Source organism: Paraferrimonas sp. SM1919, from assembly GCF_010993985.1.
Lineage (GTDB): Bacteria > Pseudomonadota > Gammaproteobacteria > Enterobacterales > Shewanellaceae > SM1919.
The window spans coordinates 1-57,671 of record NZ_WINH01000009.1; the positions used below are offsets into that span (position 1 = coordinate 1).

51 protein-coding genes and 1 tRNA gene (1 of these 52 running past the window's edge) are annotated in these 57,671 nt (G+C 42.8%); 21 read left to right on the forward strand and 31 right to left on the reverse strand.

Going from position 1 to position 57,671, the window contains the following annotated elements:
- Window positions 1-116: 116 nt before the first annotated feature.
- The 7 genes from GFB48_RS06945 to GFB48_RS06975 all read right to left on the reverse strand — a co-directional run bounded on the left by GFB48_RS06945 (window position 117) and on the right by GFB48_RS06975 (window position 6,292).
- Window positions 117-638, reverse strand: coding sequence for a hypothetical protein (locus tag GFB48_RS06945; protein ID WP_163933103.1), 522 nt, complete (start codon window positions 636-638; stop codon window positions 117-119).
- A 183-nt stretch (window positions 639-821) separates the two neighbouring features.
- Window positions 822-1,091: a hypothetical protein gene (locus GFB48_RS06950; RefSeq protein ID WP_163933106.1), complete on the reverse strand. Its 270-nt coding sequence runs from the start codon at window positions 1,089-1,091 to the stop codon at window positions 822-824.
- Window positions 1,092-2,238: 1,147 nt separating this feature from the next.
- Window positions 2,239-2,793: a sugar O-acetyltransferase gene (locus tag GFB48_RS06955; RefSeq protein WP_163933109.1), complete on the reverse strand. Its 555-nt coding sequence runs from the start codon at window positions 2,791-2,793 to the stop codon at window positions 2,239-2,241.
- 89 nt (window positions 2,794-2,882) lie between these two features.
- Window positions 2,883-3,452, reverse strand: coding sequence for a sugar O-acetyltransferase (locus GFB48_RS06960; RefSeq protein ID WP_163933112.1), 570 nt, complete (start codon window positions 3,450-3,452; stop codon window positions 2,883-2,885).
- Window positions 3,452-5,155 (reverse strand): sodium:solute symporter family protein, encoded by a 1,704-nt coding sequence (locus tag GFB48_RS06965; protein WP_163933116.1) that lies wholly within the window; start codon window positions 5,153-5,155, stop codon window positions 3,452-3,454. Before GFB48_RS06965 ends, GFB48_RS06960 begins: the two co-directional genes overlap by 1 nt.
- Entirely contained in the window at window positions 5,156-5,413 is a 258-nt protein-coding gene (locus tag GFB48_RS06970) for a DUF4212 domain-containing protein (RefSeq protein WP_163933118.1), read from the reverse strand.
- Between the two features lie 63 nt (window positions 5,414-5,476).
- Window positions 5,477-6,292: an endonuclease/exonuclease/phosphatase family protein gene (locus GFB48_RS06975; RefSeq protein WP_163933121.1), complete on the reverse strand. Its 816-nt coding sequence runs from the start codon at window positions 6,290-6,292 to the stop codon at window positions 5,477-5,479.
- Window positions 6,293-6,414: 122 nt separating this feature from the next.
- Here GFB48_RS06975 and GFB48_RS06980 point away from each other — a divergent pair, with 122 nt between their 5' ends.
- Complete coding sequence (locus GFB48_RS06980) at window positions 6,415-6,657, forward strand: hypothetical protein (protein ID WP_205597695.1); 243 nt, start codon at window positions 6,415-6,417, stop codon at window positions 6,655-6,657.
- A 70-nt stretch (window positions 6,658-6,727) separates the two neighbouring features.
- Complete coding sequence (locus GFB48_RS06985) at window positions 6,728-7,189, forward strand: hypothetical protein (protein WP_163933124.1); 462 nt, start codon at window positions 6,728-6,730, stop codon at window positions 7,187-7,189.
- Window positions 7,190-7,273: 84 nt separating this feature from the next.
- On the opposite strand, the gene GFB48_RS06990 is transcribed toward GFB48_RS06985, so the two are convergent.
- The 9 genes from GFB48_RS06990 to sdhC all read right to left on the reverse strand — a co-directional run bounded on the left by GFB48_RS06990 (window position 7,274) and on the right by sdhC (window position 16,683).
- Window positions 7,274-7,341 (reverse strand) — tRNA-Met (locus GFB48_RS06990).
- 143 nt (window positions 7,342-7,484) lie between these two features.
- Window positions 7,485-7,928 (reverse strand): BLUF domain-containing protein, encoded by a 444-nt coding sequence (locus GFB48_RS06995; RefSeq protein ID WP_163933127.1) that lies wholly within the window; start codon window positions 7,926-7,928, stop codon window positions 7,485-7,487.
- Window positions 7,929-8,031: 103 nt separating this feature from the next.
- Complete coding sequence (locus GFB48_RS07000; protein ID WP_163933130.1) at window positions 8,032-9,222, reverse strand: sodium:proton antiporter; 1,191 nt, start codon at window positions 9,220-9,222, stop codon at window positions 8,032-8,034.
- Between the two features lie 114 nt (window positions 9,223-9,336).
- Window positions 9,337-10,524 carry a 2-oxoglutarate dehydrogenase complex dihydrolipoyllysine-residue succinyltransferase gene (odhB, locus tag GFB48_RS07005; RefSeq protein WP_163933133.1) on the reverse strand — a complete coding sequence of 396 codons (1,188 nt, stop codon included), beginning with the start codon at window positions 10,522-10,524 and terminating at the stop codon, window positions 9,337-9,339.
- 22 nt (window positions 10,525-10,546) lie between these two features.
- Entirely contained in the window at window positions 10,547-13,357 is a 2,811-nt protein-coding gene (sucA, locus tag GFB48_RS07010) for a 2-oxoglutarate dehydrogenase E1 component (protein ID WP_163933136.1), read from the reverse strand.
- 122 nt (window positions 13,358-13,479) lie between these two features.
- A complete protein-coding gene (locus tag GFB48_RS07015) occupies window positions 13,480-14,187 on the reverse strand; it encodes a succinate dehydrogenase iron-sulfur subunit (protein WP_163933139.1) in 708 nt (235 codons plus the stop codon).
- Window positions 14,188-14,200: 13 nt separating this feature from the next.
- Window positions 14,201-15,970, reverse strand: coding sequence for a succinate dehydrogenase flavoprotein subunit (sdhA, locus tag GFB48_RS07020; protein WP_163933141.1), 1,770 nt, complete (start codon window positions 15,968-15,970; stop codon window positions 14,201-14,203).
- Window positions 15,971-16,315, reverse strand: coding sequence for a succinate dehydrogenase, hydrophobic membrane anchor protein (gene sdhD, locus GFB48_RS07025; protein ID WP_163933144.1), 345 nt, complete (start codon window positions 16,313-16,315; stop codon window positions 15,971-15,973). It lies immediately after the preceding gene.
- Entirely contained in the window at window positions 16,309-16,683 is a 375-nt protein-coding gene (gene sdhC, locus GFB48_RS07030) for a succinate dehydrogenase, cytochrome b556 subunit (RefSeq protein ID WP_163933147.1), read from the reverse strand. The genes sdhD and sdhC overlap by 7 nt, the downstream gene beginning before the upstream one ends.
- A gap of 486 nt (window positions 16,684-17,169) precedes the next feature.
- Here sdhC and GFB48_RS07035 point away from each other — a divergent pair, with 486 nt between their 5' ends.
- The 3 genes from GFB48_RS07035 (at window position 17,170) to dapD (ending at window position 20,525) form a co-directional block, all read left to right on the forward strand.
- Window positions 17,170-18,456 carry a citrate synthase gene (locus GFB48_RS07035; RefSeq protein WP_163933150.1) on the forward strand — a complete coding sequence of 429 codons (1,287 nt, stop codon included), beginning with the start codon at window positions 17,170-17,172 and terminating at the stop codon, window positions 18,454-18,456.
- 144 nt (window positions 18,457-18,600) lie between these two features.
- Window positions 18,601-19,479: a UTP--glucose-1-phosphate uridylyltransferase GalU gene (gene galU / locus GFB48_RS07040; RefSeq protein ID WP_163933153.1), complete on the forward strand. Its 879-nt coding sequence runs from the start codon at window positions 18,601-18,603 to the stop codon at window positions 19,477-19,479.
- A gap of 20 nt (window positions 19,480-19,499) precedes the next feature.
- Entirely contained in the window at window positions 19,500-20,525 is a 1,026-nt protein-coding gene (dapD, locus tag GFB48_RS07045; protein ID WP_163933156.1) for a 2,3,4,5-tetrahydropyridine-2,6-dicarboxylate N-succinyltransferase, read from the forward strand.
- A gap of 237 nt (window positions 20,526-20,762) precedes the next feature.
- Here the strand turns inward: dapD and GFB48_RS07050 are convergent, their stop codons facing one another.
- Window positions 20,763-22,265: a peptide MFS transporter gene (locus GFB48_RS07050; RefSeq protein WP_163933159.1), complete on the reverse strand. Its 1,503-nt coding sequence runs from the start codon at window positions 22,263-22,265 to the stop codon at window positions 20,763-20,765.
- 402 nt (window positions 22,266-22,667) lie between these two features.
- Between GFB48_RS07050 and rsxA the strand changes: the two genes are divergently transcribed.
- Genes rsxA through nth form a run of 7 tightly spaced genes read left to right on the forward strand, consistent with a single transcriptional unit; the run spans window position 22,668 to window position 29,165 of the window.
- Complete coding sequence (rsxA, locus tag GFB48_RS07055; RefSeq protein WP_163933162.1) at window positions 22,668-23,246, forward strand: electron transport complex subunit RsxA; 579 nt, start codon at window positions 22,668-22,670, stop codon at window positions 23,244-23,246.
- Window positions 23,246-23,812, forward strand: coding sequence for an electron transport complex subunit RsxB (gene rsxB, locus GFB48_RS07060; protein ID WP_163933166.1), 567 nt, complete (start codon window positions 23,246-23,248; stop codon window positions 23,810-23,812). The genes rsxA and rsxB overlap by 1 nt, the downstream gene beginning before the upstream one ends.
- Entirely contained in the window at window positions 23,812-26,130 is a 2,319-nt protein-coding gene (gene rsxC / locus GFB48_RS07065; protein WP_163933169.1) for an electron transport complex subunit RsxC, read from the forward strand. Before rsxB ends, rsxC begins: the two co-directional genes overlap by 1 nt.
- Window positions 26,131-26,132: 2 nt before the next feature.
- Window positions 26,133-27,179, forward strand: a complete 1,047-nt coding sequence (rsxD, locus tag GFB48_RS07070; RefSeq protein ID WP_163933172.1) for an electron transport complex subunit RsxD — start codon at window positions 26,133-26,135, stop codon at window positions 27,177-27,179.
- 2 nt (window positions 27,180-27,181) lie between these two features.
- Complete coding sequence (gene rsxG / locus GFB48_RS07075) at window positions 27,182-27,808, forward strand: electron transport complex subunit RsxG (RefSeq protein WP_205597696.1); 627 nt, start codon at window positions 27,182-27,184, stop codon at window positions 27,806-27,808.
- 2 nt (window positions 27,809-27,810) lie between these two features.
- Complete coding sequence (locus GFB48_RS07080) at window positions 27,811-28,509, forward strand: electron transport complex subunit E (protein WP_163933176.1); 699 nt, start codon at window positions 27,811-27,813, stop codon at window positions 28,507-28,509.
- Window positions 28,509-29,165, forward strand: a complete 657-nt coding sequence (nth, locus tag GFB48_RS07085; RefSeq protein WP_163933179.1) for an endonuclease III — start codon at window positions 28,509-28,511, stop codon at window positions 29,163-29,165. The genes GFB48_RS07080 and nth overlap by 1 nt, the downstream gene beginning before the upstream one ends.
- 90 nt (window positions 29,166-29,255) lie before the next feature.
- Here the strand turns inward: nth and GFB48_RS07090 are convergent, their stop codons facing one another.
- Both GFB48_RS07090 and dnaQ read right to left on the reverse strand, forming a co-directional pair.
- Window positions 29,256-30,494, reverse strand: coding sequence for a choice-of-anchor X domain-containing protein (locus tag GFB48_RS07090; protein WP_163933182.1), 1,239 nt, complete (start codon window positions 30,492-30,494; stop codon window positions 29,256-29,258).
- A 14-nt stretch (window positions 30,495-30,508) separates the two neighbouring features.
- Complete coding sequence (gene dnaQ / locus GFB48_RS07095; RefSeq protein ID WP_163933185.1) at window positions 30,509-31,219, reverse strand: DNA polymerase III subunit epsilon; 711 nt, start codon at window positions 31,217-31,219, stop codon at window positions 30,509-30,511.
- Between the two features lie 49 nt (window positions 31,220-31,268).
- On the opposite strand from dnaQ, the gene rnhA reads away from it, so the two are divergent.
- Window positions 31,269-31,739, forward strand: a complete 471-nt coding sequence (rnhA, locus tag GFB48_RS07100) for a ribonuclease HI (protein WP_163933188.1) — start codon at window positions 31,269-31,271, stop codon at window positions 31,737-31,739.
- On the opposite strand, the gene GFB48_RS07105 is transcribed toward rnhA, so the two are convergent.
- Window positions 31,732-32,427 carry a class I SAM-dependent methyltransferase gene (locus GFB48_RS07105; RefSeq protein WP_163933191.1) on the reverse strand — a complete coding sequence of 232 codons (696 nt, stop codon included), beginning with the start codon at window positions 32,425-32,427 and terminating at the stop codon, window positions 31,732-31,734. The genes rnhA and GFB48_RS07105 overlap by 8 nt on opposite strands.
- A 76-nt stretch (window positions 32,428-32,503) precedes the next feature.
- Between GFB48_RS07105 and gloB the strand changes: the two genes are divergently transcribed.
- Window positions 32,504-33,265: a hydroxyacylglutathione hydrolase gene (gloB, locus tag GFB48_RS07110; RefSeq protein WP_163933193.1), complete on the forward strand. Its 762-nt coding sequence runs from the start codon at window positions 32,504-32,506 to the stop codon at window positions 33,263-33,265.
- Between the two features lie 93 nt (window positions 33,266-33,358).
- On the forward strand, window positions 33,359-34,921 hold the full coding sequence (locus GFB48_RS07115) for a LysM peptidoglycan-binding domain-containing protein (RefSeq protein WP_163933196.1): 1,563 nt from the start codon (window positions 33,359-33,361) through the stop codon (window positions 34,919-34,921).
- A 119-nt stretch (window positions 34,922-35,040) separates the two neighbouring features.
- Here GFB48_RS07115 and GFB48_RS07120 read toward each other — a convergent pair whose 3' ends face one another.
- Entirely contained in the window at window positions 35,041-35,553 is a 513-nt protein-coding gene (locus GFB48_RS07120; RefSeq protein ID WP_163933199.1) for a BsuPI-related putative proteinase inhibitor, read from the reverse strand.
- 172 nt (window positions 35,554-35,725) lie between these two features.
- Between GFB48_RS07120 and GFB48_RS07125 the strand changes: the two genes are divergently transcribed.
- The 3 genes from GFB48_RS07125 to GFB48_RS07135 all read left to right on the forward strand — a co-directional run bounded on the left by GFB48_RS07125 (window position 35,726) and on the right by GFB48_RS07135 (window position 37,147).
- Window positions 35,726-36,100, forward strand: a complete 375-nt coding sequence (locus GFB48_RS07125) for a hypothetical protein (protein ID WP_163933202.1) — start codon at window positions 35,726-35,728, stop codon at window positions 36,098-36,100.
- 1 nt (window position 36,101) lies between these two features.
- Complete coding sequence (locus tag GFB48_RS07130) at window positions 36,102-36,545, forward strand: hypothetical protein (protein WP_163933205.1); 444 nt, start codon at window positions 36,102-36,104, stop codon at window positions 36,543-36,545.
- Between the two features lie 338 nt (window positions 36,546-36,883).
- Complete coding sequence (locus GFB48_RS07135) at window positions 36,884-37,147, forward strand: helix-turn-helix domain-containing protein (protein ID WP_163933208.1); 264 nt, start codon at window positions 36,884-36,886, stop codon at window positions 37,145-37,147.
- Window positions 37,148-37,215: 68 nt separating this feature from the next.
- Here GFB48_RS07135 and GFB48_RS07140 read toward each other — a convergent pair whose 3' ends face one another.
- Window positions 37,216-37,716 carry a RimK/LysX family protein gene (locus GFB48_RS07140; protein ID WP_163933210.1) on the reverse strand — a complete coding sequence of 167 codons (501 nt, stop codon included), beginning with the start codon at window positions 37,714-37,716 and terminating at the stop codon, window positions 37,216-37,218.
- Window positions 37,717-37,977: 261 nt separating this feature from the next.
- On the reverse strand, window positions 37,978-38,943 hold the full coding sequence (gene rluC, locus GFB48_RS07145) for a 23S rRNA pseudouridine(955/2504/2580) synthase RluC (protein ID WP_163933213.1): 966 nt from the start codon (window positions 38,941-38,943) through the stop codon (window positions 37,978-37,980).
- A gap of 618 nt (window positions 38,944-39,561) precedes the next feature.
- On the opposite strand from rluC, the gene rne reads away from it, so the two are divergent.
- Together rne and GFB48_RS07155 are read left to right on the forward strand one after the other, a co-directional pair.
- Window positions 39,562-42,621 (forward strand): ribonuclease E, encoded by a 3,060-nt coding sequence (gene rne, locus GFB48_RS07150; protein WP_163933216.1) that lies wholly within the window; start codon window positions 39,562-39,564, stop codon window positions 42,619-42,621.
- 118 nt (window positions 42,622-42,739) lie between these two features.
- The gene (locus GFB48_RS07155; protein WP_163933219.1) at window positions 42,740-44,296 is read left to right on the forward strand and encodes a SulP family inorganic anion transporter; all 1,557 of its coding nucleotides are present in this window, start codon (window positions 42,740-42,742) and stop codon (window positions 44,294-44,296) included.
- 390 nt (window positions 44,297-44,686) lie between these two features.
- On the opposite strand, the gene GFB48_RS07160 is transcribed toward GFB48_RS07155, so the two are convergent.
- The 8 genes from GFB48_RS07160 to GFB48_RS07195 all read right to left on the reverse strand — a co-directional run bounded on the left by GFB48_RS07160 (window position 44,687) and on the right by GFB48_RS07195 (window position 57,209).
- Entirely contained in the window at window positions 44,687-46,222 is a 1,536-nt protein-coding gene (locus tag GFB48_RS07160; RefSeq protein ID WP_163933222.1) for an AbgT family transporter, read from the reverse strand.
- A 365-nt stretch (window positions 46,223-46,587) separates the two neighbouring features.
- The gene (locus GFB48_RS07165) at window positions 46,588-49,140 is read right to left on the reverse strand and encodes a TonB-dependent receptor (RefSeq protein ID WP_163933402.1); all 2,553 of its coding nucleotides are present in this window, start codon (window positions 49,138-49,140) and stop codon (window positions 46,588-46,590) included.
- A gap of 522 nt (window positions 49,141-49,662) precedes the next feature.
- The gene (gene ruvB, locus GFB48_RS07170; protein ID WP_163933225.1) at window positions 49,663-50,673 is read right to left on the reverse strand and encodes a Holliday junction branch migration DNA helicase RuvB; all 1,011 of its coding nucleotides are present in this window, start codon (window positions 50,671-50,673) and stop codon (window positions 49,663-49,665) included.
- 9 nt (window positions 50,674-50,682) lie between these two features.
- Window positions 50,683-51,297 carry a Holliday junction branch migration protein RuvA gene (gene ruvA / locus GFB48_RS07175; protein WP_163933228.1) on the reverse strand — a complete coding sequence of 205 codons (615 nt, stop codon included), beginning with the start codon at window positions 51,295-51,297 and terminating at the stop codon, window positions 50,683-50,685.
- Between the two features lie 14 nt (window positions 51,298-51,311).
- Window positions 51,312-51,821, reverse strand: coding sequence for a crossover junction endodeoxyribonuclease RuvC (gene ruvC / locus GFB48_RS07180; protein ID WP_163933230.1), 510 nt, complete (start codon window positions 51,819-51,821; stop codon window positions 51,312-51,314).
- Window positions 51,822-52,565 (reverse strand): YebC/PmpR family DNA-binding transcriptional regulator, encoded by a 744-nt coding sequence (locus GFB48_RS07185; protein WP_163933233.1) that lies wholly within the window; start codon window positions 52,563-52,565, stop codon window positions 51,822-51,824.
- A gap of 79 nt (window positions 52,566-52,644) precedes the next feature.
- Window positions 52,645-54,426 (reverse strand): aspartate--tRNA ligase, encoded by a 1,782-nt coding sequence (aspS, locus tag GFB48_RS07190; RefSeq protein WP_163933236.1) that lies wholly within the window; start codon window positions 54,424-54,426, stop codon window positions 52,645-52,647.
- Between the two features lie 143 nt (window positions 54,427-54,569).
- Window positions 54,570-57,209 carry a transporter substrate-binding domain-containing protein gene (locus GFB48_RS07195; RefSeq protein WP_256377990.1) on the reverse strand — a complete coding sequence of 880 codons (2,640 nt, stop codon included), beginning with the start codon at window positions 57,207-57,209 and terminating at the stop codon, window positions 54,570-54,572.
- Between the two features lie 134 nt (window positions 57,210-57,343).
- Here GFB48_RS07195 and cmoA point away from each other — a divergent pair, with 134 nt between their 5' ends.
- A protein-coding gene (cmoA, locus tag GFB48_RS07200) for a carboxy-S-adenosyl-L-methionine synthase CmoA (RefSeq protein ID WP_163933241.1) crosses the window boundary here: on the forward strand, window positions 57,344-57,671 show its 5' end (the start). Its footprint extends 404 nt past the window's final position; 328 of the gene's 732 nt are visible here — the first part of the coding sequence; it begins with the start codon at window positions 57,344-57,346; its stop codon lies off the right edge, out of view.

Below are 57,671 nucleotides of genomic sequence, written 5' to 3' on the forward strand. Positions count from 1 at the left end.
GTGATAATAAGGAGTATCTTCAACTGAAATTAACGTACTACGGGGTCTAGGCATAACAACCTCCTACAACTCGCTATAAAACAAGTTTAGTAGGAGGCTGAAAAAACAACAATTAACTATGCCTGTCCATATGTATCGTGGCTACTGACATAAAGCAGCCTTTTAGTTGGTTTGTGGAATAAAATTACCCGCGCACCCTCGATATGTTTTCTTCGAATGTCTAATGACCATATTTTAGCGGCCACATCTTCAGAATTTGAAGCAACCGACTCACCAAAACACTCACTCATATTTCCTTCGCTAGCTACGAGTTTCCTTGCTCTCTTAAATATATCGTTCTCTTCAGGGCCATATACCCATTCATCTTCTCGCGGATTTTGAAATTCAAATTTCTCGAGTTGAATACAATAATACTCGAGATGATCTCCTTGGAAATTAGAGCCTGAATCAAAGCTATAAATAAGATCATACTCCTGATCCGTTACAAGATTTCCGTGATTTAGTGCGAAAACATACGGATTTATGAGGCTTCTATCACTTTTGTAGAAATGAAGCCATAGAGAAGCAATAATCGCTATTACAACAATAGCGAATGAAATTGCCGAAGCTACTTTATATGCAATCTTGAATATCTTCATAAATTCGAATAGCAAACTTAACAGCTTATTAAGCGGAAGCTCGATAGACTTCCGCGCAAAAATTTAACTTACAAATAATATGTCATTTTAAGCTACTAAAATAAAGGTTGCTTTTTATACCGTTAGATAAATGTATAACTGGTTATTGAATGTCTGCCTTTCCACCTTTAACTGCTGGTCATGTTACAAATCCTCTATAGATAGAGTCCCATACTTCCCTGTAACTTGCTCTATAAGAAAGCCAAGAAACGAAAAGTAGTCTCCGGCTCTGTGGACGATAAATCCATTTTCAGTTATAGATATTTCAAATGACATTTGATTTGATTCAAATTCTGATACAAGCCAAACGCTGTTGTTTTTTGAGTAAGTAGTTCCCTCACATAAACAATCTAAAAACACAGCTAAACTGTCGCTATCAGAATATTGAAATTTAATTGATTGAGCTAAACCCATAGGTTTTCCTTTGTTCCCTCACCCCATTGATTCGAGATTGCTATCTAAGCTTGTTATAAGCTTTTAGGGGAAGTGTTTATATTAATCCAGATATACTCAATCACTTTATAAATAATAACCACAAATAGCTGCAATATGAAAGTCAATGGTGGAATATAGAAAATCATACCAAATACAACAAAACCAGCATCATCTATATTGGGTTCTAAAAAATATCCAATCATTATCGCTGCAATTAGCGCCGACGGTATTAGCAATAGGAGCGACAGTAATCGTTGTTTCCGTTTAAACCAGAACCAAGCCGGCCAAAAAAACAGAAATATAGAAATAAAAGGTATGCAAAAGAGTAGAAATCCGATCATGAGTAAACCTTATAACAGCTTACCACGCGGAAGCTCGATAATCTTCCGCGTGAAATTTAACTTACAAATAATATGTCATTTTAAGCTGTTGAAATAAAGTACAAATTTCTCACCAAGATAAGAAAAACTGAAAACTATACTCGGCAAAAACGAGACCGTGGATGTAGGGTTTCCCTACATCCCTTGGCTACATTGAGGTTAATCAGTGACTTAGCTAAATTTTGGAAGATTATCGAGCCTTCAAAAAGTCTATTTTGGCTCTGTTTGTCACCAATTAATCAAGTGAACAGTTATACCTGTATAAATACTTAGTGGTTTTTAACCAATGATGGACTGAGTTTGAAACTCATTTGGGGGCAAAAGCTTGTCAGAGGTATCGGCTTTGATAACGAATTGTTACTCAATTCCACCCTCATTTTGTCCGAGGTTTTATGGGAAATATATCGTATGAAATGACAGGATGTCATGAAAGTGCAGTTGAGCCATGGATGGCGTTTCTGCACGTTAGATAAATATTTTCCAGAAAAGCTTGGTTAGACAAAATGCGGTGTGCTGCGGGGGAGTCCACAAAATTGTCTGGAACAATTTTGAACCGCTTTAGCGGGCCCGTAGGGTGAAAGGCAGGATGCCTGAAATATTGGGGGCGCAGCCGCTCCCTTCTGGGTGCTGTCGGCACCCCGACAAGTTGATGATCTAAACTAGAACAGTAGCGCAATAGTAAAAAATAGAGCTGATTGAAACGATAAGAAATTTAGATAGCTAAGCGCCAGCTTAAGAAAAAAAGCCTATTCGTCTACCTTCTTAATCACCTTCGCTGGCACTCCTGCTACTACCACACCTGCTGGTACATCTTTGGTTACGACGGCACCGGCGGCAACCACCGAACCTTTGCCTACGGTCACCCCTGGGGTGATTACGGCACTGCCGCCAATCCATACATCATCTTCAATGGTGATGGCTTCAGCCCAAGTTTGGTATTCGCGCCTGTCGGCAGGATTTACGGGATGATTAGCGGTATAGAACTGGGCGTTTGGGCCAATCAAAACGTGATCGCCTAGGGTAATCGGCGCGCAATCTAGCATCACCACATTGACGTTAATAAAGCCGTTTTTACCCATGTGAATATTACAACCAAATTCACACTGGAACGGGGGCTTAATGCGAGTACCCTCGCCTACACTGCCTAAAATATCAGGCAAATACGGCTGGGCAGGCTCCATACCTGGGGAGTGATTAAACTTAAGTAATATTGAAGATACTTTGTCCCTTAATTCACATAAGTAAGGGTCAATAGGGTTGTAGTTTTTACCTGAAACCATCAACTCAAAGTCTTGGCTCATCCTCAGTCCTTGAAACAATCTTGTTAAATTAAGCCCTATTATCCATTACCAGGCCTTTGCTATAAATAACCACTTAGGGCTTGAATTGATTAGGGTTCAAGCTGCTTAATAATTTTTGCTGGGCTGCCACCCACCACTACATCGGGCGGCACATCTTTGGTAACAACGGCACCAGCGGCAACCACCGAGCGCGCCCCTATGGTGACCCCTTGGTTAATAATGGCGCCACCACCAATCCACACATCGTCTTCAATGGTAATGGGCTTACAAAACGTTTGCCATGAGCGCCTAGCAAGGTGGTTAATATCGTGGGAAGCGGTATACAGCTGCACGGCAGGGCCTATCATCACGTGATCACCCATGGTGACCTTGGCGCCATCTAAAATCACTACGTTGACGTTAATGAAACAATGGTCGCCCATTTCAATATGGCAACCAAACTCACAACTTAGGGGCGGCTTTACTAGGCAGTCTTGGCCAACTTTAGCAAACAGCTGCTTAATAATGTTTTGGGCACGCCCCAGATCCGCACTGTGATTAAACTTAAGCAATTCATCACTGGCATGGGCCCGTAAACTGTCAATATAGGGATCATCACCTTGATAGCTCTGTCCGGCCAACATGCGTTCATACTCGACTCGGGGCTGTTTATCTTGCATTATATTGCCGCCTTAGGGCTGCGAATTGCCTCAACCATGGATGCCACTTCTGCCGGCACTTTGTTGGTGACTTTAGATACCAGTATCGCCACCGCAAAGTTAATCAACATGGCAATAAAACCAATGCCCTCTGGCGATACCCCAAACCACCAATGCTCGCTATTGTTTGACTCTGGTGCATAAAACTTAAAGTAACCAATATAGCTCATACAAAAGCCTAGACCAGTTAACATGCCAGCAATGGCGCCCTCTTTAGTAATCGATTTAGAGAAAATGCCCATCACAATGGCTGGAAACAGTGACGCTGCTGCCAAACCAAAGGCAATGGCCACTACTGCTGCAACAAAGCCTGGGGGATGAATAGCAAAATAACTGGCCATTAATATGCCCACTGCCGCAGCAATACGGGCATAGCCAAGCTCTTGCCTATCGCTAATATTAGGCATCAGGTTTTTCTTTAATAAGTCGTGGGATATCGAGGTCGAGATCACCAGCAATAACCCTGCCGAGGTGGACAGTGCTGCGGCCAAACCACCGGCAGCAACCAAAGCAATCACCCAGGCCGGCAAGTTAGTAATTTCAGGGGTGGCCAGTACCATAATGTCCCTGTCTATGGTCATCTCATTACGTTCATCGCCGCTGTAGAACAGCTTGTTATCGTTATTGTTGTCTTGCCATTTGATTAGACCGGTTTGTTGCCAGTTTTCAATCCATGCTGGGGCTTGCTCGGCAGCCACGCCATTGCCTTCAGGGCCATTAATGGCATTAATGGTGTTTACCCTTGAGAACGCCGCCAACGCTGGAATGGTGCTGTACATCACCACAATAAAAATTAAGGTCCACATAGCCGAAGTACGGGCGTCTTTCATTTTAGGCACAGTAAAAAAGCGCACAATCACATGGGGCAAGCCTGCGGTACCAAACATTAATGCAGCGGTAATGCACACCACATCAAAGGTGGCCTTGGAGCCTTGGGTATATTCATTAAATCCCAACTCGGTTGAAAGGCCATCTAAACGTTGCAATAAATATTGTCCGGTGCCATTCCCCATAGAATCGATAAGCTCTGCACCAAAGCCGAGCTGGGGAAAAATATGCCCCGTCATCATAATAGAGATAAAAATGGCCGGCACCATAAAGGCAAAAATCAAAATGCAATATTGGGCCACCTGGGTATAGGTAATACCTTTCATGCCCCCAAGTACGGCGTAGCAAAATACCACTGCCATGCCTATATAGACGCCAACGCTGATTTCCACTTCTAAAAAGCGGGAAAACACCACGCCCACGCCACGCATTTGCCCGGCAATATAGGTAAAACAAATAAAGATGGCGCACACCACGGCAACGGTTCGCGCTAGCCGGGAATAATACCGCTGGCCAATAAAATCAGGCACGGTATATTGGCCAAATTTACGTAGGTATGGCGCCACACATAGGGCCAGCAGCACATAGCCCCCCGTCCACCCCATGAGGTAAACCGAACCGTCGTAGCCCACAAATGAAACAATACCCGCAAGGGAAATAAACGACGCTGCACTCATCCAGTCGGCTGCGGTAGCCATACCGTTTAACACTGGTGGCACATGGCCAGAGGCCACGTAAAACTCTTTGGTTGAACGAGCCTTAGTCCACAGTGCAATACCAATATAAAGGGCGAAGGTCATGCCAACAATGAGGTAGGTGAGAGTTTTTACATCCATTTATTCGTCCTCCCCTAGGCCATATTTTTTATCCAGCTTATTCACTTGATAAACATATACCGCAATCAGCAGCACAAACACATACATGCTGCCCTGCTGGGCGAACCAAAACCCGAGTTTAAAGCCAAAGAAAGTGATGTGATTTAACTCATCCACCAAAATAATGGAGAGGCCAAAACTGACGAATGCCCACACGGCTAATAATGATAAGACCAAACGAACATTCGCTCGCCAGTATTGATTTGATTGACTCGACATTCCATTTCCCTTTGATTTCCTTATGCTTATAAGTTAATCAAGTTTGACTGCCGAGTAAATAGGTTAATTGGTCGTCAACACTAACATGGCGTGATCGCTAATAAACTGATGATTATAGGTGGGTTGCTGCTGTAGGTGTTGGTCGAGCACCTGAACTTGATAATTTGGGTTCGCGCTTAGCCAAGCCTGATTAACAAACAGCTGATCAATGGTATTGCCTTGGGTGCCAAAGTAATGGGTGGCAATATCACTTGGGTTTAAAAACTTGCTGCCTGCAAGCTTATGAAGTGGTTTTAAAAACTCTGAAGTTTGGCTGTCGTTATAGTCTCCAACTACCATGCAAGGGTGGTCAATATTGGCCATATAATCGACTAATGCTTGGGCCTCACATTGGCGAAGTTCGTCACTGACAAAGCTTCCCACTAATTGGGCGTTGGCACTGGTGTCATCTTGCTCGACCTTGGGCCTTTTCGACTTAAGATGCAGACAAATGATCTCGGTATGATTAATAGTGATGCGCACCGGCGAGCGTTCAAAGCCGGTTAAACTGGCGACTTTGTCCGCCGGAGTTTTGCTGCAAATCATATTGATGGGCTTTAAATATAAATAGCCCCACTGCAGTTCTGGATTTTGCTGCTTATAAAAATATTGATAGCCCAAAGGCTTTAATAGGGCCTTTATCGACTCAACACAAAACACCTCTTGCAGGCATAACACATCGGGGTTGGCCTGACTGATAATGCTTGCTAAGGATTCGGTTTTTAACTGCCATTGCTGCTCAGTGTAGCTATTTTCCTCATCGTAAAAGGCAAAGCCCGGAGGCGCGAAATTATAAATATTAAAACTAGCTAAACGAAATGGCGCAGAGAGAGAAAGCATAAAGCAAAATGACGATTTTTAAAATTCAAATATCACTATAACTGATTAATTCAATTGATTAAATTAAAGTTGCAATGCTAAGGTGAAATTTAATTCCTAAAGGTTAAAAGGAGATAGCCAGTTTGCAAACCAATCAATTACTGATCAATGTATTGTTGTACCTTTTTCTGCCTTTGTGGGGCATAGCAGGCTTTATCGATTGGTGCTGCCATAGAGCCACTAAGATAGAACACAACTCCGGCCTGAAAGAGTCATTAATGCATTCACTGATGGGGTTACAGATTGCCATTCCTATGGCCCTATGCTTAGTTTTCACCGTTAATGCCTTAATTTTACTTATTTGCATTATCACATTTGTTCTATAATAATTTCTAAATAAAACTTAACTATGGCAATAGTTATTGCTTTATTATCACTCCAAACCTAATGATTTATATGAAAAAATTAATTATTACAGTATTTATTTCTTTATTATCATTCCAAGCTTTTGGTTCATTTGATGAACTCAAATGGGAAGATGAGCACTTTACCTGTGAAGAGATTGCGTATGATGATAGCCTAGAAGAATATCCTAGACTTACATCTAAAGATAGGCGCGCCGCGGAAGAATATAATGAGTTTGACCGAAGAAGACGTCTTCAAGATGCTTTTCAAACAAGATCTTATGCATTGAAAGACCTTGCCTGTACAGTCAACATTATCAAAAAATATGATGAAGCTATAGCAAACAATGAGTTTACTAAAGAAGAATCAAAAGCGTTTAAAAAAATGGTTGATGGTGAAATCATCAGAAAGACAGATAATGTTGCCATTGCAGAAAAAAAGATTGTAGATGTAAAGGCACAAATTGCTGAAGGTAGAAAGAATGAGATTAATTGGTATAGTGACGTAGGATAGGAATAAAATAAAAAAGGACCCCACTTTTAGTCGGAGAAACAAAAAGGCGCTGTAGGTATTAACCTTACGGCGCCTTTATCTATTTGGTGGACCCGCTCAGACTTAAACTAGGGCCCCCCAATTATGAGTCGGATGCTCTGAGCTACGGGCTCAAGATTCTATGAAGATAGAATATGGAGATATCGATTTTCGGGGAAGCACTTCATCAAATTTAATCAATTCAAGGTTAGCTGAAGATATCAAAAAGGATTTAGTTGCATTAGTCTATTTATCACAGCAATAACCCAGACCCACTTTAAGTATCGATGGCTAAATTGTTATATTTTTGGATTTTGGCTATGGTTTGCACAATAGTGATAACTCTGTCGCTTAACGCTTTATTCCAATTGGAATGGGACATGACTTCCATCCGTTGCATAATAAGATCTTCTAACACTTTCTCATTAACAACGTCATCAGTAAGAAGCTTCATATTCCAATCAGGAAACAACCTCATTTCTAGCTCATCTGCCAAGCTATACAGGACTTGATGGCGAGGATCCTCAACAATGTTTTTTATCAGTTGCGTGATTGCTCTATCATCACCCTCAATATACTGAAAAAATTTGTTGTTTTTAAAGCATAGATAACCTGTCACACCATATTCTTGGTTGTTTTTACTTGAAGTATCCGCAAGTTGCTCTAAGGCATTGTCATCGAAGACCGCCTTACTTTCGCTGATATAGCAAACGTATCTCATGCTTATTCCTTAAACACTGTAGAGAAAGACACTTTACTATTTGTCGTGCCTGCTTACAACTTAGATCCCAATAACTAACTGGGCTACAACAATAAACTCATGGTTAATGGTTAGGCTTCCATAGCTTATTAATCACGATATTGGCACTAATGCCATGGGCAATCAGGCTAAAGATCACCGTGCAAGTCGCGATTGCGGTAATGGTGTTGGCTGATTCAATCTGACTGTTCAGTACCATAATAGTAAATACTATGCTAGCAAGCCCACGAGGCCCAAACCAGCCTAAGAACAATTGATGTGATAATGGCTCTTTAGCGCCTATCAGGGATACTACTATCGGCAACACACGGATAATGGTTAGACTTAATAATGAATACAGGATAATTTCCCAAGTGATATCTGGAATGATAAACAGTAACACCCCAGAACCAAAGGTAAACCAAGTTAGCATTGCTAAGGTTTCGGCACTGGCTTCAGCACTACTTAGGAGCTGGTAAGTCTCTTTTTTAAATAAATAACCAAACACCAGACCACCTACAAAAGCCGCGATATAACCACTGCCATGTAAACTTTGTGCTGTTGCAAATATGGCTATAACCATAGCGGTGGATCCAATATGCAACCCTAGTAAGGTTATCCACTGCTTACGATAACAATACTTGATCAAGTGTACGCCAAGGTAACTGCCTAACAGCCCAACAAGTACGCCAATACCGATCTCTTGAATCACTAAAATGGCACCAAAGCTATACACATCTTGTTGCCCCTGCCCTTTAGCAATCGCCAGCAACAATAATAATACTGGTACACAAAGGCCATCATTCAAACCACTTTCCACATTTAGCGATTCCCTTAATTTTGCCGGAACCCATTGATTTGTAATAACAGGTTTGCCTAAGGCGGCGTCAGTAGCGGCCAATACTGTTGCTGCAATGGCGGCATCAAGCCAATTAAAATCTGGGATAATATAAAAGGCCACAACGGTTCCAAGGGCGATAACCCCTGGTAACCCAATGATAAGCATCCGTACTGGCAAAACTTGATAGCGTTTTAATATAGAGAAATTGGCATGGGCCGCATCGATAAACAAAATTAACGCCAATGCCAGATCGATAATCAGATGCAATGCTTCGGTATCCGCCTCGGCATCAATTAGGTTCATGCCCAAAGGACTAAAAGCTAACCCCGCTGCCACAAATAAGATAGGCGCAGAGAGCCAACTAGCAGCTAACCTCGAAGATAATAGACTGTAAATAAAAATCAATAGAGCTATTGTTGCCAATTGTAAATACATAAGGATGCTTCCAAGTTGCCATGCCAGTTAAACTTTAACGCATTAACATTGTTTTAAAAATAAAAAACCGCGGGCATTTGCATGACCACGGTTTTTACTAAGCAATAATAATGATTAGATATCTAGTAGAAGACGAGTTGGATCTTCTAGGATTTCTTTAATGGTTACTAAGAAACCCACAGACTCTTTACCATCAACGATACGGTGATCGTAAGACAGCGCTAGGTACATCATAGGCAGAATTTCTACTTCGCCATTTACCGCCATTGGGCGGTCTTTAATGGCGTGCATGCCTAAAATCGCACTTTGTGGTGGGTTAATGATTGGCGTAGACATGAGTGAGCCAAATACACCACCGTTAGTTACCGTGAAGTTACCGCCAGTCATGTCTTCAACGCTTAGCTTACCGTCACGGCCTTTAATGGCTAGTTCACGAATTTTCTTTTCGATTTCCGCAAGACTTAGGGTGTCACAATCGCGTAAGACAGGAGTAACAAGACCGCGTGGCGTTGATACTGCAATCGATACATCGAAGTAGTTGTGGTATACGATGTCATCGCCATCAATAGAAGCGTTTACTTCAGGATAACGCTTAAGTGCTTCAGTGACCGCTTTCACATAGAAAGACATAAAACCTAGGCGGATGTCGTGTTTCTTCTCGAAAATATCTTGGTACTTCTTACGAAGCTGCATGATTGGCTTCATGTTTACTTCGTTGAAAGTAGTCAGCATCGCGGTAGAGTTTTTCGCATCTAATAGACGCTCAGCAATACGCTTACGCAGACGAGTCATTGGAACACGTTTTTGGCTGCGAGCTGGTACCGGCGCTTGAGCCTCTTCAGCTGGAGAAGATTTTGAGGCGTTCGCTAGGTGCGCTTCTACGTCTTCCTTAGTGATACGGCCACCTTTACCAGACCCTTTGATCGCTGCTGCATCAAGGTTATGCTCAGCCACTAAACGGCGAACCGCTGGACTTAGGCTGTCGTTGTCTTCTTTCGCAGCCGCTGCTGGTGCTTCGCCCTTGCTTGCCGCTTCTTCTTTAGAAACCACTGCACCCGCTACTGCACCAGGCTTAAGATGAGCAATCACTTGCTCGCCAAGTACTGTCGCACCTTCTTGCTCAAGAATATCACCCATTACACCGTCTTCTGGTGCTGGCACTTCTAGAACCACTTTATCTGTTTCAATATCAACCAGGATATCATCGCGGCTTACTGCTTGACCTGGCTGCACATGCCAAGTGGCTACTGTGGCATCCGCTACCGACTCTGGTAATACTGGTACCTTAATTTCAATACTCATGGAACCTATTCCTTTTAATTTTTTATTGTAAGCCTAATGCTTCATTCACTAGCGCTTGTTGTTGTTTGGTGTGCAATGAAGGTAAGCCTACAGCTGGAGCTGCAGAAGCCTCACGACCTGCATAAATTAATTGAGCCCCATTTGGGATAGCTATCCAGAAATGGTGCTGCGACGAATACCAAGCCCCTTGATTTTGTGGCTCTTCTTGGCACCAGACAAAGTCAGTCACATGCTGATAAGGTTCAAGAATTTTAGCCATATCCTTATGTGGGAATGGGTAAAGTTGTTCAACACGGATAATGGCGATGTGCTCAAGATTTTGTTCACGTCTTTTTTGTAATAGTTCAAAGTAGACCTTACCCGAACAGAAAACAACTTTGGTCACCTTAGTGGCATCAATTTGATCAATTTCACCAATCACGTTTTGGAAATCGCCATTCGCCAACTCTTCTAAAGAAGACGTCGCTAATGGATGACGCAGTAAGGATTTAGGTGACATCACCACAAGTGGACGACGCATTGGGCGAACCACTTGGCGACGGATCATGTGATAAACCTGAGCCGGAGTCGAAGGTACACAGACCTGCATGTTGTTATTCGCACACAACTGTAAGAAACGCTCTAAACGTGCAGACGAGTGCTCAGGACCTTGGCCTTCATAACCATGTGGTAACAACATAGTTAAGCCACATAAACGGCCCCATTTTTGCTCACCCGAAGACAAGAACTGATCGATCACGACTTGAGCACAGTTAGCAAAGTCGCCAAATTGAGCTTCCCAAATGGTTAGACCGCTTGGCTCAGCTGTCGCATAGCCATATTCATAGGCCAATACTGCCGCTTCAGAAAGTACCGAGTCCGTCAGATCTAAGCGACCTTGTTGGTCTTTAATATTACGCAGTGGGAGGTAAGTGGTGGCGTCTTCTTGGTTATGCAGTACCGCATGACGATGGAAGAAAGTACCACGACCAGAATCCTGACCAGTAATACGAATGTTCTTACCATCTTCAAGTAGCGTAGCGTAAGCCAGAGTTTCAGCAAAGCCCCAATCCGCCAGTTTTTCGCCGTTAGCCATGGCTAAACGGTCTTTGTAGATTTTGGCAACACGTGAATGAACTTTGTAACCCTCTGGGATTTCACAGGCTTTAGCCGCAAGCTCTTTAAGCTTATCAACCGAGACCTTAGATTCCCATGCATCATCCCACTCGTGTCCTAGGAACGGAGTCCAGTCTACTGAGTGCTCTTGCATTGGGCGCCACTCTTCTACTACGCAATCGCCTTTATCAAGTTGATCGCGGTAACCGTTTAATATTTCGGTTACGCTTGAAGCTGCTAAGGTGCCCTCTTCAATTAACTTATCAGCATACAGCTTACGCGGCGTAGGGTGCTTTTTGATCTTCTTGTACATTAACGGCTGAGTAGCACTTGGCTCATCAGACTCGTTATGGCCGTGGCGGCGGTAACAAACTAAGTCAATGACCACATCACGTTTGAATTCGTTGCGATAGTCCACCGCTAATTCAGCCACTAGCGCAACCGCTTCAGGATCGTCCGCATTAACGTGGAAAATCGGCGCCTGCACCATTTTAGCAATGTCAGTACAGTAAAGGGTTGAACGGGTATCAAACGGGTTCGAAGTCGTGAAACCAACTTGGTTGTTGACCACAATGCGAATTGAACCACCTACCTTAAATCCACGGGTTTGTGACATATTAAAGGTTTCTTGTACCACACCTTGACCAGCAATTGCCGAGTCACCGTGAATGGTAATTGGCAAGACTTGGGCGCCATCTGTGCAACCACGACGGTCCTGACGGGCGCGTACTGACCCCATGACTACAGGGTTGACAATTTCTAGGTGAGATGGGTTAAACGCGAGTGCTAAGTGAACATTACCGCCATCGGTGGCAAAGTCTGAGGAGAAACCTTGGTGGTACTTAACATCACCAGAGCCATCCATTTCTGCGTACTTACCAGCAAACTCATCAAACAAATCCGCTGGACGCTTTCCTAATACGTTGACCAGTACGTTCAAACGACCACGGTGAGCCATACCAATTACGGTTTCTTTGGTTCCTGTTTCGCCTGCACGGTAAATAATTTCATGCATCAAAGGAACAAGCGAGTCACCACCTTCTAAAGAGAAACGCTTTGCTCCAGGGAACTTTGCACCTAGGTATTTTTCTAAACCTTCGGCTGCATTTAAGCCCTTTAAAATGCGGGTCTTATGTTCAGTTGTGAAAGTTTTTTTGGCCAATACTCCTTCTAAACGTTGTTGGATCCAACGCTTCTCATCAGTATCGGTAATGTGCATGTACTCTGCACCAATCGACCCACAGTAGGTTTGTTTAAGGGCATCAATTAAGTCCCTTAATTTCATGGTGTCACCACCGTAAGCAAAAGAACCGGTATTAAATTCTCGGTCTAAGTCATCAGCGGTTAATTCATGAAACTCTGGAGAAAGCTCAGCTACATGAGCAGGCTTTTGTAAGGCAAGTGGGTCTAATGAAGCATGTTGATGACCACGGAAACGGTGTGCATTAATAAGCTGCAATACTTTGACTTGCTTTGCATCTTGTTCTGGATCGGACACCGTACCAGAAACCGCAAAACGATTTTCTTTAGCTAGATTACGAAAATACTCTCGCACTTTCGTGTGATTGGTATCTTTCGCCTGTAAACCTTGCGGTAATGACTCGAAAACCTGTAACCAATCTTCAGATATTGAAGAAGGGTCTTCTAAATAGGCCTCGTACATCTCTTCAACATAGGCACCATTGGCCCCTGCTAAATGTGATGAATCCAGCCAGGCTTTCATTACGCCTTCGTGCATTATGATATCCCTTATCTATTTTAATCATCCCTAACAAACAAAAAAGCCATTGCTCAAGTCAGGGCAATGGCTTAATTATTAGCGGCAATTAATGCGCTGCCCTTTTGTTTGTTTTAGGACTTTTATACTGCTCGTGACAATAGCATCGACTTAATGTGACCAATGGCTTTTGTCGGGTTTAATCCTTTAGGACAAACATTTACACAATTCATGATGCCATGACAACGGAATACGCTGTATGCATCGTCCAAATCAGCTAAACGTTCTTCAGTGGCTGTATCACGGCTATCAATTAAGAATCGATAGGCGTGCAATAGACCACTTGGCCCTACGAATTTATCAGGATTCCACCAGAATGATGGACAAGCTGTAGAACAACATGCACACATAATACACTCATACAGACCGTCAAGCTTTTCACGTTGCTCTGGTGTCTGAATGTGTTCACGGCTTGGTTGTATCTCATCGTTGATCAGATACGGCTTAATCTTTTCGTACTGTTTGTAGAACTGACTCAAGTCAACGACTAAATCGCGAATTACAGGCATGCCTGGTAATGGGCGTATAATAATCTTTTTACCTTTAAAGGTTGAAATAGGGGTAATACATGCTAGGCCGTTAGTACCATTCATGTTCATACCATCACTACCACAAACCCCTTCACGACATGAACGTCGGAAAGATAAAGTAGAATCTTGTTCTTTTAATAAATGCAGTAAGTCTAACACCATAATGTCTGAGTTATCAGGCAGTTCAACCTGATAATCTTTCATGTATGGCTTAGTATCTAGGTCAGGGTTATAGCGATAAACCGCAACAGAAATTTTCATTTATCACTACTCCTTAGTAAGTACGCGCTTTCGGAGGGAAAGCTTCACGTGTGGTAGGTTCAAAATTCACATCACGCTTTTCCATTGAATGGTCTTGCGGGTTGTAAATGGTATGGCACAACCAATTATCATCGTCACGCTCGAGGAAATCTTCACGAGAATGCGCACCACGGGATTCGGTACGGTAGTTCGCTGCATACGCGGTCGCTAGTGCGGTTTCCATTAAGTTGTCTAGCTCAAGACACTCGATACGTTGAGTGTTGAACTCAGCAGAATTATCTGACAACTTAGCGTTGTTTAGGCGCTGACGGATTGCTTGCAGCTCTTTTAAGCCTTCAGCCATAGCCTCACCAGTACGGAATACTGAGAAGTTAAGCTGCATACATTTTTGAAGATCTTTGCGAATTTGAACTGGGCATTCACCGTCTTTATTATTTTCCCAACGGTTTAGACGTTCAAGAGCACGATTGATATCTGCTTCAGTTGCTTCTTTAGCAATAGGTTGTGCATCTAAGGTCTCACCCAGATGTTTACCCGCTGCACGGCCAAATACAACAAGATCAAGCAGAGAGTTACCGCCTAAACGGTTAGCGCCGTGTACTGATACACAAGCAATCTCACCGACAGCAAGTAAACCGTTTACATTTTTCTCGGTACCGTCTTTATCTACAGAGATAACTTGACCACTGACTTTAGTCGGTACGCCACCCATCATGTAATGACATGTTGGGATAACTGGAATCGGCTCTTCAACTGGATCAACGTGTGCAAAGGTACGAGATAGCTCACAAATACCTGGTAGGCGGCTTTCTAAAACCTCTTTACCAAGATGATCAAGCTTAAGCTTAGCGTGCGGACCCCATGGACCATCACAACCGCGACCTTCACGGATCTCATTCATAATGGCTCGGGCGACAACGTCACGACCGGCAAGATCTTTAGCATTTGGGGCATAACGCTCCATAAAGCGCTCACCATCTTTATTTAGAAGGAAACCACCTTCACCACGACAACCTTCTGTAACAAGAACACCAGCTCCAGCAATACCGGTTGGGTGGAACTGCCACATTTCCATGTCTTGGAGCTGCACACCAGCACGTACCGCCATACCAACACCGTCACCAGTGTTAATATGAGCATTAGTGGTTGAGGCGTAAATACGACCCGCACCACCGGTAGCAAGTACCGTGGCTTTCGCTTTAAAGTAAACAATTCGGCCACTTTCGATGTCAATTGCAGTCGCCCCGACGACATCACCATCTTCGTTTTTAACAAGGTCTAGTGCGTACCACTCAGAGAATACTTCTGTCTTGTTTTTAACGTTTTGCTGGTATAAACAGTGCAGTAGTGCATGACCGGTACGGTCTGCAGCCGCAGCAGTTCGTTCACCCTGCTGGGTTGGGTCAAATTCTTTTGACTGACCACCGAACGCACGTTGATAAATCTTACCATTTTCAAAACGAGAGAATGGTAGACCCATGTTTTCTAATTCTAAAACGGCTTCTGGACCAGTTTTACACATGTACTCAATGGCATCTTGGTCGCCAATGTAGTCTGAACCTTTGACGGTATCGTACATGTGCCATTCCCAGTTGTCTTTATGGGCATTACCTAATGCTACGGTAATACCACCTTGAGCAGACACTGTGTGCGAGCGCGTTGGAAATACTTTAGATAACAGCGCACAGCTCTTACCTTCTTTAGAAATTTGCAGTGCCGCGCGCATACCCGCGCCACCAGCACCAATTACAATGGCATCATATTCTAAAACTTCAATGCTCATTTAAACACCCCACACAATAGTAGTACCAGCTACTAGGTAGCTAATAGCAGCAACTACCGCAGCGAACTGTAATAAGCCGCGCAGTGCTGTATTTTTTACATAATCAGTTAGCACCTGCCAGATGCCAATCCATGCATGAATAAGCAGTGCAATAAGAGTAACTACGGTGAACACTTTCATACCAAGGTTGGCAAACAGGCTAGTCCACACTTGGTAAGTTACATCGTTAGTTAAAATAAAACCTAATACGAACAATACATAAGCGCTGATCACTAATGCACTGGCACGGATAAGAATAAAATCATGAACGCCTGAACGTCCAAAACTCGCAGCATTAGTTACCATAACCAAACTCCTACAGCGGCAGCCAGTACCACATTTAATGCGATAAACAAATTAGCAGAAAGACGACCAGACTCCATCTCTTCCCATGCGCCAGCATCCATAATTAGATGACGGATACCAACAGTTAGGTGATATAAAAGAGCTGTAATAATGCCCCATACCACAAACTTCATTAATGGGTGAGTGAAACATTCTAATAATGCGTCATAGCTTTGTTGAGAATCTAGCGACTGATTCAAAAGGAAAAGTAAAATGCCTACTGCCACAAACGTTATCACACCTGAAACACGATGTAATATCGATGCATAGGCCGTTGAAGGTAGACTCATACTTGGGATCGGTAAATCGACAGGTCTATTTTTTTTCACAATTACTGCTCACTTAAGCTCTCTCTAGAGCGTAGTTATCATTATTTGAACAGCTCCAACTAACGTTGGAGTAACAAAATTATAATTAAGTTAGATTATCATTAAGTAACTTGTGTATTATTCCTTTAAAAATAAGCTATTGCTCATATTTAAAGCAACTTTAAGTTACATAATGACAATCGCGAGTGAGTATACTCCCGCTAAAAATCAAATACAATTATCACAGATTTGAAATCGTCAAATTTTGTCAAAATAATGCTGTAGTTATGACAAAATCGTTAAATTAAAAAAAATTCATGTGTCGGTGTGATGCTTTTTTGCCCACAAAAATTTGAAATCAATCTGCAATTAGCTGTAAAGTAGCGCCAGCCAAAATTTATGGAGTTGAATTTTTATTCAACCCTGTGAGTTAAAACGACACATTAGTGAGTAAATTAAATTAATTAAAATCGCTAATGTCATAAGAAGAAGTAAGGAGAATGAAGTATGGCTGAATTAAACGCCAACTTACACCTGCCAGGGAATGATTCAATTGAACTGCCAGTTAAGCAAGGAACTGCGGGACCAGATGTAATCGACATTAGTAAATTAGGCAGTAAAGGTTACTTCACTTTTGATCCCGGCTTTTTAGCCACAGCATCTTGTGAATCTGCCATTACTTTTATCGATGGTGGTAAAGGTATTTTACTACATCGTGGTTATCCTATTGACCAACTGGCAAAAGAATCCAACTACTTGGAAGTTTGTTACGCTCTGCTATTTGGAGAGTTACCGACTAAAGAGCAATACCAAAAGTTTACCCAAACCGTACGTGAACACACCATGGTTAACGAGCAATTAGTCAGTTTCTTTCGCGGTTTCCGTCGCGATGCTCACCCAATGGCAATTATGTGTGGTGTAACGGGTGCACTTTCTGCTTTCTACCATGATTCCCTAGATGTAGCGAACCCACGTCACCGTGAAGTGGCAGCATATCGCCTAGTGGCGAAAATGCCTACAATTGCAGCAATGTCATATAAGTATTCAATTGGCCAACCATTTGTATACCCAGATAACAGCCTCAGCTACGCTGGTAATTTCCTAAAAATGATGTTCTCAGTACCCGCTGAAGAATACGTAGTTAACCCTGTTGTTGAACGTGCCATGGATCGCATCTTTACTTTACATGCCGATCACGAGCAAAACGCATCGACCTCTACCGTGCGTCTAGCGGGTTCATCTGGTGCTAACCCATTTGCTTGTATTGCAGCAGGTATTGCCTCTCTTTGGGGCCCTGCCCACGGTGGTGCTAACGAAGCGTGTCTAACCATGCTTGAAGAAATCGGCAGTGTTGATCGTATCGACGAGTATGTAGCTAAAGCGAAAGACAAAGCGGATCCTTTCCGCCTAATGGGCTTTGGTCACCGTGTATACAAAAACTTTGACCCTCGCGCCACGGTTATGCGTGAAACCTGTCATGAAGTGTTAAAAGAGCTAAACATCCAAGATCCACTGTTAGACGTAGCAATGAAACTTGAAGATATCGCGCTAAATGACCCTTACTTCATCGAGAAGAAACTATACCCGAACGTAGATTTCTACTCTGGTATTATCATGAAGGCGATTGGTATCCCAACGAGCATGTTCACGGTAATTTTTGCTCTTTCTCGTACTGTAGGCTGGGTATCGCATTGGATTGAAATGCTAGAACAACCTGGTCATAAAATTGGCCGTCCGCGCCAGCTTTACACCGGTGCAGAAAAACGCGACTACATTAATATTAACGAACGTTAATTACTGCTCGATAATGATTAAAAGCTCACCATTAGGTGAGCTTTTTTGTTGCCGCGACCACAAGTTGATTAAATGTCGCTTTCATGTCATTAAGACTTTGATTAAACTGCACTACAATTAAAACTTTAATATAAAGGGACTCCTATGAAAGTGGTCATTCCGGTTGCAGGTCTTGGTACTCGTATGCTGCCTGCTACTAAAGCAATTCCAAAAGAAATGCTTCCTATTGTTGATAAGCCTTTAATCCAATACATTATTAATGAATGTGTCAGTGCCGGCTTTAAGGAAATCGTGCTGGTTACACACGAATCTAAATCAGCTATTGAAAACCACTTTGATACCAGCTTCGAATTAGAAGCCACCCTAGAAAAGCGAGTTAAGCGCCAGCTTCTTGAAGAAGTACAATCTATCTGCCCCAAAGATACCACCATTATTCACGTTCGTCAGGGCCATGCCAAAGGCTTAGGCCATGCGGTGCTTTGTGCCCGTCCAATTGTCGGTGATGAAGCCTTCGCGGTGGTTTTGCCAGATGTTATTTTAGATGAATACACCGCTGACCAAAGTAAAGAAAATCTAGCTGCTATGAAGCAACGCTTTGAGCAAACAGCCGCCAGTCAAATTATGGTTGAGCAAGTTGCGGTTGAAGATGTATCAAAATACGGCATTGTCGATTGCGGGCAGGACACCCTAGAGCCAGGCGAACATGCTGTAATGACCCGTGTGGTCGAAAAGCCAGCGGTTGCGGATGCACCGTCTAACCTTGCGGTGGTTGGTCGCTACCTACTTTCTAAAAATATTTGGCCTTTACTTGCGAAAACACCCGTGGGTGTTGGTGATGAAATCCAATTAACCGATGCGATTGCAATGTTAATGGAGCAAGAGACTACCGAAGCATTCTGCATGAAAGGCGAATCCCATGACTGTGGTGATAAATTAGGTTACATGAAAGCCAATGTACTGTACGGCATGCGTCACCCCAAAATTGCCGAAGAATTTTCTCAATTTGTAAAAAACTTAACATAAAGAATTACTAGGAGACATTTGTGTCTGTATTTGCATTAGCACTGGGAAGTGCCACTAAAAACAAAGATGGAAAAATCATTGAAGCTTACTTCCCATCGCCAATTCATAACCCCAGCCAAGAGCTGGCGGATGCCGTTAGCCAAGTTATTGGTACCAACCAAGGCACGGTAGAAGTTTCTAAAGCACACTTAAGTGCTCTGACTGAAATTTTTATTAAAGCTGAGCTAGTTGAAGCTGCAGTATTTGCGAAAGCAGCGATTGATTCTGAACAGCCTTTTGTGGTGGTTAACTTAGCGGAAGATGTTAAGCCAACCACGGTTGCAGAGGGTTACCTGAAACTACAACTTATCTCACACCGTTTTGTTCAGCCACACGGTACCGTGCTTGATGGCATCTTTGGCTTACTGCATAACATTGCTTGGACCAACCAAGGCCCTATCGATCTACCAGAGCTAAACGACCGTCAACTTCAAGCCCGCCTAAACGGTGAAGTGCTAACGGTTGATTGTGTAGACAAGTTCCCGAAAATGGTGGATTACGTGGTGCCATCGGGCATTCGTATTGCTGATACTTCACGTGTGCGCCTGGGTGCTCACATCGCTGAAGGTACCACCATTATGCACGAAGGCTTTGTCAACTTTAACGCCGGTACTTTAGGTGTTTCTATGGTTGAAGGCCGTATCTCTGCAGGCGTTGTAGTAGGTGATGGCACTGACATCGGTGGCGGCGCATCAATTATGGGTACCCTATCTGGTGGTAACTCAGTGGTGATTTCTATGGGCGAGAAGTGTCTACTAGGCGCTAACGCAGGCCTTGGTATTCCACTAGGTGATCGTTGTACCGTAGAAGCAGGCCTATACGTCACTGGCGGCTCTAAAGTAGAAATGCTAGATGATGCCGGCAAACTGGTTGAAACCGTTAAAGCGGGCTCGCTAGCGGGCAAATCTGACCTACTGTTCCGTCGTCATTCACTCACTGGCGCGATTCAATGTCTGACCAACAAGTCAGCGATTGAATTGAATTCGGAGTTGCATAGTAATAACTAATCGAGCACGCTACTGCGTAGCTACAGTACGCTAACGCTACAGCATGGCCTTTGGCCGACACCACGCATATTGCGTGTGCTACGGTTTTAATACTCCCTGCCATTAATTTGGTTGGGAGTTTTTTTATAGCCAGAGAACAGAATACGGAGACTCTGTAATCTGTTATCCGTCACCTGTATTCAGATATAAAAAAGCCAGCATTTCTGCTGGCTTTTAAATTGAAGAAGTTAACTAAGATTAGGCTTGTTTTTGTACTAGCTCTTCTTTGCTTTCTTCAACATGGTGACCTTTGTCTTCTGCGCCGTGCATCCAGTCCACTAGCTTATCAGCCATGAAGTAAAGAATAACACCTGCCGCTACAGAGGTAATCGCAATACCCGCGAAAATACCCATTGCGTTAGCCAGTTGCTCTTCTTTAGCACCACCGTGACCAATGAATGAACCTACAATGCCACCAATCTTATTTGCTGCAGCAATAAATAGGAACCAAGCACCCATCATTAGCGACATAATGCGTAGCGGCGCCAGTTTAGTTACCATTGATAGACCAATTGGCGATAGACATAGCTCACCCATTGTATGGAAGAAGTAGGCACCGACTAGCCACCACATCGATGATTTAGCGGTAGCGTCGCCGCCCATTTCTAGTACCGCACCAATCATAAATAGGTAGCCAATAGCCAGTAATACTAAGCCTAGAGCAAATTTAACTGGAGAGTTTGGCTCATTTTTACCTAATCGCACCCATATAGAAGCAACAACTGGAGCAAAAATCACAATGAACATCGCATTTAAAGATTGAAACCAAGTTGTAGGTACTTCAGCGTAACCCGTTAACCAAACTAGAAAATCAGAGAACCAACCGGTTGTTGAGCGATCTGTAAACTCGTTAGTAAATAAGTTCATAAGACCACCAGCTTGCTCGAAGCCGGCCCAGAAAATAATCGTGAATAGACCGAGCACCATGATGGTTTTAATGCGGTCACGCTCAACTTTTGTTAAAGGCTCTTTTGATTGAGTTTGAGATTGAGCCGCCGAAAGCTTAGCTGCAGGGATAGTACCAATATCACCAAGATACTTTTTAGCAAATAAGAATTGAATGATTAAAGATACCACCATACCAACACCAGCGGCAGCAAAACCTGCCTGCCAGTTTTCAACAAACACTGTTTCACCATCAACAACCATCTCATAGCCAAATTTAGTGTAAGCCCAAGCTACAACAAAACCTGCTAAAGCAGCACCTACGTTAATTCCCATGTAGAAAATAGTAAATGCGCCGTCTCTGCGGTGGTCACCCTCTTGGTACAAATCACCAACCATTGTTGAAATGTTTGGTTTGAACAAACCGTTACCAAGGATCAGAGAGCCCAAGCCCAAATAGAAAACTGTAATTTCATGACCAGGAACCCAGGAATGCGGTGCGGCAATTAAAAATTGACCAATGGCCATTAACGCACCACCAATCATGATGGTTTTACGTTGACCTAAATAGTTATCGGCTACCCAACCACCAAGCAATGGAGTTAAATAAACTAACGCGGTAAAAGTACCGTATAAAGAAAGCGCATCAGCTGCTGTCCAACCTAAACCACTTTGTGATACCTCAGCAGTTAAGTAGAAAACAAGAATGCCTCGCATTGCGTAATAACTGAAACGTTCCCAAAGTTCTGTTGTAAACAGAAGGAACAATCCTTTCGGGTGACCAAACAAGGTTCCCTGAGGTTGTGCTGAACTCATTAATTTCCACCTTAAAAGAGTAATTTTTCTATTTTTTAATTGCGCCGCATTTTAGCGGGAATTTTTAGACCCCCTTTGTATACCGCCTTGCGGAAGTAAAAGTCAAACAAAAACCCGATATGGCTCACAGTATTCGCCCTTTGCGAGCAAAAATGCAACACACCAGCAACATGCGTAACTTTTGCGTTATAAAATTTGCAGGTGAGGCATTAGATTTTATAATCGAGGTTTTACCAGCAGCCTCTTTCTTTCAATGGCAAATCGAACAGACAATTAGGGCTTTAAATTTAGGTCCAAAATGACAGTTAATTCACCGTTTAACGACAAAACCTAAAAGCAATAGTTGTTTAAAGTAAAGGAAATAACGATAATATATTTACTTTCATCTGCTAAGTCGGTGACATGAGCGAATATTTACTTTTATTGATCAGCACAGTGCTAGTGAACAACTTTGTGCTTGTTAAGTTTTTAGGCCTTTGCCCCTTTATGGGAGTCTCTAGTAAGCTAGAGTCAGCCATTGGTATGTCAATGGCAACTACGTTTGTCCTTACGCTTGCTTCAGTGTGCAGTTACTTAGTAAACAACTATATTCTAGCGCCTCTAGAACTGACTTACTTGCGCACCATGGCATTCATATTAGTCATTGCTGTGGTGGTTCAATTTACCGAAATGATGGTTCAAAAAACGTCTGCCAATTTGTACCGCTCTTTAGGAATCTATTTACCACTTATTACCACCAACTGTGCGGTATTAGGTGTTGCCCTGTTGAACGTTAATGAACAGCATAACTTTATTGGCTCGATTATTTATGGTTTGGGGGCAGCCCTTGGCTTTTCAATGGTGTTAATTTTGTTCAGTGCCATGCGTGAGCGTTTACTGGCCGCAGATGTACCCGTTTCTTTTAAAGGTGCTGCCATTGCTATGATCACCGCTGGTCTTATGTCGCTAGCCTTTATGGGTTTTACGGGGTTAATTAAATAGTGTTATCTACCATTGTCCTTGCTATCACAGTTTTAGCCACCATCGCCTTACTTTTTGGTGGTATTTTAGGTTATGCCTCAATCAAATTTAAGGTCGAAGGCGATCCATTGGTGGAGCAACTCGATAGCTTATTACCTCAAACTCAATGTGGCCAGTGTGGCTACCCTGGTTGTAAACCCTATGCCGAAGCCATTGCTAATGGAGATGCCATTAACAAATGCCCTCCTGGTGGTGAAGCTACTATGGAAAAAATTGCTGAACTAATGGGTGTGGAGCCGCAACCGGTTGCCGCAGAGGCTAAAGATCCACAAAAGAAAGTTGCCGTCATTATTGAAGAATTGTGCATTGGTTGTACCAAATGTATTCAAGCTTGTCCGGTAGACGCCATTGTCGGCACAGGTAAGATGATGCACACGGTTATTGAGAAAGATTGTACTGGTTGTGATTTATGTGTGGCCCCATGTCCCGTTGACTGTATCGAAATGCGTCCAGTCAAAGCCACGGTCAATAACTGGGACTGGAATCTTCAGAAAATTGATATTAAAGTGGTTGAGGACGAGCGGTAATGCCCAATCTAATTGAATTTATTGACACACAGAAACTGTCAGATTTTGAAGGTGGCATCCATCCACCTGGCATGAAATCGTTGTCTAATACTACCGCTATAGAGCGGGTGCCGCTATTAAAAACTTACCATGTGCCATTAACACAGCATTTAGGCGAACAGGGTCGAGCCATCGTTAAGGTTGGCGATAAAGTATTGAAAGGCCAAGCCTTAACCCAAGCCTTAGGTCATGTTGCGCTGCCCGTGCATGCCCCTACTTCTGGCACAGTAACGGCGATTGCCCCGCGAGTGGCCACCCACGCCTCAGGGTTAAGTCAAACCATGATCACCATTGCAGCCGATGGCGAAGATAAGTGGCGACCAAGACAGTCCAGAGATGCCTTTATCGGTCTAGACAACGACACCTTGCTGGAAACCATTAAGCAAGCAGGCATTGCTGGCCTCGGCGGGGCCACCTTCCCAAGCCATGTTAAACTGGCTGGTAATGGTGTTGATTGTTTGATCATTAATGGTGTCGAGTGTGAGCCTTACATTACCTCTGATGATCGCTTAATGCGTGAACATGCCCAGGAAATTCTCATTGGTATTGAGATTGCGGCGCAAATTTTAAATCCCAAGCGTATTTTATTTGCCATTGAAGATAACAAACCAGAAGCCGTTAACGCTGTTGCCAAAGCGATCAACACATCGAATTTATCATCTCCATTGCTGCAGTTGCGAGTGATCCCAACTAAATACCCATCAGGTGGTGAAAAGCAGTTGATTGAAGTGTTAACGGGCAAACAGGTTCCCTCTAAAAAGCTACCAATTGATATTAATATGGTGGTGCATAACGTTGGTACCCTGTTCGCCATTAAGCGGGCGGTACTTAACGATGAGCCATTAATTGAGCGCGTTACTACAGTCACAGGTGAAAATGTTGCCAAACCAGGCAACTATTGGGCCTTATTAGGCACCCCTGTTGATCAGTTACTCGGGCATGCTGGCTTTAAGGCCCAACGAGGTGTCATTGTTGGCGGCCCTATGATGGGCTTCTCCCTGCCAAATGTCAGTGCGCCAATTACCAAAAGCTGCAACTGTATTATTGCTCCGACTGAACAAGAACTGCCACCTGCTCCTGCGGAAATGGACTGTATTCGCTGTGGTGAATGTGCGATCGCCTGCCCTGCTGGTCTGTTACCACAACAGCTGTTTTGGTATTCAAAAGCCGGCGAACATGACAAAGCCCGTGAATACAACATTCAAGACTGTATTGAATGTGGCGCCTGTGCCTTTGTCTGCCCTTCTGCCATCCCATTAGTAGAATACTACCGTAAAGAAAAAGCCCAGCTAAAACAAATAGATGAACAAGCAAAACAAGCGCAAATAGCAAAAGTAAAATTTGAAGCAAGGCTTGCTCGTTTAGAAGCAGAAAAACAAGCAAGGGAACAACGTCACAGAAAAGCCGCTGCGGATCGCAAGCAAACCATGAGCAGCGATCATAAGGATGCTATTGCGGCCGCATTGGCCCGCGCTAAGGCCAAAAAAGCCCCTCAAAATGAAGTTGAACCCGCACAAGAACAAGATCCTAAAAAGGCAGCAGTGGCAGCGGCATTAGCCCGTGCCAAAGCTAAAAAAGCCGCTCAAGCTGCCAGTAATGCCGTAACGGATCCAGAAAATGATGCACCGCAGGACGATAAAAAAGCGGCAGTTGCCGCCGCTATTGCCCGTGCCAAAGCTAAGAAGCTTGCTCAAAAACAAGCTGAAGAGGTTACTGACACGCCTCCGCAGGATGATAAAAAAGCCGCGGTTGCGGCAGCCATTGCCCGCGCCAAAGCCAAGAAGCTGGCGCAAAAACAAACCGTAGACTCTGCACTTAACAATAGTGATACCAATACTGAGCCTAAGGCCGAGCCAAAGGAAGCGCCAGCATTAACGGCTGAAGAGCAAAAGCAAGCTCGGGTTGCTGCCGCCGTTGCCAAAGCAAAAGCAAAAAAGCTGGCACCGCAGCAAACTTCTGAGCCAGTAGCTGAGCCTGAGGCTAAAACCGAGGCTGAGCTTACATTAACGGCTGATGAACAAAAGAAAGCCCGAGTGGCTGCCGCAGTCGCGAAAGCCAAGGCAAAAAAACTCGCACAACAAGCTGAGCAAGAATCCAGTAAGAGTAAGAGTAAGAGTAAGAGTAAGAGTAACACCAGCGACAACAACGCTGAAGCTGCAACTGAGTTAAGTCCTGAACAGCAAAAAAAAGCCCGAGTGGCTGCAGCTGTCGCGAAAGCCAAGGCAAAAAAACTCGCACAACAACAAGCCAACAATAACAATATCAAAGAGGACGAGTAACTATGGCGTTTATGAGACAATCGTCGCCCCATGTTCGTGAGCGAGTAAGCACCTCTAAAGTGATGCTGTGGACAATTTTAGCCACAATACCAGGGATGTTATTACAAACCGCTTTCTTTGGTATTGGTAGCTTAATTCAAGTGCTACTGTGTGTGGTGTTTTGTTTAAGTTTTGAAGTGCTGTCCCTAAAACTTAGGGGTAAGCAGCCACAAAATTACCTAAAAGATAATTCGGCGATTTTAACCGGGGTATTAATTGGTCTGGCCTTGCCTGCCCTCGCCCCTTGGTGGCTGGCGTTTATTGGTTGTTTATTTGCCATTATGATTGTGAAGCAATTATATGGTGGCATTGGTAATAACCTCTTTAATCCAGCAATGGCCGCTTATGTGTTACTGCTGATTTCATTCCCGGTACCCATGACCCAGTGGCCAGCTGCCAGTTATCTCAGTGCCAGCACACCCGGTCTATTAAGCAGTCTTGATGCCATTTTCTTTAATAACTTAGAGGTTATTAAGCAAGCACAACTTGGTTTTGATGGTGTCTCTATGGCTACGGCGTTAGATACCTTAAAAACCGATTTAACCTTAGGGCTCACCAGCTCTGAAAGCTTAGCTAAGTCATTATTCAGTAATGATTATGGTTCGCCTTGGATGTGGTTAAACCTCGCCTACTTAGCCGGTGGTATTGCACTCATCCAACTTAAGGTTATCCGTTGGCATATTCCAACGGCGATTATTGCCAGCTTGTTTTTCTGTTCTGCACTGGGGTATATCTTTTTGCCGGACTTATCAGGTTCGCCCATTTTCCATCTAAGCAGTGGTGCCACCATGATTGCGGCATTTTTCATTGCTACCGATCCTGTATCAGCGGCCACCAGCCCGAAAGCCCGACTCATTTATGGCGCTCTAATTGGTTTGATGATTTATATCATCCGTACTTTTGGTGGTTACCCAGACGCAGTCGCCTTTGCGGTGCTGTTAGCCAATATTTGCGTGCCATTAATTGATTACTATGTTCGTCCTCAGACCTACGGCCACCCAAGGGATTAATCATGAAAAAAGCGATTTCTAAAAATGGTCTGATCTTAGCGGGATTTGCGTTAATTTGCAGTGGCTTAGTTGCCGGTGTTTATTCACTAACCAAAGACACCATTAAAGCCCAAGAGCTACTGCAAAAAACCAAAGTGCTGCAAGAGGTGATCCCAACTCGTTACCACGACAATCAACTCAACCAGTTTTGTATTAAGGTCAGCGATGAGCATCGTTTAGGATCAGACCAAGCCTTAAATGCCTACATAGCTACCCTTGCAGGTGAACCCAGTGCCATAGCCATTGAAACCATCGCCCCAGATGGCTATAACGGCAATATTCAAATTCTGGTTGGTTTGACCAAAGCGGGCGAAATCCTTGGTGTACGTACTATTAGCCACCAAGAAACCCCAGGCCTTGGGGATAAAATCGAATTAAGAAAGGCCGATTGGGTGCTTAGCTTTGATGGTTTTACCCTTGCCAACGAGAAAGATCCCCGTTTAGCGGTAAAAAAAGACGGTGGTCAATTTGATCAGTTTACCGGTGCGACGATTACCCCTAGGGCATATACCAAGGCGGTTAAGAACGCCATCGTATATGTGACTAAGCACCCTGAGTTATTTAACCAAAGCCCCAATTGTGAGAACTAGTCATGTCTGAATATCGTCAACTCGCCTGGCAAGGCCTTTGGAAAAACAACCCTGGTATTGTGCAGCTATTGGGTCTATGCCCGCTGCTTGCGGTAACTGCTACCTTTACCAACGCATTAGGTCTCGCCCTAGCTACCCTAGTGGTATTAGTGGGTTCAAACATTTGTGTGTCGTTAATTAGGCAGTTTGTCCCTAAAGAGATCCGTATTCCAATTTTTGTAATGATCATTGCAGCGCTGGTAACCTGCGTACAATTATTGATTAACGCCTATGCCTATGGCCTGTATTTATCCCTAGGGATCTTCCTACCACTGATTGTGACTAACTGTGTGATCATCGGCCGCGCCGAAGCCTATGCCTCTAAGCAACCGGTTCACAAAGCTGCCTTTGATGGCCTAATGATGTCCATTGGTTTTGGTTTAGTGCTGATCATTCTAGGCGCGGTGCGCGAAATCCTAGGTCAAGGCACGCTGTTTGATGGCATCGAGCTGTTATTAGGGGATTGGGCTGCATCGCTGACAATTAATATTGTGCAGTTGGATAACCAATTTTTACTGATGATGTTACCGCCAGGGGCCTTCTTTGCGATGGGCTTTATCATTGCTGCGAAAAACTTTATTGATAAAAAACTAGAACAAAAACAACCCGTAGAACAAGCGCCAGCGGTTGAAAGGGTACGAGTGACAGGGAAGATCTCTTAATGAATAAAGATAAGCGCATTCAAATTCTGACTCGGCTAAGGGACGATAACCCAAACCCTGAGACCGAATTAAACTTTGCCACCCCATTTGAATTGTTAGTGGCGGTGACTTTATCTGCCCAAGCAACGGATGTTGGCGTCAATAAGGCTACCGATAAGCTCTTCCCTGTCGCCAATACGCCACAGGGTATTCTGGATTTAGGCTTAGAAACCTTTAAGGACTACATTAAAACCATTGGCCTTTATAACTCTAAAGCCAATAATGTCTATAAGGCGTGCCAAATCCTGATTGAAAAGCATTCAGACTTAGATTTAGAGGCCGGTGAAATTCCAGAGTCTCGCGAGGCATTAGAAGCCTTACCTGGGGTTGGCCGCAAAACCGCTAACGTGGTACTGAACACCATTTTTGGCTGGCCAACCATGGCAGTCGACACCCACATTTTCCGTTGGGCCAACCGTACTAAATTTGCCATGGGTAAAGATGTCGTCGCGGTTGAAAATAAACTGGTTAAAGTTATCCCCAAAGAGTTTATTGTCGATGCTCACCACTGGTTTATTCTGCACGGACGTTACATCTGTACCGCCCGCAAACCTAGGTGTGGCGCCTGTTTAATAGAAGACCTATGCGAATTTAAAGAAAAAACCGAAATCGCTTAAATCGATTCTCGGTATTTGGTAATCATTTTTTGCTAACCGAAGACCGATTAGTGCAAAAGATCAGGGCTACCTTCAGCCCTAATCTGCTATTTAATCAGTCAATTGCTCGCCCAAATCTAGAATTGGTTTTCTCTTATTGATCTTTGCTGCTACTGTTTGTTTTTTCTTGTTATTGAATATTAACCACACAATTAACAGGACTAAGCCACAAAATAACACTACCGAAGCAAACACTAACATTTCAATAAAATGCAGTTTATAGGCTTGCTCTTGTCTTTTAAGGGCTTTTAAAGCCTCAAGTTTTTTACGCTCTGGGGTTCTTTGGAAATCAAGCGCTGAAACGCTAAAATTCAATGGTTGAGCATCGATAATCAGCTCTCTGCCATCCACAGTAGTGGTGAACAACCTCGCCCTTAATATGTATCCCCCTTCTGCTAAATAAGGGTCTAATTGATAGGTGATACCCGTTACATCATCAAAATTCAATGTTTTTACTTTATAGTATTGATCAGGCCCATCTATGCTTACTTGTAATTTTGAATCCGCTTTGAGCAATGATTTATCATGCAGATCAACATTCAACACCTGTATGACATCAATACCATCTTCTAAATGATTAAGTGTCATTGAGAAAGGAACAGGCTTGATGACAAGATCAATTAATTTAGAACGACTAAAAAGCTCATTCGAGGCTTTTAGTTCAATTTGATAGTCACCAGCCGGAACATCTATATTAAAGTCACTGGTAAAGATACCATCATAAGCAATTGCGTCTAATTTTTGGCCATCGTCTTTTAATCCACCAATTTCAATTTTACGAGTGTAACTTTCACCTTGAAATATTTCTGGTTTAATGAGTGTCGCTTGCCAATTGAGTAAAAAGTCCATTCCGGCTATTTTGATCGGTAATTCATCACCTAAAACTCTTGCGGTTATCAACAATTTTTCATTCTGGTAAATACTTGCTGGCAAAGGGTCAACCTCAATGCTGATCTCAGAGACCATATACAGCTTTGATCCTTCCACTACTTCACCTAAGATTTGCCAAGGCCCAGCCATAGGTTGTTTTAGCGTAATAATTTCAGCGACATCAGAATTAAACCAAGTAACATTGCTATCATGCCTGTCATGATAAAGTTTACTACCATCTGGCCGAATTAAAATAATATTCGGCGATTGATAATTCTTATTGATCCACAGGGTGATATCTTCAGAAAACGCATCCACTCTAAAGCGGTTTTTGAGCAATTGAGAGTGCTCACTGGTAAACCCTTTGCTGCTTAATATATTTAAAAATAAAACCACAAGCAGATAAAAAATGTTGCGCATAAAATCCTTCTTAATTATTGCCAAATTGGGTTGTCTACCAACTTAAGTCTTTCCTCATGTGCTTTTGTTTCATCGGCACTCGCGCGGATAACTTTAGTCATTGGCCTATTTGAATCTAATCTTATTATCGTAGAAGCGCCCATGCCTTTATCATGACCGCTCCAATTCATGGCAATTTGACCACCTGTCATTAACAGATAAACATCGGCTAGGATTTCAGCATCAAGCAATGCGCCGTGAAGGGTTCGATGGGAGTTATCAATGCCCATTCGCTTACAAAGGGCATCTAAGTTATTTTTTTGTCCTGGAAACTTACTCTTAGCAATGTCTAAGGAGTCAGTAATTTGGCACATATCCGCAATTTTAGTGTTATGCCCCAACAGCGATAACTCATGGTCCAAAAAACTCACATCAAACGGTGCGTTATGGGCAATAAATTCTGCACCATCAATGAAAGCGAGAAATTCTTTAGCGATTTGAGCAAACACTGGTTCATTCGCCACCCTTTCATCAGTGATCCCGTGAACGGTGATGGCCTCTGGATCAATCAATTGCTGAGGATTAATATATTGGTGAAAAGTACGTCCAGTAAGCTTTCTGTTAATCACTTCGACGGCACCAATTTCGATAATTCTATGCCCTAAATAGACGGCGCCACCACTTTGGTTCATACCCGTGGTTTCGGTATCGAGGATAATTTGTCTTTTAATCGTTGATTGCTGCATAGGAAGTTCGTTAAGGTAGCTAAATAATTACTATGTTATCAACTTAACTATGACACGCAAACAAATACAAATCTTTACTGATGGTTCTTCACTTAAAAATCCTGGACCAAGTGGCTATGGTGCCGTTTTAATATACAAACAGCATCGTAAAGAACTCAGTAAAGGCTATAAATTATCCACCAATAACCGAATGGAGATGCTGGCAGCCATAGCCGCTCTAGAAAGCTTAAAAGAACCTTGTAATGTTGAATTGACCACCGATTCTCAATACGTCCGCCAAGGGATCACTCAGTGGCTACCCGGTTGGAAAAAAAAGAATTGGCTTACCGCTGCAAAGCAACCGGTTAAAAACAAAGATTTATGGCAACGCCTCGACACAGCCTGTGAACATCACCAAGTTAACTGGCATTGGGTAAAAGGACATTCAGGCCACCCTGAAAATGAAAGATGTGATCAATTAGCGAGAACTGCGGCAGAATCTAATCCAACCGAAATTGACCAAGGTTACCAAGCTAACTAGGCTGGGCAACTGGCAACCATTGATTGATGCGCCTTTTATTTTTATGCCATACAGGGGTTAATGGCGAAATATATTTGCGTGCGTGAAGTATGTATACCGAGCCTAATTTAGGAAAATATTGACTGAACTGGGGTGCTGAAGTGGCTATGCTATCGCTCCTACCTAGACCAAATTGATAAAAACAATATTGCTCGGTTTCCAAAGAGAAACCGAGCAATTGTAACCAGTCAACAATACGCTTTACCCGATAAAAATGGCCATTCCAAGGCTGATGGTTTTTGTTTTTAGGAAAATACTTCGTGCTCGCGAGCAAGCCAAAGGGGTTAAAGCCGATTAAAATCAGATGCCCATCAGTTTTAATAACCCTTTCAATTTCCCTCAAAAACACATAGGGTTGGGAACTAAATTCAAGTTCAAAAGCACTAATAAATAAATCACAGGTTTGGCTACCTATGCTTAATGATAAATTATCACTGATAATGTCAGCTTTAGTTAACCTCGATAGGCTAGTATGTCTTATTACAGGACAAGCATGAGTAGAAAGTTGACTCGCAACAGGACCTGAACAAAGCAATTGCTGACCAAGCACTCGTTTAATAATGGGATCAAGATGTCCTTGGATCTCATTGAAGAGTGTTTCATGTTGGGCGAATTGTGGCCACACAGGCGTGATAGACTCATTCATCATTTATTTATTGTCTCAAATAGACGTTTATAAACTATTAATTATAACCATAGCAATTTTCAACAATCTGGAAAACCACATGTTAACACCAATTCCAATCCGCGCTTTTGATGATAATTACATTTGGTGTATCAAGGATAAAAAACAAGCGCTTGTAGTCGATCCAGGGTGTGCTGATAGTGTCATTGCATATTTACAGGCCAATGATCTTCAACTTGCTGCAATATTAGTCACGCACCATCATCAAGATCATACTGGTGGCATCGAAGCGCTCATTGCATTTTACGGTGCCATACCAGTTTACGGTCCTGCAAACCGTATCGACACGATAAATATCAAAATACACAGTGAACAAACAATTAAATTAAGCCCGTTTGAACTGGAAGCAAAAATTTATTTTTGTCCTGGGCATACGCTGGATCATATCGCTTACCATATTGACGACATGTTGTTTTGTGGCGATAGTCTCTTCAGTGCTGGTTGTGGCCGTCTTTTTGAGGGAGATGCCGCTATGGCTTATGCTTCACTACAAAAATTTGCACAATTAAGCGACAAAACTCGAGTATTTCCTACTCACGAATACACTTTGGCCAATATCGACTTTGCTTTATCAGTTGAGCCTGATAACCTTGATCTGCATGAGCACAAACAAAAATGCCTCGAGCTCATCGCCAGAGGCCAAGCTACTTTACCAACTAGCATTGAAACAGAGAAAAAGATCAATCCTTTTTTAAGGTGCGAGCAACCAGAAATTATCAATTCTGCCAACTTGGCTACTAACAAGGCTATTGATTCTGTTACCGTATTTTCTAAAATACGTTCGCTAAAAGATCATTTTTGATTCCACCGTACATAACGGCAAAATTATGCTAATAAGCATTTAAATTAATACAAAAAGTATTAGCAACAAGTTACAAATTTTTTAAGGGTACCCATGAAAAAGCTGGTTTCGCCATCGATTCTATTAATGTCATTACTTAGCGGCTGCCAGTCGGTGGATGTTATTGAAGCGGACAATAGTCAACTTACCGCACTTGAAGCAGAGAACGCTTCACCTCCAGTAGAAGAACCCGAACAGCAATTAAACGAACAACAACCCGAGGTCGTTATTACTGATGCATGGCAAAGAGTAAGCAGTCAGCTGACCTTTGATGTACCAGAAAACGCTCGAGTAAACCACTTTGTTAAGTGGTATCAAAAACACCCCAGTCATCTTCAGGTTGTCACGAAACGTGCTGAACCATACCTACATATGATTGTTGAAAAAATCGAGCAAAGAGGACTGCCTCTTGAGTTAGCATTTCTCCCAATTGTAGAAAGCTCTTTCGATGCCTTCGCATACAGCCACGGCTCAGCCTCAGGTATGTGGCAATTTACCGCAGCAACAGGGAAGCATTTCGGTCTAGAAATCAACTGGTGGTATGATGGTCGACGGGATGTTTTTGCTGCCACCGATGCCGCCTTAGATATGATGGAATATTTATACAAGCGCATGGACAATAACTGGTTGTATGCCTTAGCGGCCTACAACACCGGTGAAGGTAGAATTTTCCGAGCCATCAGCAAAAATAAAAAGCAAGGCAAAGCTTATGATTTTTGGTCACTCGATTTACCCAAGGAAACTGAACGTTACGTGCCGCAGATGCTGGCATTAACAAAAGTATTTAGGGATCCTGCAAAATACGGACTAACCATCAGCCCAGTTGCTAATCAACAAAAAATTGTTCAAGTAGATGTCGGTTCGCAAATTGACCTGTCAATGGCCGCGGAATTAGCCAGTATTAGTCTAAAAGAACTGCAACAGTTAAACCCTGGTTATAACCGCTGGGCGACTTCGCCTACGGGCCCCCATAACATCGTGATCCCAATCGAGAAGGAAGCTGAGTTTAAGCAAAAATTAGCCCTGCTCCCTGATGAAAAAAGGCTAAAATGGGTTCGATACCAAATTGAATCAGGAGACTCTATTGGGGAAATTGCCAACAAGCATTACACCACTATCGATGTCATCCGTTCCGTAAACCAAATAAATGGAAATCAGATTATTGCGGGAAAACATTTATTGATCCCTGTAGCAGCAAAAGACCCAACCCAATATCAATTAAGTGTTGACCAGCGCTTAGCCAAAAAGCAATCGATTAAGAGAGCTAAATTTAAAAAGAATTATCTCGTCAAATCTGGTGACTCTTTATGGAGCATCGCTAAGGCCCATAAAGTTAATGTGTCGGCACTAGCAAGGTGGAATTCCATGGCCCCTAGAGACACCTTAACGGTTGGTAAAACTCTAGTTATTTGGAATAATCTTGGTGCTAGCAAGAGTAATGGGGTTTTAAGGAAAGTCCATTACAAGATCAGAAAAGGGGATTCATTAGCAAGGATTGCCTCTAAATTTAACGTCAGCGTTTCTCAAATCAAGCGCTGGAACAGTTTTAAAGGCAAATATATCCAACCTGGGGACATGTTAACTCTGTATGTTGATGTCACTCAAGTTAGCAGTTAGCGCTAGTGCTTATATTCGCTAACGCCCCATCGATGGCCCTTCGGCTTTAATAGTGGTTTTTGTTGGCGTTTTTCGCTAAATCGCCCCCCAATAGTTGGCTCTCAATTATTGGGGGGCTTTTATTTAAAGTCGTCTGGGTTTTTGGGGTTGGCGAACCAATAAACATAAAATTCCGCGGTTTCAGGCAACTGCAATGCATTCGCCTTAGGTAACGTTATCCAATAACTTATGGAATCTTGGGAGGCAATGCTTAGCTGGCTAACGGCTTGCATAAAATGACGACCATCAGACCACTGCCATACCGTTTGATCTTGAGCCACGATTCGCAAATCGTAGTACTTTGAGCTACTAAAATGAAGTTGTAGGGTTTTTGAAGAAGTATTCGTTATTTTAAGCTCTATTTGCTGCATTAATCCTTCACGCCACGGTGCTAATCCCTGTAGCTGCATACTCACAGAGTCGTACTCAGATACCACAGAATTAGCCTCTTTTAGTAATCCTGTTAGTTTAAAAGTGGTTTCCAAGGTCGCGCCATTAGCCGTGGCGCAAGCAAACAAGAACATCCTTAGTGCTTTAGTTAACATACACTTTTCCATATCTGTATTATTGGCTTTAATGATAATGACTGCCATTTCCTAGTCATAATCAATAAATTGACTCACCCAGCAGTTGATTATTTTCATATATGAGGTCAACGACAGGGATGGCCAGTTTTAAACAAATATATATTACCTTCTAAAATAATTATTGCTAAAATATTGAGTAGCGATTCGAAACTATTGAAGCATCTATCTTAGGTCATTTATGACAACAAAAAATATTTGGGCGGAATTTGCCAACATCGAACTATCTGATTATGAACAAAAACAAATTGATCAAATCAAGCAACAGCAACAAGCCGAAAATGCGCAAGTGCAAACTCAGGGGGATAGTTCTGTATTACAAAAAGCAAAAACCACCTTACAGGTAAAACAATACCTTACCACCTTAAACCTATCAGATGCCAGACTGCAGCTGCTCGCCAATGCTGCCACTGAATTATTAACTGAAAATAAAGAAAGGGCTAAAAAAAGAGAGTTAGTTCAAACTTTTAAAACTAAGGTGTTTAATTTCGCTAAAGAACATAACATGAGTTATGAACAAGTTATCGATATCATGTATTCCCTAGAGCAGCAATAGAGTGTTCAAGTCAGAACATTATAAAGTATCCCAGGACATCCAATTATTAATCGTTCCCAAAGATCAGGACTCAGCTAACTTATTACAACTGCAATCGCAAGACACCACATCAGAATTAGACTTATGTGAACCTATCCTGCCAAATAACCAATATGATTCCATTTTTATTGAGGTCTCTGCCAATAATTTAGATTGGCAACAATTGGGCACACTGATGCAGGTAATAGAACAGCTTAGCAATGATGATGGGCGCTGCTATATTTGTGGTTATTTTGAATATAACCAGCGCCTACCTTTTTGCAATTCGATAGCGCAACAATTACAAAATCACTATGGTATTAGTGAAATTATTGATTTAGCTGAGCACTGTGGGCTGTTACTCGTTAGAGATCATATCCTAAAAAATGGTGCGAGAATGTTAGAGTTTTCCCTCAAAAATGTTTAACCGAAGTTAAATCACCCCCAAAAGGTGACCCAACTCAAACTTTTAAACTAAGAATTTGCTATAACCGCATTTTTTTATACTGCATCTTACCGCAAAAGGGTGATATCAGGCTCTTGCTCTAGGCATTATAGGTTCGGTACACTAACCCTACATTTTAGAGCAGTGGTAGGCAGCATATGCCCCAAAATCAATAAGCTCTTCAGGTAACTCTTTTCTGGATTGTAACAAGCTAAATAGGCAGTATTTATCGCCTTTTGCATATGGAAGAAAGAAAACACCAAGGATAGTTACAACCCTCATTTAAGTCGTAAAAATAGAATAAAAATGGGATGTAAACAATGACTCAAGAAACTCAAAGCAAAGCAATAGATAAAGAGCAAGGTAAGCAGGACGTTTCAAAAGCCCTCAGTGCGTTAAGATTAAAAAGCAAATTAAGCCAAGAGAAGCTTGCTCAACAAATTGGCATTTCTGACCGTTATATTCGTAATGTTGAAAGCGGCAAGAGTATGCCCTCTTTTGATATCGTTCGTCGCTGGTTTAATGCGACCAAAGCTTCTCAAAAGACCATACTCTCTATTGTGCAGATGCAAAAACTAAACTAACAATAGCGCTAATAAATTAAAACCCAGCTTATATGCTGGGTTTTTTGTAAAGGTATTATGGCTTAGTGCTACTTCGGACTTGGCAAAGCGACATTAACAACATAATTATCTTTCAACCAGTTACGCCCAATAAGCAATTTATAGGACATTTTACTGCGGTCTCGTAAATTTACCTTTATTTTTCGCTCAAGGCCCTTGTAGCCCACATCTAACTCAACCATATAACGTATTTCCTCTCCTTGGGAGTTACGGATCCTAGATGTTTCTACAATCACCGCCGAAATCGCAACACTTTGGCCATCTTCGTTGAGTGAAGTAAATTCAATAGTTTTACCCACATTCTTTTTCTTATCATCGACACCATCGATTACATGCATATCGATTGCATGTAATGAAGTTTCTACCGCACCTGTATCGATTCGGGCATGATATTCAAGGCCAGATTGACGAACACTCAAAATTTCAGTCGGGCCAATCTCAGGTAATGCATGTTTACCGCTAGGGCAAGCGGTTAACAATCCAACCGTCATTAAAAGTGCAACAGCTTGAGTAAAGCGTTTAACGGACATATAAAAAGCTCCAGAGCTAACTTAAAAAGATTATCTTTATGAACACCGTAATAGAACTTAATTTTAGTCATTAATAAAGTTTAACGCTGCAAAACTGTGTCACAGAGCTCATTTGTTTGAAACTTTACACAATGAAACTGTTTTTGGGGGAATGCTATGATGGTAACAACGCATGGCTGTAAATCTTGGTTTGGTGAGTAATATGACCTAAAAGCTGAGATGCCCTTAAACAGGTCATCTCAGTTTGACTGTGATTGCAAATTAACTCTTTTTATTTCTATAAGTAAGCTTATCAAGTAAAGCCTGTAAATGTGGTGCCAGTGGCGCCTTTGCTGTAATGCGCTGTTCTGTATTAGGGTGAGTAAAGGTTAACTCAACTGCATGTAAGAATAACCGCTCTAACCCTAGGTTTTTCATTTGCTCCGTAAACGCTTCATTACCGTATTTATCATCGTGGGCGATGGGATGTCCCTTTGACTGAGTATGCACACGAATTTGATGGGTACGCCCAGTAACAGGGCTTGCCTTAACTAACGTGGCACCTTGATATTCTTTCTCAATTGCAAAACGTGTTTCACAGGCCTTTCCCTCTGGGTGCACCCTGACAATTCGTTCACCTGATGGCAAAAGTTTTTTTAATAGTGGCACTTTTACCACTTTATCTTTCGGATCCCAATCACCATCAACTAACGCTAGATAATGCTTACGCATTGTTTTTTGACGTAACTGATCATGTAAGTGCCTTAATGCACTACGTTTTTTTGCCACCAACAAACAACCAGAAGTATCTTTATCCAAACGATGGACCAATTCTAGGAATCGCTGCTTTGGCCTTAAGGAGCGTAATCCTTCAATAACGCCAAATTTGACACCAGAACCACCATGCACGGCAATAAACGCTGGTTTATTGACCACCATTAAATGCTCGTCTTCATAAACAATCGCATCCTCTAATTGCGAAACCTTATTAAGTGACGGAGGCGGTAATGCTTGTGATTCTGATACTCGCATTGGTGGCACTCTGACAATGTCGCCCTCTTGAAGCTTGTATTCTGGTTTAATTCTTTTTTTATTTACACGAACCTCACCTTTACGGATCACACGGTAAATTAGAGATTTGGGTACCCCTTTTTGGCGGGTACGAAGAAAGTTGTCGATACGCTGACCATGATATTCAGCATCAATCTCGACAAAATCAACGCTTATGGCTTTTTGCTCTGTTTTCATAGGGGCAATTGTACTTCAAAAAAGTGGTTGTTGCTGACCATTTTCAATCTAAAAATCGCTGACTACACAATTGTGCACAAAAATTAACATAATATAACCTCAAGACATGATTTTAGGTTTAAAATGAAGCGGATGTGATGTTCATGATTGCTCTATCACAATACAATTGCTATAGTGTCAATTACTGCATTAGAGCCCAATTTGGGATGCAGATTGATAATTCGCTTGAAAATTTTAGGTCGGTACCCAGCAATATTTGATTCGTGTTCCTATTCCAAGGGGGATAGGCATATAAACCCACACGAATAGACCATAAGTCCTATCAAGCTAAAAATAAAAGAATTATCCACCCTTAAGTAGGTTATTAAAATTAAACCGTTACAATAGGGCAGTGCTAAGTGCACAGTGAAAAATCCAATGATTTTTTGGGATTGGTTGAGCATCAACGAGTTCCTTTATGTTTGATCTGAAACATAATTGAAAATATAGACAATGCCACGCTGAGAAAGCGTCTTACAACCTTGATACCCAGTTCGTAATAGTCGTGAGACTATATTTTGCACAGAACCACCCACTTGCTTACCCCTATTGTGACCTAAAAAGAGATTTTTTCGTCGCATGAAACGCATGTTAATCAATGCAACTCAATCTGAAGAGTTGCGTGTTGCCCTAGTCGATGGGCAACGTCTTTATGATCTGGACATTGAAAGTCCTGGTCATGAACAAAAAAAGGCTAATATTTATAAAGGTAAAATCACCCGAGTGGAGCCCCACCTAGAGGCTGCGTTTGTAGATTATGGTGCTGATCGCCATGGTTTTTTACCCCTTAAAGAAATCGCCAGAGAGTACTTCCCAGAAGGCTATAGCTTCCAAGGTCGCCCGAATATTAAAGAAGTGATCAAAGAAGGCCAGGAAGTCATCATCCAAATTGATAAAGAAGAACGCGGCAACAAAGGTGCGGCTCTAACTACCTTTATCTCACTTGCTGGTTCATACTTGGTATTAATGCCAAATAATCCTCGTGCAGGTGGCATTTCACGTCGTATCGAAGGTGATGAGCGCACTCAACTAAAAGCCGCTCTTGCTCAACTTGAATTACCAAAAGGTATGGGGCTTATTGTACGTACCGCGGGTGTAGGCAAAGAAGCACAAGAATTAGCAGATGATCTAAACTACCTTCTTAATCACTGGCAAAACATTAAAACTATTGCCAATGACCGTGCGGCTCCTTTCTTAATACACCAAGAAAGCAATGTCATTATGCGCGCCATTCGTGATTACCTTCGCCGTGATGTGGGTGAAATCCTGATCGATCATGAACGCAGCTTTAATGAAGCACGTCAACACATTGAACTTGCTCGTCCGGACTTCCTAGATAAAGTTAAACTTTATAAATCTGAAGTTCCACTGTTTACCCATTATCAAATTGAAACTCAAATTGAATCCGCGTTTCAACGTGAGGTAACTCTACCTTCGGGTGGCTCAATCGTTATCGATCCAACAGAGGCGATGACATCAATCGATATTAACTCTGCCCGAGCAAACAAGGGTGGCGATATCGAAGAAACCGCATTAAATACCAACCTTGAAGCAGCAGATGAAATTGCTCGTCAATTGCGTCTTCGTGACTTAGGTGGCTTAGTGGTCATCGACTTTATTGATATGGGGCCAACCCGCCATCAACGTGAAGTCGAAAACCGTATGCGTGATGCTGTTCGTCAAGACCGTGCACGTATTCAACTAGGTCGTATCTCTCGCTTTGGTCTAATGGAAATGTCGCGTCAGCGTCTACGCCCTAGCCTAGGTGAGTCTTCTGCCCATATTTGTCCTCGCTGTAATGGTCAAGGCACCATCCGTGGTATTGAATCATTGGCGCTGTCAATACTTCGTCTTATGGAAGAAGAAGCAATCAAAGAAAATACTTCACAAATTGAAGTCATTGTTCCAGTTGATGTCGCTGCTTTCTTACTAAACGAAAAGCGCAAAGCCATTCGCATTACTGAACAACGTCATAATGTTGAACTGTATGTCATCCCTGACAAGCACATGCTGACGCCAGAATACAAAATGACTCGCCATCGTAAAGATGACACCGTTGATGAGGTTAGCTACGAGCGTACCCCTGCACCTGTTAATGACCTTTACGAGCCAAGAAAGCTAGAGCGTAAAGAATCAGACAAGCCGGCATTAAGCGGTTTCGCTGAACCTAGCACTAAAGCCAAGCTAAAGAAAGCACCACAAAAGTCACGTTCCAAAGCTAAGGTGAAATCTGATAAGCCTGGCTTATTCGCAAGATTAGCCGCTGCTATTGTTGGACTATTTTCTTCTGAAGAAGAGCAAAAGCAGTCTAAAAACAAGCGCCATCAGAAAGGCAATCAGCGTCGTAATAATCGTAATGATAAACGTAACGATCGTCGTCCTAAGCAAACTAATCGTGGCAAAGAATCACCACAAGAGCGATTATTACGCGAGAAAGAAGAGAATCAAAAGCGTATCGACTCTGAAGGCCGTCGCACCACAAAAGAGCAGCGTCGCAAGCCTAAAGCTAAAGTTGATGCCGAAGGTGAAAACAAACAACCGCCAGCTCAAGCTTCTAAAGAAGAAGTGAGAGAGCGCCGCAGTCGTCGTAATCTTCGCAAAAAGGTTCGTATTGAAAACGAGCAAACTCCCGTAGAAAGCACGGTAACGCCAACAGCTGATGTTGTTGTAGCACCTTCAGAGCCGCCTGTAGAAAATATTCAAGTACAAGTGGACAATGCTGCTACAACTGAACAAAGCCAAGAGCAACGTAAAGACAATGGCCGCCGTAATCGCCGTAGCCCGCGCCATCTCAGAGCATCAGGTCAACGTCGTAGACGTGATAATGATTCAGAGAAGTCAGAGACCATCATTGAAGATAGTACTCCACTTCAACTTGATCTTAATGAAGTTCAAGAGCAGCAGGCTATTGAGGTTGTAATTCCAAACAATGATGTCGCACCAACTCCAGTTGTTGAGGCAGAAACGGTTCCGGTTGCTGAAGCGGAAACCACAGCGGTTGCTGAAGCGGAAACCACAGCGGTTGCTGATGCTGAAACCGCAGCGGCGACTGACGCTGAAACCGCAGCGGTTGCTGACGCTGAAACCGCAGCGGCGACTGACGCTGAAACCACTGCGGTTGCTGAAACTGAAACCACTGCGGCGACTGACGCTGAAACCACTGCGGCGACTGACGCTGAAACCACTGCGGCGACTGACGCTGAAACCGCAGCGGCAGCTGACGCTGAAACCACAGCGGCGACTGACGCTGAAACCACAGCGGTGACTGACGCTGAAACCACAGCGGCGACTGACGCTGAAACCGCAGCGGTTGCTGACGCTGAAACCGCAGCGGCGACTGAAGCTGAAACCGCAGCGGCAGCTGAAGTTGAAACCGCAGCAGCAGCTGAAGTTGAAACGAAAGCAACGACTGATTTAGATGAACAAACCGCTACCCGCTCAAGCTCAAAAGCTGCAAACCGTTATGCTAATATGACGCTTGCTGATGCGGCTAACGCCATCGCAGAGCCTAGCTATAATCAACCTGCTCCAGAGTTTGCGGCTAACACACAAATTCAAGCGGAAGTGATTTCAACTAATGTTAATGAGTCTCGTTACCAGAATATGGTGAATGCTCATATGGCTAATCCTAAAGTGTAAACCTAGGGTATAGCCTCATATAAAGGGAAGCCAATGCTTCCCTTTTTTATGCGACCGCTTGCTATTTTTAACAAAAACCTTACACTCCACTCAAATTATAAAATCAACTGGAAGTACTATGTTTGATATAGATAAACCTACCAATTATAGTCCTAGGGCAGATATTCTTTCTGGACTGACTGTTGCCCTTGCTCTTGTACCTGAGGCAGTCGCTTTTGCTTTTGTGGCGGGCGTAGAACCTATGGTAGGGCTTTATGCTGCATTTATTGTTGGCTTAATCACCTCATTATTTGGCGGCCGACCAGGCATGATTTCTGGTGCAACTGGCGCCATGGCCGTTGTGATGGTAGCACTGGTTGCAAGCCATGGGGTTCAATACTTGTTTGCCGCTGTGGTATTAACTGGTCTGATACAAATTCTGGCAGGCGTGTTTAAACTAGGGAAGTTTATTCGCATCGTCCCTCGCCCAGTAATGATAGGCTTTGTGAATGGTTTAGCCATCGTCATCTTACTGGCACAAATGGGACAGTTTAAAACCTACAATCCAGATGGCACGATGCAATGGCTAACCGGTACCCCTTTATACATTATGTTAGCGTTAGTCACTTTAACTATGGCCATCATTCACTTCTTGCCAAAATTGACGACTGCGATCCCATCGTCATTAGCAGCAATTGTTACCGTTAGTCTCATTTCCATAGGCTTTAACCTTGATACCGCCAACGTTGTAGATTTTGTTAAAGGCATGAGCGGCAACCCGGATGCAACCATTGCCGGTAGTCTGCCACAATTTAGCATCCCACAGGTGCCGTTCTCTTTTGAAACCCTTTACATTATCGCCCCTTACTCATTTGTATTAGCTGCGGTAGGTTTAATCGAGTCGTTATTGACCTTGACTGTCGTTGATGAAATGACTGGAACACGCGGACGTTCCAATAAGGAATGTTTAGGACAAGGCGCAGCTAATATCACTAGTGGCTTCTTTGGCGCTATGGGTGGCTGTGCCATGATTGGACAATCAATGATCAATGTTAACTCCGGTGGCCGAGGACGTTTATCTGGATTTACCGCTGCAGTAGCTCTACTTATGTTTATCTTATTTGCCGCACCGTTGATCGAACAGATCCCTCTGGCTGCCCTTGTCGGGGTGATGTTTATGGTAGTATTGGGAACTTTTGAATGGGCTTCGTTCAAAATGATGCGCCAAGTACCTAAGCAAGATGCCTTTGTTATTATTTTAGTAACCGTAGTCACAGTATTTACTGACTTAGCCTTTGCGGTATTCGTCGGCGTAATCGTTTCGGCATTAGTATTTGCTTGGGAACATGCCAAACATATCTTAGTTCACACTCATATCGACCAACATGGTCAGAAAATATACGAATTAGATGGACCGCTATTCTTTGGTTCTGTAGCTGGCTTCCTTGAGTTATTTGACAACCACAATGATCCACAAGATGTCATTGTTGATTTTGGCCGCTCTCGTGTATGCGACCAATCAGCACTTGAGGCTATTGATACTCTGGCTGAACGTTACTTAAAAGTTGGCAAGCGTCTACACCTTCGCCATCTATCAAAAGACTGCCAAATACTATTAAACAAAGCAGGTAGTTTAGTTGAAGTCAATGTGATTGAAGATCCGACCTATAAGGTAGCTTCTGATAAATTAGCATAACAGCAAAGGTAACGATTAACCCAGTTCACTCGAACTGGGTTTTTTTTAGCTTCTGCCAACACTGACTACCGTCTGCATCAACACTTGCGACTAACCATTAAGAGTGATCCCTTTACACAGCACAAGTTATTATAATCGCTACTTAAATTTTAGTGTTGTCACCATGGAACTGTGAATCTCCCCAAGGAACTGGGCCAGCTATACTGACATCACAAGGATTAAATTTATGTTCTTCGATCTGATTAAAACTCAAACAAACTTCTGGAATGCTGGCTATTATAATAATTGCTATACTGCTCAATTCAGTGGCATTAGTTATTTAGCAAGTTACCAGATCTAACAATGATCAATCGATTAAAAAGGCTTGGATTTCATCCAAGCCTTTTCTTTTTAGATACTGTAAGTGTAACTTGCTCCAATTCCGAGTGGGATCCCTAAGCCCCAATACAGCAGCAAAAATAACGTCCACAAAACTAAAAACAAAATGGAATACGGCAGCATCATTGCCGCTAAAGTGCCTATACCTGCTTTGGAAACATATTTCTGACAGAATACGACAACAAGTGGAAAATAAGGCATTAAGGGAGTAATAATGTTGGTACTAGAATCACCAATGCGATAAGCAGCTTGAGCCAAATCAGGGCCAATACCTAACTGCATCAACATAGGTAAAAATATCGGTGCCAGCAGAGCCCATTTCGCCGAAGCACTGCCTACAAATAAATTGATAAAACCAGTTAATACTATAATTCCAGTGACCGTGACTCCTGCAGGAAGGGCTAAGACTTTAAGGGCTTCAGCCCCCTTAAGTGCTAATAAAATACCTAGGTTAGATTGGCTAAAAGCATAGATAAACTGAGCAATAAAGAACATGATCACTAAGTAATAGCCCATTGATGTCATGGCTTTACTCATACCCTCCACAAATTCTTTAGAATTTCGGATGGTACCTATTACTATGCCATAAACCACACCTGGAATTAAAAATAACAAGAAAATCAATGGCACAATAGACTTCATTAACGGTGCACTAAAGGCGGTTAGACTGCCATCGGCGCCACGCCATGGGGAGTCCACAGGCACCGTAGCTAATAGCATGAGGCCAATACCAACGAATACAGACACTAATGACCAACGTAAGGCTTTTTTCTCTTTATCATTAAGGGGATCCATTGAAGGAATGGCCCCTACATCACCGTCTACTTTATTGCCCTCAAGTTTTGGCTCTACAATTTTATCGGTAATGAACCAACCTAACAGTATGATCAAAATAGATGAAGCCGCTGTAAAGTAATAATTATTTAAAGGATTCAAGACTACATTAGGGTCGAGAATTTGCGCACCTGCCTGAGAAATACCCTGGAGCATGGGATCTAAAGATGATGGGACAAAGTTAGCAGAGAACCCTCCTGAAACCCCCGCAAAAGCCGCTGCGATACCAGCAAGAGGATGGCGCCCAGCTGCGTAAAAAATTACCCCACCTAAAGGGATCACTAACACATAACCTGCGTCAACCGCAGAATGGCTGACAATACCCACCATAATAATCATCGGAGTCAACAACCATTTGGCGGTTACCGCCAAAAGGCCACGCAAACCTGCATTAATAAAACCAGAATACTCTGCAACGCCAATACCTAACATTGCGACTAGCACCACCCCAACTGGATGAAAATGGGAAAAATTGGTCACCATATTCGAGAACAAATCAGCAATAGCCGCACCGGATAGTTGGTTTTTAATTTGCAGTGATTCACCCGTTCTTGGGTCAATGGCATTGAAATCTACCCCTGCTAGCGCCCATGAGCAAAGCCAAACAATAGCTAAAAGAAAAATAAATAACACGGCAGGATCAGGGAGCTTATTCCCCATCACTTCCACTTTATTAAGGATCCTCTGGACTCGTGTGTTGGTTTGTTCCGTCATGTTAAAACTCCCTGTTAACTGATCTCATTCATTGCTCAATGAACAATGATTCAATTTGTTGGATCTTTTATACAGGAAAAAATTAATAGATGCGAGAGCGGCTTCGCCTTCGAGCACGCCTTCCAGCTTTTGGCACGGGCTACCCCCTCTTGCTTCGCAGCAACGCTGCTTTAGAACGCTTCGCTGTAGCCTACTGCTTCTCATATTCCTATCAGTAAAGGCAAACCGCAGTAACGACCTAAGGTCGTGCCAATGAAACCAAGTTAGATACGAAAGCGGCGAAGCCAAGAAGGAGCGACCTGATGGGAAGCATATAAAAAAGGCCCTAACCTGAGGTTAGGGCCTATCAAGATTACAACAACATCTTAGAATCTTACGTTGATACCGCCGTAGAAGCGACGACCTAGTACATCATATACTTCTGGTGTCGTACCACCATCAGAACCGTTTGAGATGAAGCGTGGTTTCTCATCAGTTAGGTTCTTAATACCAAAGCTAATGGTCATGGTATCTGAAACGTGATAGTTAGCTGAAATGTTATGGTACATGATGTCACCTACCATTTTGCCATAAAGTGGGCTGTAGCTCGCACCTTGGTCTAACATATCGCCAATGTAACGGTTCGTGTACATTGCAGACCAGTCACCACTGCGAGCAGATAGACGGAACATGTTCTTCCACTTAGCGTACGCACCAACGTTTTGGTCAACCACACCCGCTAAGCTGCGGCCGTCACGGTCAAACTTAAGTAAACGAGTTAAGTCGTTGTTTAAGTTCCAGTCTAGACCTAATGCTTCAAAGCTATACTGGGTATTGAAGTCAATACCTGTAGTACGGAACTGACCTACGTTAGTCAGTGGGTTACGGAAGTTAGTAAGGTCACCACCGTTACCGATACCAAATACTTTACATGCTTCAGATTGAGAAGCATCCAATCCATTTGCTTGATCAGCGTGACACTGATTTAGGCCTGCTTGAGCATCTAAACGAACAATCGCATTTTTAATATCATAATCGAAGTAGTCGATTGTGAACGATAAACCATCAACACTTTGTGGTGAAATCACCATACCCGCAGTGAATGATTTAGATTCCTCTGGACGTAAATTAGGGTCTGAAATGTATTTAACCTTAATTTGTGGATCTTTCTCATTACCCCATGGGTCAGTTAGGTAATCGAACGAGTATGAGCTACCACCAAATAGTTCATTAATGTTTGGTGCACGGAAGCCTGTTGCAGCCACAGTACGTAACATAATTGAATCTGATAACTCGTATGTCAAACCCGCTTTGTACGTTGCTTTACCACCAAAGGTTGAGTAATTATCGTAACGAACGGCAAATTCACCTGTTAAAGCATCCGTAAATGGTAATGCCATCTCGGTGTATACCGAAGCAACTTGGTAATCACCTTTGGTAGGATCTTGTTGTCCAGAAGTCGCGTCACCAGAAATCACTTTTGCATCTGGAGTAAAGTAGCCACTTTCACCGCGGTACTCAAAGCCCGAAGCAAATGCTGCCATACCACCATCCATCTCGAATAAATCACCAGAGATGTTAGCTTGTAAGGTGTGCTGACGGTTACCACCAGAGTTCTGCTGGGTAAAACCAATTTTGTTTAAGGTGTTTTGTGAAAGTGGACCACCACCTACCCACTCATTTGGGTTTTGGTACATTGATTGTTTCATCGCAGTACCATCGATTGAGTTATGTACGTAACTCTTAGCTTCGTTATAGCCTAGAGTGTAAGACACATCCCAGTTTAAACCTTCGTGGGCATCAATATAGCCATCAAAACCAGCACTTAAGCGGAAAGTATCTACATCTTGCTCGTAAATACGAGGGCCTAAATCGGTCATACGGCGACGGTACTCTAAGCGGCCAAACTTATCAGGGGTAATACCACCAGCAACCATATCAGGTGTCATTTCAATACAGTCAACACCCGGCGTGCCCGAACCTTCCTGACATACATTCAGCATCACTTTAGCTGGCTCTGGCGCTAGCTGCTGATGTGAAATACGCTTGGTGTACATAAAGTCTGCAGTGAAACGAGTATCATCTGAGATATCTTCGGCTGCTGAAGCAAATAAGTTATAGCGCTTTGAAGGCGTTTGATAGTAAGAGGTCTTAGTATAGTCGTAGCCTTTATCTGGAGCCTGCCATTTACCGGTTTCAGGGTTGTAAACTTTACCCCCTAAAGTACCGCCAGGGATAAAGCTAGAGTTACCAGGTTCTGTCCATGCACGGTCAGATTGGATCACTTGGCCACGTTCATTGTAACTCGCACCAAAGGTGTAATTACCTGAGTCAGTATTAAAACCATATAGTGCTGAAACTGATTTGTTTTGACCATCACCGTGGCCAGTAGCACCGCCTTTAACATCTAAAGAAAAGCCTTCAAAATCAGTTTTAGTGATGATGTTGATTACACCAGCAATGGCATCAGAACCGTAAATTGCAGAAGCACCGTCTTTTAAAACTTCAATACGCTTAATCATGGCCACTGGAATGTTATTCAAGTCAACAGAACTGTCAGCACCTGTGCCTGAGTTAACCATACGACGACCATTAACAAGCACCAGTGTTCGGCTTGCACCTAAGCCACGAAGGTTAACTTCTGCTTTACCATTTGAACCATTGTTTGAGGTACCACCAAGTGCCATGCCAGCCATTGCTGGTTGAGATGCTAGCACTTCATCAACACTGTTATAGCCTTGGGCGGCAATTTCTTCTGAACCAATTACGGTTACTGGAGAAGCGGTTTCCATATCAGCACGCTGGATACGTGAACCGGTAATTTCTAAGCGCTCTACCTGCTCTTCAGCGATAGCTTGGGCAGCAGTCATGGCTGACGCTGCAATTGAGGCATAAATGCCATATTTTACCGCCTGGGCGATTTTATTTTGCTTGTTCATCATAGGTGGTCTTCCTCTAAGCAAATTGTTGTAATTCTTCTCTTGATCAGGGCGTTGCCCTTAGCCGTTTATTATTGTTATTCGGACTTGAGCCAATAGTGTTTTATTTTGTGACGGGGATCAATACCACCAAAATTTAACTACTAAAAAGCCATTTTTTAAAGGAATTAACTAACAATGTTAAGAAAATGAGTTGCAACCTAAACGGGGGTGTTAAAAGGGAACTTTAAGTCTGCTTTTTTAACCTTTAAATCGAGAAAACATTAGCTTGCCGACCAGACCCGGTTAACAAAAAACAAACATCCGACCAGTGATTTTGTGCTAATTATTTTATTTAACTCGTTTGTTTGGGTGAACTTTAACCACTAATTATGAGGGAGCTGTCACATTTCCAGCTTAAAGTCGCCAAAACTAGCCTTTGCTGTAACACTATAGAAATACGGTGATAGTAAAAAACAAAGGGACCTTTCACTTTGCACAAGCTAAGATCCCCATTGGGTTTAATTGCTGGAGAATGACGTCTTACTCTGGACTTGGCAAGCCGAAATGAATATAGGCTCTATCGGTAACGATTCTTCCCCTTGGTGTACGTTGAATAAACCCCTGTTGAATTAAGAAAGGCTCAAGCACATCTTCAATCGTCTCGCGCTCTTCACCAATGGCGGCAGCAAGATTATCTAAACCTACGGGACCACCACCAAATTTATCAATGATAGCCATCAACAGCTTTCTATCCATATAATCAAAACCCTGATTATCCACGTCAAGTAAATCTAGCGACTGCTCTGCCACCTCTTTATTTACCTTTGCGTTGAATTTCACTTGGGCATAATCACGCACACGACGTAATAGACGATTAGCAATACGTGGCGTGCCTCGGGAACGACGAGCCACTTCAAAAGCGCCCTCATCGGACATTTCCACTGCCAATAACTTAGCACTACGGCCTACAATTGAAGCCAGTTCCTCAGGCGTGTAGAACTCTAACCTAAGGGGAATACCAAAACGTGCACGAAGTGGCGCGGTCAAGGAGCCCGCCCTTGTGGTCGCTCCAATTAGGGTAAATGGCGGCAAGTCGAGCTTAATTGAACGTGCTGCTGGGCCTTCACCAATCATGATATCAATTTGGTAATCTTCCATAGCCGGATAAAGCACTTCTTCAATCGCCGGAGACATACGATGAATTTCATCAATAAACAGCACATCACCATCTTCTAGATTGGTCAACAGCGCTGCTAAGTCCCCTGCTTTTTCAAGCACTGGTCCTGAGGTAGATTTAATATTGACGCCCATTTCATTAGCAATAATATTAGCCAGGGTCGTTTTACCTAACCCCGGTGGACCATAAATCAACAAATGGTCTAATGCTTCGCCACGATGTTTAGCGGCCTCAATGAATACCTTTAACTGCTGACGAGCTTCCGCTTGTCCAGTATAGTCATCAAGAGTCTGTGGGCGCATAGCCCTATCAACAGACTCACGCTCTTCAATTTCAACTGGGGCACCGGTTATTAGGCGATCCGCTTCAATCATCTTCTAGTCCTATAGCATCGCTTTTAGGGCGGCTTTAATCATTGCTTCAGAATTCATTCCTGGTTCGGCAATTTTTGATACTGCTTTTGATGCCACTGCAGGCTTGTAGCCAAGGGCTAATAACGCTGCAATAGCATCGCCTTCGACATCTTGTACCGATGCTGCCGAGGCCTCTAATGCGTGTAAGCTTGGCGCCGCTGTTGCTGCTACGCTGCCCTGTAAGTTCTTTAGTCTATCTCGCATTTCAATTAATAGTCGCTCCGCAGTCTTCTTACCCACCCCTGGTAATTTCACTAGACGGGCAACATCATCGGTGGCGACGGCATCCACAAATTCTGCTGAATTCATACCAGATAAGATAGCTAAGCCCAATTTAGGGCCTACACCATTCACTTTAATCAATTCACGAAAAAGCGCTCGCTCGCCTTGGTTAATAAAACCGAATAATAACTGTGCATCTTCACGAACCACAAAGTGAGTATAAATTGTGGCGATGGCACCCACTTCCGGCAACTCATAAAAACTGCTCATTGGCAGCTGCACTTCATAACCAATACCAGCAATATCGATTAATACTTCTGGGGCTTGTTTTTCTAATAATGTGCCTTGTAAACGACCTATCACTGCTGATTCCTTAATTAACGACGTCGGCTTAATTTAATACCTGCATTAAGCACTGGGTTTTGCATACTATAACTGTGGGTGATGGCGATAGCTAGGGCATCAGCAGCATCTTCTGGCGGCATGGCTGGCAATTTAAGTATCTGTTTAACCATATGCTGCACTTGACGCTTCTCTGCTGCACCGGTACCCACAACCGCTTGTTTTATGGCTCTAGGAGCATATTCCCCCACGGGTAAGCCGGCATTCATCGCTGCCACAATAGCACTGCCCCTCGCTTGCCCCAGCTTCAGAGCAGAATCTGGATTCTTAGCCATAAAGACTTGCTCAATGGCAAATAATTCGGGCTTAAATTGACTGATAATTTGAGTCACACCATCAAAGATTTGTTTAAGCCTATCTGGCATATGCTCCGATTGCGTGCGAATACAACCACTGCCCATATAGGTCAGCTTGCGTCCCTGGCAATGGATAATTCCATAGCCTGTAACCCTTGAGCCGGGATCGATACCTAATATAATTGGCATTTACAGACTCGCGGCCACATCAGCACAAATGTCACCGTTATGGTAGACCTCTTGCACATCATCAAGTTCTTCTAGGGCATCAATCAATCTCAGTAGTTTAGGTGCGCTAGACTCATCCAGTTCAGCGCTGGTCGAGGCAATCATGGTCACTTCAGCATTAACCGAGGTAAAGCCTGCTCCATCCAAAACATCTTTAACCGTACCAAACTCTGCTGGGCTGGTATAAATATCAATAGCGCCATCATCATGGTTAACCACATCTTCCGCTCCCGCTTCTAATGCCGCATCCATTAACGCCTCTTCATCGGCATCGGGGCCATAAGAAATGACACCTTTTTTATCAAACAGATAAGCCACTGAACCATCAGTCCCTAAGTTACCACCGGCTTTGGAAAAAGCATGCCGCACGCCTGAAACCGTACGATTACGGTTATCCGTCATACACTCCACCATCACCGCCGTACCCGCAGGGCCATAGCCTTCGTAAATAATGGTTTCAAGCGCTGCCCCCTCTAATTCGCCTGAGCCGCGCTTGATAGCCCGATCGATGACATCTTTAGTCATATTGTTCGATAAAGATTTATCGATGGCCGCACGTAGACGTGGGTTAGCGTCGGCATCTGCGCCACCTTCACGGCTGGCAACAGTCAACTCTCGAATCAATTTAGTGAAGATTTTACCGCGCTTGGCATCTTGAGCCGCCTTTCGATGTTTGATGTTGGACCATTTAGAATGACCAGCCATTTTTCTCTCCCTATAAAATTGCCCCTTAACGGGGCAATTTAAAATCTTCAAATTTATTTACAATACAATCCGTAATAAATTATTCTGACTCTTGTTCGTCTGCCTTAACGAGGCTTGCTATACCAAGCTCAGTTAACTGAGCTTCATTTGCTTCCCCTGGAGCATTGGTTAATGGACACGCTGCGGTAGTGGTTTTCGGGAATGCCATCACATCACGTATAGAAGCAGTATTTGTCATTAACATTACAATACGGTCAAGGCCGAATGCAAGACCTGCGTGTGGTGGTGTTCCATAACGCAGTGCCTCAAGCAAGAAACCAAACTTCTCTTGCGCTTCTTCATCTGAAATACCAAGAAGCTTAAATACCATTGCCTGCATTTCTTGGTTATGGATACGTACCGAACCACCACCTAGCTCACAGCCATTTAATACCATGTCGTAAGCGTCAGAAATGGCGTTTACAGGATCAGCAGCAAGCTCTTCTGGTGTCATGTTGCGTGGTGCTGTAAATGGATGGTGAATGGCGTGCAGCTGCCCATCCACTTCTTCAAACATTGGGAAATCGACAACCCATAGCGGCGCCCACTTATCTTCAACCAGATCTAAATCTTCACCAACTTTCAAACGCAGTGCGCCCATGGCTTCGGCAACAATGGTCTTGTTGTCCGCACCAAACAAAAGAATGTCGCCATCTTTTGATCCCGCACGCTCAGTAATAGCATTAACTACATCGTCGTTTAGGAATTTAGCGATTGGAGATTGCAGCCCCTCAACACCAGAACCAACTTGGTTGACTTTCGCCCAAGCAAGACCCTTAGCACCATAAATACCAACAAATTTGCCGTACTCATCGATATTTTTGCGCGATAATGAAGCACCGCCTGGTACATTAATCACCACAACGCGACCGTTAGCATCGTTTGCTGGTTCTTGGAATACTTTGAATTCAACATCTTTGACAAGATCTGCAACGTCAGTCAATTCCATTGGGTTACGTAAATCTGGTTTGTCAGAACCAAAACGGCGCATCGCTTCGGCATAGCTCATGCGCGGGAAGTCACCCAAATCAACATTCAGTAGCTTCTTAAATAAGCCACGAATCATGTCTTCGGTGATCGCTTGGATTTGATCGGCCGTTAAGAAAGAGGTTTCAATATCAATTTGAGTAAATTCAGGCTGACGGTCGGCACGTAAGTCTTCGTCACGGAAGCACTTCACGATTTGATAGTAGCGATCAAAACCAGACATCATCAGCAACTGCTTAAATAGCTGAGGCGACTGTGGAAGCGCGAAGAATTTACCTTTATGGGTACGGCTTGGTACTAAATAATCACGAGCCCCTTCTGGTGTCGCTTTAGTTAGAATTGGTGTTTCCATATCTAGGAAGCCATTTTCATCTAAATAATTGCGAACCGCACTGGTTACTTTAGAACGGAAGATTAAACGCTCAGTCATTTCTGGACGGCGTAAGTCTAAGTAACGGTATTTTAGACGTTGCTCTTCAGAATTAGTCTGGTTGCTGTCCATGTTAATTGGCAGCGGTGCAGAAGCATTCAAAATGGTTAATTCAAGACCTAAAAGCTCAACTTCACCGGTCTTCATTGTTGAATTGCGTTGCCCTTCAGGACGGAGACGAACACGGCCTTTTACCTGAACACAGAATTCATTACGTAGCTTGTTCGCTGTTTCAAACACGTCTTTTAGATCTGGATCGTATACCACCTGTAAAATGCCTTCACGGTCACGAAGGTCTAGGAAAATTACGCCACCCAAATCACGACGGCGATTCACCCAACCTACAAGGGTAACTTCTTGATCAACCAGAGACGCGTTGATGTCTCCACAATAATGACTACGCATTGAAACGTTTCCTTAAATGCAAACCAGATGCAATTACAAATACAAAAAATTTAATATTGCCCTTATTATAAATAATTACGGGCCATGGCTAAAGCCTTAAAGCTATTATATGACCATAAAACACACAGCTCGAAGTGAGTTTACTACTGTCTCGCCTGAATTAGCTCATTTAGGTCAAATGTGTCTAACCAAATCCTAGCATTTACTTGCTGCCATTGCTTATCATTATCTATGTATTTAAAGCCTAACTTTAATTCAAATGGATAAGGAGAGTTGGCTAGGTAGTCCTTTAATTTCTCAATTTCAACAACTAATTGTTGATGCTCTAGGGGAGGTAATAGCAACAAATGGCGATCCCAAGTTAACTTTTCATAAAAATCAACTGGGTTTTCTTGAGTGTAAAGCCGAAAAACATTATCAATGAATGCTTGTACTTTGTTGGCGTTATAAAGAACTTTTAAGCCATATAAATTATAAAGATTAATGCCTATCAGTAATTTTTTGTCACCCTTTTTTAGCACTTTTTTTATTTTATATTTGAGATACCAGCGCTTAAAAGCTTTTGTAAGAGGCGCTTTAATGATGCCAAAAATCATCAATAAAATGACTAAAAACCAAGGGAACTGCCAGTGATTATACCAATGTGATGACTCTTTAGTGATAGACCACTTCATAATACTATTACGAAAATCGTCTTCGTTGTAATTTTCTAAAACACGATCGAACAGTTCAACCAATTTAGGTAAACCCTTTGTAACCGCAATACTTGACTCTTGGCTCGATAATTCAGCTACGTAGGTTAACTCCAAAGGAACCTTTGACTCAGTCAATATAGAAAGTAAAGGGGTAATCTTATCGACGACATAATCCACTTTGGATTGTTCGAGTAAATTTAAGCCATACTTCAAATTGGCTACTTTAACAATTTCAAACTGACCAAACTGACCAAATAAATCGGCAATGCCATCATAACCTTCAATAATTGCCACTTTGCCACTTTTAAGATCTTCAAGAGAAGCAACCGCTAACGTGTTATTTTGACTGAGTACACCAAACTTTTCAGTAAAGTATGGTTTACTGAAATTTAAGAAGCTCTCTCTTTCACTCAGTGCTCTCATGCTTGCTATGACATCAATATTACCTATGCGAGCCTGTTCCAAGATCTGGTTAAAGTTATCAAAACCAATGTAGTTAAAATTAACGCCTAGATGATGCTGCAAATAATCCAATAAGTCTCGATTGGCCCCTTGGTATTGACCATCATGCTCAAATTCTAACGGAAACCAATTTTTGAGATAAGCAACATTTACTTCCCCTAACCCTCTGATATAGGACAACTCTTCTGAATTTAAGAGGTTTATTCCAGTCTTTAAATCCGTCTGTTGAGGGAGATTCCACTTGTACTCTAATTGGTGCAATCGACTCACTGGAATACTGTCATAGGCTAACTGCAGTTGTTGGGTCAATTTTACCGATTTTTTATTGGTAACAATAAACAGCTCTTGCATGAGCCTACTTGAGTCGACAGGTTTTAAATCCGTCAGTGAATACTGACCAGAATCAAGTAAATGCTGCAGCATGAAACCAGAATCGAGCACGGCTTGTACATTCTTAGCATCAAGCGCTTCTAACTTTTGCTGGGCATCCATTAAATATTTGATATGAACATTAGGATAATACGTTTTGATAAACTCAAGTTGTTCGATGCGAGGGCTGACTGCAACAATTGAGTTATTCTTAATGTTAGAAGAACTTGAGAACAACTGTAACTGCCTAGTATATAGGCTGACTTGCGCAGTTAACTGTTCATCAAAATCAAAACCAGGAGACGCTAAGATGGCATCAACATGGCCTTCTCTTAAAGCAAGCAAAGACTGCTCTTTATTCATCTCAACAAAGGTCAGTTGCTTATCAAGTTTTTGGGAAATTAGTTTCCAGATCCCTATCAATATGCCGTCTAAGTGACCACTGGGATCACGATAACTCAAGGGATAACCAAATAGCGGAGTGGCTATTTTCAAGCTAGCTGGTTTTGATAACTTACCTAACCAATTGTTATTGATCCGATGTTTGGCCTCTTCTGAGATCTGTTCAAACCCCACATCAATAGTTGTCAGCAAGGAAGAGGCAGACGTCTTTATTGCTGGTGCAATCGCTAACCTATTCAAATAAAATGCATTTTCATAGGTGAAAAATTCAACTAAGTCTGTCTCTGTATCATTTTGTTTAAGAAAAAAATCGACCCCAGCAAACGCTTTAATATGACCATGTTTAACCGCTTTTAGCAGGCTAGTTCTATCATCAAAAAACACTAATGTTAATTCAGGGAAATGTTGCTTAAGTGCAGGTAAATGGACTGAGTCCTTTACCACGCCAATACGATAAGGCTTTAATTGTTCGGTTGACTTTAAATTTAACTCTCGGTGACTATAAATATAGCTATCTAGGTATAATAAAGGGTTAGCAAACTGATACTTTTGAGCCCTAGATGGAAGATTGGCCATACCAGCATGGACATCCGCTTGGCCGCTATCTAAAAGTTGTATTGACCCTTGCCAGTCTGCGCCAACAAACTCAACATCAATCCCTGTCTGTTTAGACCAATGTTGCCATTGTTCTATCATCAACCCCTTGGGCATCCCATTGGTGTCAATGTATTGTAAAGGGGCGGAATCTTGGCTAAACGCAACTTTAAGCTTAGTGACTTCTTTAGCTGATATTAAAAATGATATACATGTTACTAAAACACCTAATAGTAATCGACAACATATCTTCACTAACATTTTCCCTAAACACAACAGAGTGATAATCTTTTGCGGTATTAGAGCCTAAAACCCCAAAAAATACCAGTAAAACGACTTGCTGGGTTTTACCCTAGCAAGCTAAAATTACAAAAACTTCCACAAAATAGTATTTTATGACTCACCAAATCGATCAGATATATTCTCAATCTCTTGATAAAGTCTCAGATTTCCAGTTTGATTCTAAAGTGGTTGGGGTTTTTCCCGATATGATCAAACGGTCAGTACCCGGCTATTCACAAATCATCCATGGTATTGGCCAGATCGCTACCAAAACCGTCCAAGAAAACTCTCATGTATACGATTTAGGCTGCTCTCTCGCTGCTGCAAGTCTTGCTATTGGCCGTCATGTAACCAACATCCCCTTTAAAATAAAGGCCATAGACTTCTCCCAAGATATGGTTAATAGGGCGAAAGAACAAATTAGTGCATATAATCTCAATC

What these genes read in the sequence shown, in the direction of transcription:
- GFB48_RS06970 (WP_163933118.1), bottom strand. Translation starts at nt 5,413, where the DNA reads ATGTCGAGTCAATCAAATCAATACTGGCGAGCGAATGTTCGTTTGGTC.
- rsxA (WP_163933162.1), top strand. Translation starts at nt 22,668, where the DNA reads ATGAGCGAATATTTACTTTTATTGATCAGCACAGTGCTAGTGAACAAC.
- sdhA (WP_163933141.1), bottom strand. Translation starts at nt 15,970, where the DNA reads ATGAGCATTGAAGTTTTAGAATATGATGCCATTGTAATTGGTGCTGGT.
- ruvC (WP_163933230.1), bottom strand. Translation starts at nt 51,821, where the DNA reads ATGCCAATTATATTAGGTATCGATCCCGGCTCAAGGGTTACAGGCTAT.
- rsxD (WP_163933172.1), top strand. Translation starts at nt 26,133, where the DNA reads ATGGCGTTTATGAGACAATCGTCGCCCCATGTTCGTGAGCGAGTAAGC.
- GFB48_RS07015 (WP_163933139.1), bottom strand. Translation starts at nt 14,187, where the DNA reads ATGAAAATTTCTGTTGCGGTTTATCGCTATAACCCTGACCTAGATACT.
- GFB48_RS07165 (WP_163933402.1), bottom strand. Translation starts at nt 49,140, where the DNA reads ATGAACAAGCAAAATAAAATCGCCCAGGCGGTAAAATATGGCATTTAT.
- GFB48_RS07105 (WP_163933191.1), bottom strand. Translation starts at nt 32,427, where the DNA reads ATGATGAATGAGTCTATCACGCCTGTGTGGCCACAATTCGCCCAACAT.
- GFB48_RS06975 (WP_163933121.1), bottom strand. Translation starts at nt 6,292, where the DNA reads ATGCTTTCTCTCTCTGCGCCATTTCGTTTAGCTAGTTTTAATATTTAT.
- aspS (WP_163933236.1), bottom strand. Translation starts at nt 54,426, where the DNA reads ATGCGTAGTCATTATTGTGGAGACATCAACGCGTCTCTGGTTGATCAA.
- GFB48_RS06995 (WP_163933127.1), bottom strand. Translation starts at nt 7,928, where the DNA reads ATGAGATACGTTTGCTATATCAGCGAAAGTAAGGCGGTCTTCGATGAC.
- galU (WP_163933153.1), top strand. Translation starts at nt 18,601, where the DNA reads ATGAAAGTGGTCATTCCGGTTGCAGGTCTTGGTACTCGTATGCTGCCT.
- GFB48_RS06945 (WP_163933103.1), bottom strand. Translation starts at nt 638, where the DNA reads ATGAAGATATTCAAGATTGCATATAAAGTAGCTTCGGCAATTTCATTC.
- rsxC (WP_163933169.1), top strand. Translation starts at nt 23,812, where the DNA reads ATGCCCAATCTAATTGAATTTATTGACACACAGAAACTGTCAGATTTT.
- GFB48_RS07000 (WP_163933130.1), bottom strand. Translation starts at nt 9,222, where the DNA reads ATGTATTTACAATTGGCAACAATAGCTCTATTGATTTTTATTTACAGT.
- GFB48_RS07115 (WP_163933196.1), top strand. Translation starts at nt 33,359, where the DNA reads ATGAAAAAGCTGGTTTCGCCATCGATTCTATTAATGTCATTACTTAGC.
- ruvB (WP_163933225.1), bottom strand. Translation starts at nt 50,673, where the DNA reads ATGATTGAAGCGGATCGCCTAATAACCGGTGCCCCAGTTGAAATTGAA.
- rsxG (WP_205597696.1), top strand. Translation starts at nt 27,182, where the DNA reads ATGAAAAAAGCGATTTCTAAAAATGGTCTGATCTTAGCGGGATTTGCG.
- GFB48_RS06985 (WP_163933124.1), top strand. Translation starts at nt 6,728, where the DNA reads ATGAAAAAATTAATTATTACAGTATTTATTTCTTTATTATCATTCCAA.
- GFB48_RS07050 (WP_163933159.1), bottom strand. Translation starts at nt 22,265, where the DNA reads ATGAGTTCAGCACAACCTCAGGGAACCTTGTTTGGTCACCCGAAAGGA.
- GFB48_RS07125 (WP_163933202.1), top strand. Translation starts at nt 35,726, where the DNA reads ATGACAACAAAAAATATTTGGGCGGAATTTGCCAACATCGAACTATCT.
- odhB (WP_163933133.1), bottom strand. Translation starts at nt 10,524, where the DNA reads ATGAGTATTGAAATTAAGGTACCAGTATTACCAGAGTCGGTAGCGGAT.
- GFB48_RS06950 (WP_163933106.1), bottom strand. Translation starts at nt 1,091, where the DNA reads ATGGGTTTAGCTCAATCAATTAAATTTCAATATTCTGATAGCGACAGT.
- GFB48_RS07035 (WP_163933150.1), top strand. Translation starts at nt 17,170, where the DNA reads ATGGCTGAATTAAACGCCAACTTACACCTGCCAGGGAATGATTCAATT.
- GFB48_RS07155 (WP_163933219.1), top strand. Translation starts at nt 42,740, where the DNA reads ATGTTTGATATAGATAAACCTACCAATTATAGTCCTAGGGCAGATATT.
- rne (WP_163933216.1), top strand. Translation starts at nt 39,562, where the DNA reads ATGAAACGCATGTTAATCAATGCAACTCAATCTGAAGAGTTGCGTGTT.
- GFB48_RS06965 (WP_163933116.1), bottom strand. Translation starts at nt 5,155, where the DNA reads ATGGATGTAAAAACTCTCACCTACCTCATTGTTGGCATGACCTTCGCC.
- gloB (WP_163933193.1), top strand. Translation starts at nt 32,504, where the DNA reads ATGTTAACACCAATTCCAATCCGCGCTTTTGATGATAATTACATTTGG.
- GFB48_RS06955 (WP_163933109.1), bottom strand. Translation starts at nt 2,793, where the DNA reads ATGAGCCAAGACTTTGAGTTGATGGTTTCAGGTAAAAACTACAACCCT.
- rluC (WP_163933213.1), bottom strand. Translation starts at nt 38,943, where the DNA reads ATGAAAACAGAGCAAAAAGCCATAAGCGTTGATTTTGTCGAGATTGAT.
- GFB48_RS07120 (WP_163933199.1), bottom strand. Translation starts at nt 35,553, where the DNA reads ATGGCAGTCATTATCATTAAAGCCAATAATACAGATATGGAAAAGTGT.
- sdhD (WP_163933144.1), bottom strand. Translation starts at nt 16,315, where the DNA reads ATGGTAACTAATGCTGCGAGTTTTGGACGTTCAGGCGTTCATGATTTT.
- GFB48_RS07195 (WP_256377990.1), bottom strand. Translation starts at nt 57,209, where the DNA reads ATGTTAGTGAAGATATGTTGTCGATTACTATTAGGTGTTTTAGTAACA.
- GFB48_RS07090 (WP_163933182.1), bottom strand. Translation starts at nt 30,494, where the DNA reads ATGCGCAACATTTTTTATCTGCTTGTGGTTTTATTTTTAAATATATTA.
- rnhA (WP_163933188.1), top strand. Translation starts at nt 31,269, where the DNA reads ATGACACGCAAACAAATACAAATCTTTACTGATGGTTCTTCACTTAAA.
- GFB48_RS07140 (WP_163933210.1), bottom strand. Translation starts at nt 37,716, where the DNA reads ATGTCCGTTAAACGCTTTACTCAAGCTGTTGCACTTTTAATGACGGTT.
- dnaQ (WP_163933185.1), bottom strand. Translation starts at nt 31,219, where the DNA reads ATGCAGCAATCAACGATTAAAAGACAAATTATCCTCGATACCGAAACC.
- nth (WP_163933179.1), top strand. Translation starts at nt 28,509, where the DNA reads ATGAATAAAGATAAGCGCATTCAAATTCTGACTCGGCTAAGGGACGAT.
- GFB48_RS07135 (WP_163933208.1), top strand. Translation starts at nt 36,884, where the DNA reads ATGACTCAAGAAACTCAAAGCAAAGCAATAGATAAAGAGCAAGGTAAG.
- GFB48_RS07185 (WP_163933233.1), bottom strand. Translation starts at nt 52,565, where the DNA reads ATGGCTGGTCATTCTAAATGGTCCAACATCAAACATCGAAAGGCGGCT.
- sucA (WP_163933136.1), bottom strand. Translation starts at nt 13,357, where the DNA reads ATGCACGAAGGCGTAATGAAAGCCTGGCTGGATTCATCACATTTAGCA.
- GFB48_RS07160 (WP_163933222.1), bottom strand. Translation starts at nt 46,222, where the DNA reads ATGACGGAACAAACCAACACACGAGTCCAGAGGATCCTTAATAAAGTG.
- GFB48_RS06960 (WP_163933112.1), bottom strand. Translation starts at nt 3,452, where the DNA reads ATGCAAGATAAACAGCCCCGAGTCGAGTATGAACGCATGTTGGCCGGA.
- GFB48_RS07080 (WP_163933176.1), top strand. Translation starts at nt 27,811, where the DNA reads ATGTCTGAATATCGTCAACTCGCCTGGCAAGGCCTTTGGAAAAACAAC.